Raw genomic sequence first — 57,671 nt, 5'->3', positions numbered from 1 at the left:
CAACCTCTAGGTTACATGGGTCAGAAAATGATGTTTGAGATTGACTAATTCATAAGACCATCGAACGATCATTCTGATCCAAAGGTTTCTTTACCTTCGAAATCAGGCAAAAACTGATAAGGATCCTTGATCACGTTGAGAACGACATAAGTATTTGTTTTCTTGACACCTGGCATCTGTAGCATGCGCTTGATCACCCCGCTGAACTCTTCACGATCCTTACAAGCGATCCAAGCAATCGAATCACATTCACCGGTTACATCAAACACTGCGACGACATTCTTGATATCTTTGATCCTGCGCTGCACCTCCAGGAGGTCCCCCTCTACATAAACGTGCACGATCGCCATGAATTCATATCCAAGTTTAAGATAGTCGACATTTGCTCTATATCCCTTGATGATACCCTGTTCTTCCAGATTCTTCACTCTTTGAATCAGAGTGGTGGGATGAATGCCCAGGCGCTTTGCGATCTGACGATAGGATCCCTGGCTGGATCGACAGAGTTGTTCAATGATCTTCTTGTCCAGATCGTCAAGATTTATTTCGGTCAAATGCTCACCCGTCAGTCTGCTCCTGAATATGTCCATCGATTCTATGAATATATTTTCTTTTGTGCAGTAAGATGCCTTTCATCAAAGAGCTCAATTCCCGATTTTAACCTGCGTTTATGCCGGATAGAAGATCCATCGTGCTTTCTCGTGCATGAGGTCGCACGAATCTTGCCGACAAGGTTTATCAGGTTCTTTATCCTTCGAGATGAAGCGATGACTCATCGTTTGTATGAAGCTGATCCATACATCAGAAGTTTCGATGCTATTGTGGAAAAAATTGATGGCGACTGGATTTTGCTTGACCGAACTGCATTTTTCCCAGGCGGCGGAGGACAGGAATGCGACCTTGGATCGATTGAGGGACTGCAAGTTACCGAGGTCAAAGCTGAGGGAGGTCACGTATATCACAGGGTCCCCGGTCACACATTTAATCCTGGCCAAAAGGTTTACGGCGAAATCGATTGGGATCGCCGCTATGAGCTGATGAAAGGACATACAGGAGAACACATTCTTTTTTCATCGATACTTCGCGAATCTCCCGATATTGAACTCGTCAAAATCCACATATCACCATCAAAGAAAAGTCTGATAATAAAAGGGCATGTCGACTGGCCAGTCATATCAAGGGCCCAAAAAAGAGCCAATGAAATCATTCTGAAAGGGTTAGCCGTGACAGAATGCTGGCTTGAAAGAAACGAGGTGGCCGCATCTAGAATTCGAGCAAAACTCGAGAGAATCACGGAGAATAAAGTAAGAATCGTCAAAATAGATGAGTTTGATCAAGCAGCGTGCGCTGGCATTCATGTAAGAAATACGGCAGAGGTGAACATGATCTTTGTGACAAAAATCTCATCTGCCAAATCCATCGGTGATTTCGAAATTTCTTTTGAGGTTGGCACAAACGCGATGATGAAATCGATATTCTTTGGCACAATCGCATTGCATGCCTCTGAAGTGATTGGAGCGCAACCAGAGCATCTTGTTAGCGCTGTAGAAAATATGAAGCATTCGGTGACGGTTTTAAAGGATTCGCTAAAAAAACATGCTCGCGAGAGATTGAGATCGCTTGTTCCTGAGAGACACGGGCCATTCAAAATCTATTCGGGCTTATTTGAAGCACTAGATAGGAAAATGCTCATCGATGAAGCAAACCGTTTCATTCAGGAAGAGAAAACGGCTTGCATTTTTGTATCGCAGGATGAAAAAGCATTGTTTATATTAGCGGTAAACAAGGACATTGACATCGATTGTCCTGGAATCCTGAACAAGTGTTTGTCGAAGGTCGGTGGCAGAGGAGGAGGACAGAAGCACTTCGCCTCTGGTGGCCTGACTGGTTCAATTCATGTGAATGAAGTTCTCAGGAGCATACTCGACGAGGTCAAGCTCGCTCTCAGTCAAGAGGTCGCGAATAATAAATGAATGGTCTGATTGTGATGATTTTTTCATTTTCTTAATTTCTTATAGTCTATAACAGAACTTGATGGATATATAAATAAACAATAAAGAATCAATAAATTAGTCAAAAAGCTAAAATTAGAAAAATTTATTATCTAATTTGTTCATCACCCGCGCCATGACTCAGACAATTAGTGAATCGGAACTCAAAGAGAGTGTATTGAAGACGGTTAAACAGGAAGAAGTCCGTTTTGTTGAAATGCAGTTTTCGGACATTCTTGGGACCGTCAAGAGTGTCTCTATCCCGGTAGAAAGACTCGAAAAGGCCATTGACGAAGGAGTCTTCATTGATGGATCATCGATTCTCGGTTATGCGACGATCGAAGAATCCGATATGAGGGCAGTTCCGATACTCGACTCCTTCCTAATCTATCCATGGACGATTGGGAGTTGGATGAAAACGGCACGATTCATGTGCAGAATTTTCGATCACAACGGGAACAGATTCAAGGGCGACCCAAGGTACGTTCTCGAACGGATGATGGAACGGGCGAGGGAGAAGGGATATATATTCAATGTTGGCCCTGAGTTTGAATTCTTCCTTTTCAAGATTGATGAAAATCACAATCCTCGACTAGTTCCGAATGATGTGGGCGGGTATTTTGACCTCATGCCGCTGGACAAAGGAGAGGTTGTCCGTAAAGACATTATGATGAATTTCGACATGATGAAATTTAACATGGAAGCGTCGCATCATGAGGTCGCGCCGGGTCAGCATGAAGTCGATTTGCGATATGATAACGCTCTGACAATCGCTGACCGCATGATTACTTTGAAATTTGGGATCAAGACGATCGCTCTGAGACACGGACTGCACGCTACATTCATGCCCAAACCTCTGTACGGCGTCAACGGCTCAGGGATGCACGTCCATCAATCGTTGTCAACTATTGATGGCGTGAATGCATTTGACGACCCTTCAGGCCGATACGGACTCAGTGAAATTGCCCTCAAGTTCATCGGTGGCTTGCTCAAGCATGCGAGGGAAACATGTGCGATTCTTGCTTCCTACGTTAATTCATACAAACGACTCGTGCCGGGATTCGAGGCTCCATGCTATATTTCGTGGGCGAACAGGAATCGCAGCGCCCTCATCCGGGTTCCCGCAGGCAGAGGCACTAAGACGCGGATTGAGCTTAGGAATCCAGATCCAGCCGGAAATCCGTATCTGCAGTTCGCTGTCATGCTTGCCGCTGGTCTTGATGGGATTGAGAAGGGCATCGAACCGCCGGAACCTGTTGAACGTGATATCTATCATATGAGCAAAGAAGAGAGGGAACGACACAATATCGAGAGTCTTCCAGAAAGCCTTGGCGAGGCACTCAGCCTGATGAGTATGAGCAAATTGGTTAAAGAAACGCTTGGGGATCACATCTTCAGCCACTATCTGCACATCAAAGGAAAAGAGTGGGATGAGTACCGGACCCGCGTCACCGATTGGGAAATTGAAAAATTCCTGAGAGTCCTTTGATGAATTGTTTGGAAATCAAGAATCAATCGTGGCACAGAGAGACTCAAAAGATTTAACTTCCGGACACCAATCACTTGATCAGAAAATATGATGCCCGGTATTGGTCGAGTGAATCCGCGCCAGGTCAAACAAGCGATGAAACGTCTTGGTATCAAGGCAGAAGAGATTGAGGACGTTGAAGAGGTCATCATTCGCACGAAGACGAAGGAGTATGTCATCAAAGAAGCTGCAGTAACGCTGATGGAAGTTCAGGGGCAAAAATCATTTCAGATCCTCGGCGAGCCCGAAATCCTCGAAAGAAAATCGATTGCCAAAGACGAGGAAAAGAAAATCCCTGACGAGGATGTGAAGCTCGTGATGGAGCAGACAGGTTGCACTGAGGAAGAAGCTATTCGTGCTCTCACTGAGTGCGACGGTCAGCCTGCGGAAGCGATATTGAAAATCATGTCATCGCGATGAGATGAAAACATGTGCCTTGCAATCCCAGGAAAAATCGTTTTCGTCGAAGGAAATCTAGCTGATGTCGATTTTGGCGGTGTTTTGAGGAAAGTCAACGTCTCGCTGGTAGACGCAAAAATTGGCGATTGGGTCATGGTTCATGCCGGATTTGCCATTCAGACAATCGACGAAGAAGAAGCGAAAGAAACGCTTCGACTCTGGGAAGAATTGCTCGCTCAATCGTGAAAGAATTCTCGAGTCGATGTCATTTATGTTCATTCAAATTTCTTTTTTTTCAGCTTCCAGACAAACAAATCCGCCATTGGCGATACCCTCTATGGGTCGTTCGAGAATCGGCTCACCTTCAGGACTGAATCGAAGCGTCGAAACGATCTTCTTAATCACGAAACCAGGAGTCTCCAATAACTCAATGATTTCACCAAAGCTAAGAAATCGCGCATGACGGTAAATTCGATGTCCCTGCTCTCCTTTTTCAATGTAATATCTCCCCCATGCTGAATCCCTCGGAATAAAGCAGACGGCTGCCTTTCCTTTTCTTTTCAAAACCCTGTGAACCTCTTTCATCAAGGATATCCGATCGCCGACAAAGCAGAGTGTTGTCGAAATAAGAACAAAATCGAAGATTTCGTTTTTGAACGGCAATATTTCCCCGAAGCCACGAACAACATCGATTCCCTTTTCTTTCGCAAGGAATAGCATCGGAAGAGAAGGATCAATACCGAGTTTAATTCCAAGTTCACTCGCAATTGATCCGGTTCCGATACCTACCTCCAGGCCCAAGCCTTGCAAACTGAGTTTCTTTATGGCCTCCTTTTCACATAAAAAAATTTTGTAATGCGTTTCGTACCAGTTATCATATTCTTTCGCGACTTCATCGAAAATCTTGTCGTACATACTTTGGTTTTAATAACTCAATTCTATCTCTTACAGTTTATGCCTAACAGTCTATCTTTGAATTGATTAGCTAACTTGGTATATTTCAGAAGTCATTATAATAGAGAGGCTCTGTTGACGTCGATGACGAAGTGACGGTATGCGGAGTGTTTACGGACCAGTGAGATCGTGGAGGTTTGGCCGATCACTCGGAATCGATCCGATTGGCGTTGAACCGAAAATATGCAGTTTCAACTGCCTTTACTGCCAGCTCGGAAACAAAGGAGTTCTTACAAGCAAACGAAGCGAATTCGTATCCTCCGAAATCGTTAAGGAGGAATTGGAGCTTGCCCTTGCAAAATTTCCAGTTATAGATATCATTACGTTTTCCGGAACAGGGGAGCCGACCTTGGCTTCGAACTTTGGCGAGCTTGTCGATACGGTGAGATCGGTGGCGACCGTAAGAATTGGTGTCCTCACGAATTCATCGCTACTTTTCGATTCAGAAGTGAGACGCGACGTGATGAAAACTGATGTGATTGTGGCAAAGCTCGATGCCGCAACAGAATCTTCGTTTCGTGCTGTGAATCGCCCTCATGAGGACATCGAATTCGCCGATGTCATTCATGGAATCGAAATGACGAGAAAGGAATTCGGGGGGAGTTTCCAGTTAGAGATCATGTTCGTCGAAGAGAACATGCACGAGGCATCAAGAATCGCTGAGATTTGCAAGAGAGTTAGCCCTGATATTTTGTATTTGAACACGCCCCTACGTCCCTGCGCCAAAAAACCCCTTGGAAAAAGAGAGATGAAAATATTGGGTAAATATTTTGAGGGACTTGCGGCGAAGATGGTGTACAATGAAGATAGACAATTATAATAATTCTGACGACTGACGAACGCACGAAATTTAGGTTTCTTTCCAATTCGATATAAAAACAACACAAATAAAAAAATGAAAAAGAATAAGGCGAAGGGAGATTGGTAGGGAAACGCTCATTCTTCACAGTATTTCTTGAGCTGCTCCCATTTCCTGTCAACTTCAGCCTGGATTTCATCGGCGACGTGTTTCCATTTTTCCGTCAAGAGATGCCTAAATCTGCCCTGCGACTTCAACCAGTCAGTGATCGGCCTCTTTTCTTTCTTTCCCTCCGCAATTCTCTTGCTGTCACCAGTCAGTCTCCAGATTCCATTCTCGTATTCATAGAGTGGCCAGATGCATGTTTCAACAGCGAGCCTTGCAATTTGAATCGTCTGGGAAGAATCGAATCTCCAACCTCTGGGACATGGAGCGACGACGTTAATGAATGCGGGACCATTTGCCTCGAACGCCTTAGCCGCCTTTTCCATCAAATCCTTCCAGTTATGGGGTGACGCTTGTGCTGCGTATGGAAGTTCATGAGCAATGATGATTTTTGTTAGATCCTTTGGAAACTCTTTCTTACCTGGGATGCAGGTGCCTGCGGGGCAAGTTGTCGTGCTCGCTCCCTTCCATGTGGCACCAGATCTCTGAATGCCTGTGTTCATGTAAGCTTCGTTATTTAAGCATACATAGACAAATCGATGCCCTCTTTCAATCGCTCCTGAAAGTGATTGAAATCCGATGTCATATGTACCGCCATCTCCTCCGAAGGCGATAAACCTGATTTCATCCTTGATGACGCCTTTTCTCACGAGTGCCTTATACGCACTTTCCACACCAGTAATCGTCGCTGCTGCATTTTCAAAAGCACTGTGAATCCACGGAACTGCCCAGGCAGAGTAAGGATAGACAGTTGTGGAAACTTCAAGGCATCCTGTCGCGTTGCCGACCACAACGGGTTTATCGCTCGCCATCAGAATCTGTCTGACGATGATCGGTTCAGCACAACCAGCACACAGTCTGTGACCTTCAGTGATCGCAGATGGTTTCTTCGCAAGTTCTTTCAGATTCAGATTCTCACCCCCAGATAATTGACCCTATCACACTCGCCAGTCATCAGTCTATTGTAAACAGACTTTAATTCTTCGATTGAAACATCCCTGCCACCAAGACCGTATATGTAGTTGACGACTTTCGGCTTCTCATCGACATCGTAGAGTGCTGATCGCACTTCGGGGAAGATGGGTCCTGTTGCGCCAAAGCTTATGGATCTATCAAGGACGGCAACGGCCTTCTTACCCTCGAGCGCTTCGACGATCTCTTTATCGGGGAATGGGCGGAAAACACGGAGCTTGAGGCTTCCCACTTTCTTCCCTTCAGCTCGGAGTTCGTCCACAACGCTTCTCAGTGTTCCCGCCGTTGATCCCGCGGCAATTGCGACAAAATCAGCATCCTCGACTTGATACGACTCGACGACATCATAGGATCGACCGCTGATTTTTGCGTATTCTTCAGCAACCTTTTTGATAATCGGCAGTGCGCGACTCATCGCTTCCACCTGCTGGTACTTGTGTTCGAAGTAAAAGTCTGGTGGATCGAACGGTCCATAGGTCACGGGATTTCTGTAATCTAACAGGGGTCTGATCGCTTTGAATTCTCCGACGAATTTCTTCACTTCTTCATCCTGTAACAGGCTGAGGTTTTCCAGTGAATGACTCGTGATAAAGCCATCTATATTTGTCATCACTGGAAGTCGGAGATTAAGGTGCTCACCGATCCTGAAAGCCATGATTGAATTGTCATAGGCTTCCTGGGCATTTTCCCCATAGATCTGAATCCATCCAGAATCTCGCGCCCCCATTGTATCGCTGTGATCGCAATGGATGTTGATGGGGCCACTCAGTGCTCTGTTGGCGACGGCCATAACGATCGGTAATCTCATTGAGGCCGCAATGTAAAGCATCTCCCACATGAATGCGAGTCCTGCTGATGCAGTCGCGGTGCATGTCCTTGCGCCACCTGCCGCGGCGCCGATACACAGGCTCATCGCGCTGTGCTCGGACTCGGCGCACACGAACTCTGTATCGACGAGACCATCTGCCACGTATTCTGAAAACGCCTCAACGATGATCGTCTGAGGCGTAATCGGATAAGCGGCAACAACATCAGGGTTAACCTGTTTCCAGGCATACGCGATTGCCTGATCCCCGTTCATTGCAATCGGTTGCATTTAGTTTCCCTCCTTCTTCATCGTTATCGCCTTTTTTGGGCATTCAGCGGCGCATATTCCGCAACCCTTGCAGTGTGAATATCGAAAACCAACCATTTTCCCCTCTTCAACGAGGACAGAGTTATCTGGGCAATAGACCCAACACCAAAGGCAATTGATACACTTTTCCTTGTCAACTTCGGGCTTCTGCGAACGCCAATCGCCTGTCTTGTATTTCCGGGCGCTTCCCGCCTCATCGATTACTCCACCCTCAGGATAATCCTTGGACTTCTTTTGTGGATCGCCCATCACATCACCTCGTCGTATGCCCTCTCGACACTTCTCACATTTTTCGCAGTAACATCAGCCGTGAATTTTCCCGCGAATTTTCTTTCAAGCTCCTTTACAACGCTTTCAAGGGTCACTACGCCTGATATCTTCGCGAGGGCACCGAGCATTGCGGTGTTCGTCAGCGGTCTACCGATCTCCTCGAGGGCGATCTTCGTTGCGTTAACGGTATGCACTTCAAATTTGTCGCCGATAATCGACCTTAGTTTTTCTGGTACATCTGGATAGTTTGCTATGACGGCACCATTTGATTTTAATCCTTCTGTGACATCGATCTGTCCCAGTAACGTCGAATCCACTATAACGACATAATCAGGATAATAGACTTGGCTGTGCACTGTAATCGGTTTGTCAGAAATCCTGGCGAACGCTCTGATCGGTGCCCCCATTCTCTCTGGTCCAAACTCCGGAAATGCTTTGATGAACTTCCCTTCGCGGAGAGCGGCACCGGCCAAGATTTCGTTTGCCGTAACAACTCCTTGGCCACCTCTCCCGTGCCAACGAATCTCAACGGTTCTTGATCGACTTGCGCTATTCAAGGTATGCACCCTTGCGCGTCATCGTAATTCAATATATTATTATATTCTCCCGAAAAATCAGAAAATTAGCTAATATCTCGTCTAAAAAAGTGTTTCATCTATTACAATTTCGAAAAACTTTCATGAATTTAAAAGAAATTGAGCGAATCGAATGTCAATTTATGAAAACGATAATATTGATTTTGGAGTTTGCTTAGAATTATTCGGCCAACCATCACTTCAAATTCGAAATTCTACTTTCCGAATTATCACCTGGCTGCAAGTTCAGTTTGTATTTTATTGCGAAAACTGTTGGACTTTCGTAATTTAGATTCGATATATCTAATTTATGATAATTATTAACGCGATTTGAATGAGTAAGGAACCATAGGATTTAAACGAGATGATTTGATATGTGGTAACAAGGACCGATTCGTGAGGTCTATCGAGAGATCGATTTGGAAGGGGTAAGATGACTGAGAGAGTAGTGGAAATCTCCGATCTGACAGCAAAGGATATATCAATCGCCGGTGGGAAGGCTGCCAATCTTGGAGAACTGGCGAATGCAGGATTTAATGTTCCACCGGGATTTGTGCTTACGACTGTTGCTTTCGATTACTTTGTCAAAAAGAATCATCTACTGGATGTTATCGAGTCAGCACTTTCAAATTTGGATGTCTCTAACGATAGACTTCTTCAAGATGTCTCTCAATCGATAAGAAAAGCATTTGATGAAAGTGCAATCCCAAAGGATCTCGCGGATGAAATTCTGGAAGCGTACAGAAATCTTTTGAGAAAAGAAGGGTCCGATTGCCTTGTCGCCGTCAGGTCGAGTGCGACGGCCGAGGATCTTCCTACGGCGAGCTTCGCAGGCCAGCAGGATACCTTCCTGAATGTAAGCAAGGCCGAGGAACTACTTGAGAAAATCAAAAAATGCTGGTCATCACTTTTTACACCTCGAGCCATCGCATACAGGGCGAGCAAAGGTTTCGGGCATGACCAAGTGAAACTCGCGGTCGTCGTTCAGAAAATGGTCAACTCAGAGGTCTCAGGCATCATGTTTACCGTCGATCCCAACTCCGAACTTCCGCACATTATTATCGAGGCCGGCTACGGGCTGGGAGAGGCGATGGTCGGCGGCAAGGTAACCCCTGATACATACGTCGTCGATAAATTCCACAAGAAGATCCTCAACAAGAGAGTGGCCAAGCAAACATGGAAATTGGTCAAAGGCGATAATGGTGAGAGTAAAAAAGAGAATGTTGATGATGCGAGTGCGAGCGCGCAGAAACTAACAGATGAACAGATACTCGCTCTTGCAGAGATTGGAAGGGAAATCGAATTGCATTACGATAAACCAATGGATATTGAATGGTGTATGGAAAATGGGGAAATCTATGTTGTTCAAGCGAGACCTGTTACCACACTCGCTACGCGCAAGAAAGCGAATGAGAAAGATGTAGGGGGAATGGATTCAATGCAGGAAGCGACGCATGAAACAAGAACTGAGCAGAAAGTTCTGGTCAAGGGGCTCGCAGCAAGTCCCGGTCTAGCGCAAGGGCCTGTGAAAATCTACGAAGAAACGATGAGTCTCGATGTCGTAAAACCTGGTGATGTTCTCGTGACTGTCATGACAACTCCTGATATGGTCCCCGCAATGACGAGAGCTTCTGCAATCGTGACCGATGAAGGCGGCATGACATGTCATGCCGCGATTGTCGCAAGAGAACTGGGCATACCGTGTATTGTTGGTGCAACGAACGCGACGAAAATACTCAGAAATGGGATGTTCGTCACGGTCGATGGTAAAATGGGCATCGTGTACGAGGGTGGTATTATCCCAAAGAAAGAAGAGCAAGTCGTTATCGCCGCACCCGCTGCAAGATCTGTTCCGATCACTGGTACGAAGATCCTCGTTAATATTGGTGTACCACAAAAAGCCGAAGAATACGCAAAGCTCCCCGTCCAAGGGGTCGGATTAATGAGAATTGAATTCCTCTTCACCAGCTATGTCGCTGAACATCCTCTTGCGCTCATGGAGCAGGGGCGAGCTAATGAGCTCATTGAAAAACTCGCAGAGGGAATAGGAATCGTTGGCCGTGCGTTTTATCCGCGACCTGTTCTTGTGAGAACCTCTGACTTTAAGACAAACGAATACAGGGAGATGAAAGGCGGAGAGAAGTTTGAACCGCACGAATCGAATCCAATGATTGGCTGGAGGGGTTGTTCAAGGTACATTTCCGACCAGTACAGAGAAGCGTTCAAATTGGAACTGCTTGCAGTCAAGAAAGTCAGAGAGGAAATGGGGCTGAAGAACATTTGGGTCATGCTGCCATTCGTGAGGACGGTCGAAGAGCTGAAGAAAATCACCGAGATGATGGAGGAAGTCGGACTGCACCGCGGAAAGGATTTCAAGCTCTACCTAATGGCCGAAGTGCCTTGTAACATCTTCATGGCCGATGAATTTGCTGATTATTGCGACGGGTTTTCGATCGGGAGCAACGATCTGACGCAGCTCATCATGGGTGCTGATAGGGACTCTGACATTCTTGCGAAGATGGGCTATTTCGATGAGAGAAATGAAGCGATCAAGAGAGCAATAGCGCATCTAATCGACGCTGCGCATAAGAAAGGAAAGGTCGTTTCGATTTGCGGCCAGGCTCCGTCGGTTTACCCCGAATTCACTGAGTTCCTTGTCAGGCACGGCATCGATAGTATCAGTCTCAATCCAGATACGGTCATCGAGACGATCAATCTCGTCGCTCAGGTCGAACAAAAGATCATACTGGAGTCGATCAAAAAGAATTGATCTTCTAGATTCCTTGTCCTCAAACCCCGAGAAGTCAGGACTCTTCCTTGATCAGCCTAGTCGTCACTTCGACCAGTGGATGGTGAGACCCCTCAATGATTCTCACATCATCCATTGTGAGTAATCCTCTTTCCTTTGCCGTCTTTTCCAGACCCAATTCCACGTCGATATTAGGTTCAAGCACAAAAGCTGAAAACTGCCTGACGCCCATCGCTCTGGCCGCAAGCACCCGGTGATGGCCATCAATTAGCAGGTAATAATCTCTTTTCTGCACCACGATGATCGGCTCAACAAGTCCTCTCCTGATTTCGAATTGTCTCCCGCGAAGCTCATCCGCGTACACCTCATGTTGAGTTGGTCTCAATGCCTCAATTGGTATGATTCGTCTCTTAACTGTGATTTTAATCTTGTGTTTTGATTCGAGAAAGGTCTTAATCATCAGTACTTTATTCGGGGTTGCGCGCTCGATGTGCGATCTCACAATGTCGATATTTGAAATCATGCCAACTAGTTTGCCCTCTTTGTCGACAACTGGAAGGTTTCTAAGACCATACCTGAAAAGAATCCTTGCGGCATCGTCGATGTCCATTTCTGGATTGACGCTGATCGTACCTCTTCTGATGATATCTTTAATCTTCGCTTGCGGTCTCGAAGCGGCTCTGAGAAGCTCTTTTGCTGTTACGAAACCGATGAGCCTTCCGTTTTCTGCAACTGGTAATCCATGGAATTCTGTCGAGATCAGCCTCTTTGTAGCTTCTTCCACTGTGAAATCTGGCGGGACGGAAACAACATTCTTGACCATATAGTCTTCGACTCTGATTTTTTTTGTCCATCTTTATCTATCACACTAATTAAGCCATAGCTTCATAAAACTAGTGACATTGATCTGAGAGAAATTTCATCATCATTCTCGTTTCCCATCGAAACGAAGCTGGCCACGAAGACCTAAGGAATAAATATATCATACTTGTTGAAGGTTTCCTGTCGCAATGCCCCGGTAGTGTAGTGGCCTATCATCCGGGCCTGTCGTTTCCTTCGAGGAAACAGAGAGCCCGGGACTCGGGTTCAAATCCCGACCGGGGCGCTCTCTTTTTCATTTGATTAAGATGAAGTCGATTCTTTCAACCCTTTAGATCCAACGAAATGAAATCTTAAGAAAAGAATCGATTTAGCTAGCCTCATCGAAAAGGTCGGCAAAGATCATGATTTTTCCTTGTTCTTGAACAAAAATGCTAATATCTATTGGAAGAGAATCAAGAAACCACGACGCCTTTGATAATTTGAACTAGTCTCTCATTGCCAAGTAACTCCCCCTCAATGTTTACTCTTCAAGAAAAAAATCGATAATTGTTCCGTTTTTGATTCTTTCAATTCGATCATTCGATTCTCTCAAGTTAGATATGCCATGAAATTTTATATCTCCACGTAGCCGTTCAATTGACATTTGAGATCATTCTTAGCGATGGAACAACGCGAGTCAGAGAATCACCAATTTATGGATGCATGAAATGAATGAAACTGAAGTAAAAAGTTACCGAGGTTTTTGATCAAGATTATGAAACTCAAATTTCCCTAGCGTTTGGAACCTCAGGAGGCACACCAATAAATGAAGAAATCTTTCATGTTCGAGAGCAAAATAATGATCATTTCATTGTGCGAAAGCAATATGCGTAGCAGTCATCACTGACACTCAAGCACACCAAATTGATGCTACGGATATCCAAAGGACAACATTAGTAAGAACATAACTTTCAAGCATCTTTGCAGTCATAATGTTCTTTCTCCTGGATTTAATAATAAGCTCAGCCGACAAAGATTAATTACCGGCCTACTACTCAATGAAATGAATACAGATAGACGGTCTTGTCCTCACAAGATCCTTTGAGATCATTCCCAGTTCCAGCCAACAGGCATTGAATACACCAGTAGATATGAGGCACGTAGGAGTCAAACGAGCTTCGATGGCGAGTCAAGTATCCTCGATCCTCTTGTCTCGCAGAGATCGCTCATTGTGACCTCGGTGAGCAGTTTTACGCAATCGTCAACGTGATTACATGAAGATCTGATGTTCACACGAACAGTTCTGTCGTTGTTATCCTTTGTTTCGATCGTCGTCTCGTGCGAGCAGAGAGCCATATCAATTGAGATCTTGAAGCCAAACGATCACGCCTCGAAATTGGAATAAATAATGATTAATACAAGACTTCTTACGGAGTTTAATTCGCCGATGTCGATGTCATCAATCCATCAAAGGTTTTGGTCATGATCGTAGCACCGTTTCGAACCCATAATTATTGATTTTGTGATCAATGGAATTCTTATGGGTTTAGGGAAAGATTATTGAACCTCGTTTCTTAATCATCCCCCGTGCGAGAACTCCTGCATGCAAAAATACACAGAGCAACAGTGACACATGTCAAACCGGATTACATCGGAAGCATTGGGATCGATAAAGCTCTCCTTGAAAAAGCTGACATCTGGATAGGGGAGAAAGTTCTAGTCTCGGATCTCAACAACGGTGCGAGGTTCGAGACTTACGTGGTCGAAGAAGAAGCTGATTCTGGGATCGTTGCGGTGAACGGAGCCGCGGCACGTCTTGTAAAAAAAGGAGATAAAATCATCATTATGGCTTTCGAACTTTCCCAATCTCCATCGAAAGCGAGAATCGTGCTCGTCGATGATAGGAACCGATTCGTGAAATACCTTTAGCCCTTTTGATTTCTTGAAATCTCTGAAGACTTATATGGCTGAAAAGCGTTTTCCATTCGTTTCATGAAGGAAAATTGTTCAAGGCGTAAAATCGCCTTTGCTGAATTTGCGGAGGGAGACGATTCACCTATTTATTTATACTGATGGAGGCTCAAGGCGTAACCCGGGACCTGCGGCTTATGCGGTGATCATCGCGGATGAAAAAGGAACGATTGTCAAAGAGTTCTCGCGATTCATTCACACCGCGACGAATAACGAGGTGGAGTATCATGGCTTGATTGCCGCTCTAGAGGAAGCGAGCAGACTGGGAGCAGATGAAGTGGACATCTTCATGGATAGCCAGCTCGTTGTTAATCAGATAAACCAAAAGTACGCAATTAGAGCTTCAAATTTGTATCCCCTGGCTAAAGAGGTTTTTTCAAAATTAAGGAATTTCAAGAGGTATTCACTTCGCCATGTTAACCGCCAGAATCCGATGATTCGTCGGGCTGATGCGCTCGTTAATTCAGAACTTGATAATCATGCCAAAAACTGAATTAGCGTACGAAGTGACGATTACGACGTATTTTTGATTTGAAAAAGTGCTCTTTATGAATCTGAATCGCTTTTTTATTAATAAAATGACAAAATCACCTCATCAATGAGGGTATAGATTAATATAGAGGCGCTCGTGTTCGGAAAACAGGCGTCTGAGGGGCGGCTCAACTTTCCTCCTAAGCGATTTTTGTATCCCCACCAGCAGCCTCAGGCGCTATTTCCCCTTGCACCTGCGAGCCATTCTGGGAGTTCTGTGATTGCTATTGGAACCTGTTCGCCAGTGTCCATATTTCTCAATAAAACGATGTTCTTTTCCACCTCTCTCACACCGAGAATGATCGCATAGCGCACCCCAATTGATGCAGCGTATTTCAAATTCTTCTGAAGACTTCTCCTCATTAGGTCGATATCTGCAGAGATTTCCTTGCTCCGCAACCTAGCGATGATTTCAAACGCTTTCCTGCGTAGCCCATCGGTCAGCGGGATGACGTAAACATCAACTCTTTTCTTCGGAACCTCGATTTTTTGCTTTTCAAGGGCAATAAGCGTGCGATCGAATCCGATCGCGAATCCCGTTGAGAAGACTTTTTCGCCGCCGAATAATTCGGCAAGCGAATAAGAACCCCCTCCACAAACCTGCTTCTCAGCTCCGAGGCTTGGCACCTCAATCTCAAAAACCACACCAGTATAGTAATCCAGTCCTCTTACCACCCCAAGATCCACGAGCAAATTCTCAATTCCCAAAATTTCAAGGATTTCGATTACATCATGCAGATATTCCCTCGCTTCCCCCTCAAAGCTCTGCAATTCCTGAAGCACAGACCGCTGTCCCGAAATCTTGGTGATCCCGATGATCTCCTCTATCGATGCTTGACTCATACCTTTCTCTTCCATCAATACACGTGCTTCGTCGTACATTTTCTTGTCAAGTTTCTGAAGGATGAGAGATGCATTCTCACCTTCGATTCCTTCTTTCCTCAGAATGTCCCTCAAAATGCCGATGTGGCCGATCCGGACTTTGTAGTCCCTGAGACCAATTTTTTTCATGATGGACGAGGCGAGTGAGATGATTTCAGCATCTGATTCAGGATTCTTCGCGCCGATCAGCTCAGCGCCGAATTGGTAGAACTCTCGAAATCTTCCGCTCTGAGGTCTTTCGTATCTGAAACAGGGTCCCATGTAATACAGTTTTAAAGGCCTGGGCATATCTGTGAGCTCGTTGACGAAGAATCTCATGACAGGCGCGGTGAGTTCGGGGCGGAGCGTAAGTTCACGCCCTCCCTTGTCCTTAAAAGCGTACATCTCTTCAAGGATACCAGGACCTGACTTTATTGTGAACAATTCAGCGTGCTCAAAAATAGGGGTCGCAATCTCCCTGAAACCGAAAATCTCGGCTTCTTTCCTCATGAGGCTCTCGATGTAGCGCCTCTTTTCCATTTCATCGGGTGTGAAATCCCTTGTACCTCTAGGACGCTGAATCATCTGGTCCACATTGAAAAGGCATTAAATAATGCTTTCTCATCGTTGTCATTCGTTCTATCATACCTTCTGAAGCGCTTGATCTAGGTCAACGATTAGGTCCTCAGGGTCTTCGATACCAATTGATAGGCGAATGAGCGAGTCCTTGATACCGAGTTGCTCTCTCTCCGATTTTGACAATGCGGCATGGGAGGTATTCGCTGGCATGCTTGCAAGTGACTCCACACCACCAAGGCTCGTCGCCCTCTTTATTAAGCGAAGGGATTTCAACACGGTTTCTGCCTCTTTCCGCCCACCAGAAACTTCGAAACTAACCATCCCACTGAATCCACGCATAAGGCTTTTCGCAAGTACATGTTGCGGGTGTGACTCTAAACCAGGATAATACACTCTTTCAACTTTTCTATGCGCTTCAAGATATTGCGCGATTGCATTACCATTTTCATTATGTTTCTTCATTCTTACAACTAGCGTTTTCAATCCTCTCAAAAGGAGAAATGCACCGATCGGATCAAGAACACCACCCATGACGATTCGCTTTTTTGCAATCTCATTGATGAAAGATTCCCTTCCAACGACAGCCCCCGCGATAAGGTCTGAATGGCCATTGAGGTACTTCGTGCAACTGTGGATCACGATATCAACACCCATACCAATCGGATTTTGATTGACTGGTGTGGCGAATGTGTTGTCCGCGATCACTATCGCTCCGGTTTTATGAGCTGCGTCGGCAATCTTCGGAATGTCCACAATCTTAAGCATCGGGTTTGTTGGCGACTCAATGTAAACGATCTTCGGCGATTCATTGATCGCCTCAAGAATCTCCGTAGTATTTGAAGAATCGACGAATCGAACAGAAATGCCCATTCTCGGCAATTCATTCTTCATGAAAGAAAAAGTTCCGCCATAAATGTCTCTAATTGAAACGACATGATCACCCTTCTTGAGAAAAGTCAGTAATGTCGTTGTAATGGCAGCCATTCCAGACGAAAAGGCTAGACCTTTTTCAGCACCTTCGAGTGCTGCGATCTTGTCCTCCGCTGCTCTGATTGTCGGATTCCCATATCTTGTGTAAATGTATGACCCATCCGGCACTTGCCCTTCCCATGTTCTCTCATCGTCCGTAGGAAAATAGAAGGTGGATGTCTGGAAAATAGGAGTAGTTACCGCACCGTGAGTTTCGTTCATTCGCTCGCCTGCATGAACGGCGACCGTTGAAAGTCCAATTCGCATTTCTCTTCGCTTTCCCATTCTTGATCACGCACCTGTCTACTAAAATTGAAAGATTTTCATTTATTTGGAATCTCGTTCTTTCGTTCTCACGATAACAATCGAAAGAATATCTTCGTCCTCAAGCTTATGATCGAGACCGACCATCTGTCCTGGGAATTTAGCACTCTTACCCCAGACATTTGCATACCTGAAATTCTTTCGAAATGTCCGGTGAATGTGATCACAAACATCGCCAACTGTGCTCCCCCGTCTTATCACGAGTGGCTCATCCAGATCTGGCTCTCCTCCCTGTGGTTTGAGGTAAATTCGGATAAGATCGAGGCTTTCAAATATTTTGTCCTTCAGTTCCTCGAGTCCCAGGCCCTTTTCCGCAGAAATGAACACTGGCGAAAGTGAGGAAAGTCTTCTTCTGATGTTCTCGAGTTCGTCTTTCATCGCGAGATCGATCTTGTTTACGGCGGCGATCGCCTTCACATATACTCTATTACCCGCAAGGACGTCAATGAGCTGATCCGCTGTTATGTCCTCTCTGATAATCACCTCAGCATTAACATACCCATATTCCGATACAATCGCTCTCGCTGTTCCTTCGTCAATGCTCTTCAGTTTCACTGTCGACTTTACGGAAATTCCACCCTTATCGAGTTTCGTGACGACAACATCAGGTGGCTTTTGATTGAGTCTAATACCAGCATTCTCTAATTCCCTGATCAGTATCTCCACTTGCGTTTCATAAATATCCAGTAACAAAAGGATGAGGTCTGCAGATCGCACAACTGAGAGGACTTCTCTACCTCTGCCCTTTCCTTTTGATGCATCTTTAATCAGGCCAGGAAGATCGAGAATTTGGATCTTTGCGCCTCTGTGATACAGCATCCCTGGAACAACATCGAGCGTTGTGAAATGATAATCTCCGATCTCGCTCCTTGCGTTTGTCAATTTGTTGAGGAGAGTCGACTTTCCCACGCTCGGAAATCCAATGAGCGCTACCGTCGCATTTCCGGATTTCCGCACACCATATCCTTGCCCCCCAGTTACCTTCGATCTGCGCTTTTCCAGTTCAGCTTTAAGCCTTGCAAGCTTGGCTTTTAATCGCCCAATGTGTTGCTGCGTTGCCTTATTATAATCAGTTGAGGCGATCTCTTCCTCAATCGCCTTGATCTGCTCTTCAATCGTGCTAGCCATAGACCATCACCGACCAGCGTAAATCCTTGTGCCAGCTTTTCCAGAAAGCGCTTTCTCAATAAGATCGGGTGATGTGATGACCACCGATTTCCCGCCGGATTTCAGGAAATCGATCGAGGCCTCGATTTTCGGCCCCATCGTTCCGGGAGGGAACTGTTTTTCTTCGACATATTCTTCGATTTCTTCAAGAGTCACTTTTTCAAGAGGACGCGCCCGATCGGTTCCGAAGTCTACATAAACATGGTCGATGTCCGTAAGGAAAATCAATGTTTTCTCTCCGATGTCTCGCGCGAGAACTGATGCGGCAAAATCTTTATCAACGACAGCTTCCACTCCCTCATATCCATAACTCTTCTTGATGACTGGTATTCCACCTCCGCCAGCGGCGACGACGATCTCTTTTTGTCCCTTTTCCCCAAAAACGAGTTTCCTGATTGCACTAGCTTCGAGAATCGAAATCGGACGGGGGGATGGAACGACTCTTCGATAGCCTCCTCTCTTGATGTCTTCTACGAGCGTCCAGCCTCTTTCAACTCTCAGGTCTTCTGCCTCTTCCTGAGAATAGTACGGGCCGATCGGCTTCGTTGGCTTCTCAAATGCGGGATCTTTTGGATCTACAAGCACACGCGTGACTATGCATGTCACAGTTTTTTCAGTATTCTGTTTTGCCAGAGCGGCGGTCAGCGAGTGTTGGATGAGGTAGCCAAGAAGTCCCTGAGATTCCGCAACGCAAACATCGAGAGGCATCGATGGAATCTCTGTCTTGCAGAGCTCGTTTTGCAACAATATGTTGCCAACTTGAGGCCCGTTTCCATGAATTATTACGAGATCATATCCGTTTTTGATCATTCTGGCCAAGTGTGAGCACGTCATATCAAGGTTTCTCAGCTGATTTTCTAATGTTGCCTCCTCGCCGGCTTTCAGAATCGCATTTCCTCCGATCGCTACGACCGCCGTTTTCATAAGTTCCCTCAATTAAAAGAGAGTTTTCGCATCACTCACTCTTTATATATTACTTATCTGCGCCTACCGCATCAAACAACCTTTCCGCCGAATGAGATGAGGATTTTTTCGAATGAACTGCGAGATACGTTCGATATGGCAGATTTATCCCTTTCTAACGATTATATTGAAAACCATTTGCCAAAGAATGTTGATCCCTATAATGAGGTTTGCCGATCGGCTCCAAAAATCGCTGGTCTTATTTCATACAAAATACAATAGCATGATCTGCCGCAGCGTAAACGAAAATGATTTGGAAGTGAGTTCATTCTGTTCGCCATTTTTGATAATTTGAGCATTAAGCAGATTCTTATTGACTGGTTTGTCGTAAAAAATGTGTGCTGCCCGGATGGTAATATGTAGAACGGCAAATGCATCTTTTATATACCATCAGGAAACCTAAAATAGCGTTATTCATTATCCGGAAGCAATGAGTTTTACGGAAGAACTAAAAAAACAACTTGCGGCTTTTAAGAAAAAGAAGTATGCACTTCCTATGGTCATCGTTTTGACATTTATTGTATCAGCTGTACTTCTTTTATTCCTATGGTATTATCTCTGCTTTATTTCAATCGCAATCGCGCTGATCGCCTACGGTCTTCCCAAGTATTTTGGATTGACCAATCGCAAGAAGCTGGCAATTTTCGGAATCGTCTTATTTTTGGTTCTTGGAATTTCTTTCGGTATTAAGAGTTATTATGATTTCACCGGATATGGAGGAGATGTCGTAAGTTCCGAAAATGGATTTCTTGTGAATGGGACTGTGACGCCATACCGCGGAAATGCATCAACAGTTTATCATTTCGAGGTCACTCTAATCAATGGAACAAACGAAAGTAGTGTGCAAGTTAACATCACAGATCTTTGGACATATACTTCGCCTCTAATCATTAACATGACACCGTTACAAGAGGTCGACAATGGATATGTTTTTTCGACGGATGTTGCACTCTGGGAAGGGGTCTTTGAGTATCAATTCTCTTCGAATGGAACCAAGACTTACTGGGGTTTCGGTCCTCTTAGCATTCCTGATGATATTTTGTTTCAGCAACTTCTTTACACTCGTCTTCTGATCGTTTTCCTTCAGATTGGTGTTCTTTTCTACCTGATTCTCGCCTTATCATGGTGGATGGATACCTCAAAAGCGAGAAGGGAACAAATCAGAAAAGAGAGAGAAGAAAAAGGGAAGATTGATGACAAAAAGGCTTTAGATAAGGAAAGAGAAACAGGGAAAGCTAGCAAAGGAAAAACGGTGGAAAAATTCGTTTGTTCTGAATGTGGTGCTGAAGTCCCTCCCGATGCAAAGAAATGTCCTCAGTGCGGAGAGCCTTTCGAGGATGAGGAAGATGAAATGATATGCGCTGATTGCGGAGCAAAAGTTAAGCAGTCAGACAAGAAATGCTGGAATTGCGGCAAGGAATTCAAGGATTGACTAATTTTGATCTCCCCTAGGTAATCTTTATTTATGACTTCAAGAATAATACAGCTGGGATGCACCAAACGAATCTTTAGAGATTTAAGGGATTTAGTATGGCCTCTATTGCTGAGCAGCTCGCAAAGAAACAAAGGGAAATATCGGTTTCGGAATTCTTCGAGAGGAATCGCCAGATCCTTGGCTTTGATTCGCCGACGAAATCATTGTTAATGGCTGTGAAAGAGGCCGTGGATAATTCACTCGATGCCTGCGAAGAGGCGTCAATACTCCCTGAGATTATAGTTGATATAAGGAGAACGGGTCAAAATGAATTCAAAATTACCGTCGAGGATAATGGACCAGGCATCGTTCCGAAGGTTATTCCCAATGTCTTCGGCAAGCTTTTGTACGGCTCGCGTTTCCACTCACTTCGCCAGGCACGGGGCCAACAAGGCATTGGGATCTCCGCAGCGGTCTTGTATAGTCAGATGACAACTGGAAGGCCAGCCATTATCACCTCAAAAACCGAAAAAGATGAGCCCGCGGCGAAAATGGAGATCAAAATCAATACAAGAAAGAATGAGCCAGATGTTCTCAGTAGAGAATTCATCATTTGGGACGAGAAGGAGCATGGAACAAGGATCGAAATGTGGCTGGAAGGACGCTATGTCTCGGGGAAACAATCCGTGCTCGAGTATCTGAGACAAACGGCTATCGTTAATCCCCATGCAACGATTATTTTCAACGATCCTGATGGTAAAAAATATATTTTTCAAAGGGCGACCGACAAGCTCCCACCGCCAACGCGTGAAATTCGACCGCATCCATATGGTATTGAATTGGGTATGCTCATCAACATGGCAAAATCGACGAAGGAAACTAAGCTCCTCGGTTTCCTGAAGAATGAGTTCAACAGGATAAGTGATCGTGTTGCGAAGGAGATCTGTGAGAAGGCGTGGTTGAGTGGGGATTCAAAACCCCAGGAACTGACGCTCGAGCAGTACAAACAGCTTCTTGATGCGATGTCCCAAGTGCGAATTCAATCTCCTCCGACAGACTGCCTTTCTCCAATCGGTGAAACTCTGATTCGAAAAGGACTCAAAAATGTTCTCGAGGAGTATAAACCGGAATTCTACGCTCCGCCAGTGACTAGACAGCCTCGAGTTTACTCTGGGAATCCCTTTGTCGTTGAGGCAGGAATCGTTTACGGTGGGAATTTACCATGTGATCAACCGGTCACAATTTTGAGGTTCGCAAATAGAGTTCCGCTTCTTTACCAGCAGGGCGCGTGTGTAATCACAAAGGCCATCGAGACGATGGACTGGAGAAGATACGGTTTTGAACAACGGGGAGGCGAAGGTATTCCATACGGACCAGCCATCATCCTTGTTCACGTCGCATCCACAAAAATTCCATTCACCTCTGAAGCAAAGGAAGCGATTGCGAATATTCCGGAATTTCTCGAAGAAATTCAACTTGCATTAAAAGCCTGTGCAAGGAAACTGAAGACTCACCTGCATAAGAAAGAAATGAAGGGGAAGACGCGCGCCAAATTTGAGATCGTCCAGGAGATTCTCCCGCTGATTGCCGAGAAATGTTCGAAAATCGTTGGAAAAGAAGTGCCGTCATTGAAAGGAACGATTACTAAAATTATGAATGTTGTCTGGATAGAAGACTCCGTGACTTATGAAAACAACCGACATAGGGTGAAGATTACTGTCTATAACTACACACCGAAAACACAGAGTCTGCTTCTCCACGTTGTCGTTCCCGCTGAGTCGTTGGATACGAACAGCATCCTGCCCAAACCGTCCGAGATTAGAGAAAACAGCAAATTGACCTGGAAGCTCGACCGCATACCGTCAACTGATCAGGTTGAGATCTCGTTCGAACTGGTTGGACTGGATGCCGATAGTTATGATGAGAATGAGATCTATGTGAGCGGTATCAATCCGGTTCTTGTCATTGGGGCCGATCCTTTGCCAGGCGACTGGGATCTTGAGGACATGAAGATCGAAGAGATCGATGTATGTGCTGAGAGCGGGACCGAACAGGAAGAGGAAGAAGAGATTGATTACGATGAAGAGGGGGAGGTGTTAAGTGACGAGTAGTGAGAGGCATGGGGAAGCCTTAGACAGATTATACGAGATTGCGAATTCGATTTACGATCAGATCAGTGAGGGGAAGGTTCCGAAGATGCTGATTCCTTTGAGAACTAAAGGGAATATCAAATTCGATCCCAAACTCGGCGTTTGGAAATACGGTAAAGCGATGGGTGCGCGGACAGCAAAGAAAACGAGAGGTGCCCAGATGCTTCTCCGCACGATGTTTGTTCTTGAATTCATCGAGGACATGATCGCAAATAACAAGTCTTCAACTCTGAGAGAGATGTATTATATCTCGGAAGGATGGGGGAAAGCAAAGTTTTCATCACAGGATGAATCAAATTTACTGGCAGAGGATCTGGAAATTGTCACCAAATGCCTAAGAGAGGATTTCAAACTGAGACCCGAAGAAAACGGCGCGAGTGTCATCGGAGACTTGACGATCACAGAAGTCGACAGAAAGGGCAAGCTAAAACGTATTAACTGCAGAGATGATGTTGGGGATTCTGGTTACAGTATCCCGTATAATGTAGAAAAAGAAAAAATAGAATTAATCGAAACGAGCGCGAAATTCGTCATAGCGATTGAAACTGGCGGTATGTTTGACCGCCTGGTAGAAAACGGCTTTGATGAAAAGTTCGACGCACTCCTTGTCCATCTTAAAGGGCAACCTGCAAGAAGTACAAGACGATTCATCAAACGGCTCAATGAAGAGCTACAATTGCCTGTCGTTGTATTCACCGATGGAGATCCCTGGTCCTTCAGGATTTTCGCATCAGTCGCCTACGGTGCGATCAAGACCGCCCATATTTCCGAGTATCTTGCAACGCCCACCGCTGAGTTCATTGGCATCACTGCATCAGACATCATCAATTATGATCTGCCAACGGACAAATTGACAGATATGGATATCCGCGCATTGAATGCTGAGCTCAATGATCCGAGATTCAATGACGAATTCTGGCGAAATGAAATCGAGACGATGCTTGAAATCGGAAAGAAGGCGGAGCAGCAGGCGCTAGCAAAATACGGCCTGGATTATGTAACAGATACGTACTTGCCAGAAAAGCTGACGGAACTTGGTATCATTTGATTGAAACTTCTTGATCTTTCCTGTTTTGGGTCTGTATACCATTGGTTATCGTGCATGCAAAACGCTTTCAATTCTTGCGAGCACAAATTTCTTATCGAGTGTCGAAAAGAAGTAGCCTAGTCGCGGTCCCGACATTCTGTTGATGAAGATCTGGTAGAGGAGTTGGAATGCCTTTGCTGCACTCAGTCCGCTCGTTTTAGCGCAGCCATATATGCTGTTATGTATTGTATCTGCCTCCCAATCGATGTCTCTTAACGCTGCATTGAGACAATTGAGAAAAGCGCTTTCCACCTCGTCCAATTTTATTATTGGCGTTTCCATCGCCAGCGAAAATTTTACCTCATCGGGCGCAAAGTGCTGAAGCCAATATTTCACGCATTGCACTCTTTCCCATAATACTTCTGCATCAAGCTGTGAGATCTCGGAGATGTGTTCAGTCCTTTTTAGAATCTCGATCACACCTTCGAATGAGTCGGTGATCTGAACTACGTTGACGAGATGTCGATACGGTACCTGAAGTGGCATCTGAGTTCTGATGAATTTCGGTTGGGAGAGTTCGTAAGCGCGGAGTAAATCCAGTTCCTTCTCCTCCGCGCCGCCTTTGTAATATAGCCTTTCAATTCTATCGTATTCATCAACCATTTCTAGAATCCCAAGACCAGGATCATAATCGATATGACGATCTGGATTGTATCGGAGGATTGTGAAACTTAGGACGGGTGCGGGTGTGATTTTAAGGGCGTCAATTCCCGTAATTACGGAACCTGTAGACTTGTGCATCTGCCCTTTACCCTTAAGCTGTACAAATTCGTACGGCACGGGAAACGGCGGCTTGATTCCGAAAATCTCCCGAGCGAATCTCACGCCGGTGTCGTATGATCCGCCTGCGGCCGCGTGATCCTTGCCAAATGGCTCACAGGTAACGCCGAAAATTTTCCATTTTGCTGCCCATTCGATCCGCCAGGGAAGCTTCCCATCATCCTTCCTAATGTCTGCTTTACCATTATTCCCACATCTACACCGATAGTAAACGAATGGGCGCTCATATCGAAGAATTTCGACATCAGCAAATTTCCCGCACGAGCTGCATCGTGGATTATATGGAAAATAGTCATCCGAGATTTCTCTTTTTGTGACTTCCCGCAAAATCTCGACAATCTTCATCTTGGCATTGATGACCGTATCGATTGCATCAGCGAATATGCCTTTCGCATACAGCTCATGAGTCCAATATATCTCAGGTTTTATTCCAAGGATGTCCAGAGCTTCCAAGAATGGCTGAATGAAATGATGGGCGTAGTTCTTGTGGGATCCACACGGACACCTCACATGACTGAGTGGCCTGCCCACCTCATCCTCGAAATCCTCAGGGAGAAAGGGATATCTTTTTCGCAGGGGATCGAAGGAATCGATGAGATAGATAAGTCTTGCCTTCGCTCCAAGACCTGTGAGTGCCTTCTGAATCGCGCCTGCAGTAATTGCCTCTCTCAAGCTACCAACATGAATAAAACCAGAGGGACTTATCCCTGTGGAAATAAGATGGTTGTCTGTCGTTGAGGTCAGGGATCTCGCAATAACGTCTGCCCAATGCATCGTACCGAGACGGAAGAATCTGTAGTTAAAATATAAATCTATGGACAGAGCGACCTTGAATCAATCTATCTTTTTGTCCTCAATCGCACAAGTTGCACGGTGAGCTGATTGATAATCTATAAATACGACGATGAAAAATCAGAGTGATGTATGCCCAAGAAAAAGAGTGAGGGTTTTCAATCGGCAGCAGGATTAATAAGATATTTTGAATCGGAAGATGAAAAAGCGATAAAGATCAATCCCTGGTTTGTCATCGGAATGGCGATCGCTCTTGTCGTTCTGGTCGAACTTCTTAGAAATCTCTTTCCAACATGATTTTTTATGATTTCGTGATGGTGATATCGTTTGTTGGGCCGGAGTTGGATTCCAATCCTTATTAGGTTATGTCTTAAAGTCTTCTCTTGGTGGTGAAAAGACGTCAATAGCGATCGAATCTTCGAGAACCTCGACTTCATGTTCCACATTTGGCTCGATCCAGTATCCATCTCCCTGAGTTAAAATGCTGATCTGGCCGTCGATTAACATCTTGAGTTTTCCTTTCTGCACATAACCAATCTGCTCATGAGGATGTCTGTGCGCAGGTATCACTGCACCCTTCTCCAGCACAAACTCAATGATCTGACATTTCTGCCCACACACGACCATTCTTCTTGTTATTTTATTGGTGACTTTTACAGTTTTTGTATCTACCGCACGCGTAATCATAGTGATTCACCGGCTGAGATATCGGGAAACATGGTTTTCTAATCTTCGAAATTATTTATTTGAACAGGAGTGTCGATGCGAATTACAGGATTACGCGGACGAGAAGCAATCTTCATTTATTAAATCAAATCGCACATTGAGAAATATTCATTAGAGGATAGACTCGTTTACTCATTGTCGTGTTATCGAGATGATCGTTATGATGAACGGAAAACAATATCTGGATAGCCTGCGCAGGATGAAGACGGAAGCATATGTTTTCGGAGAAAGAATAGAGAACGTGGCTGATCATCCATTTACATGGGAACATGCCAACGCAGTTGCAATGACTTATGAGCTAGCTCATGATCCCCAGTATTCAGACCTGATGACTGCTAAATCCCATCTGACGGGAAAAACGATCAATCGTTTCACGCATATTCATCAAAGTACCGAAGACCTCGTCAAGAAAGTCAAAATGTTGCGGCTTCTTGGGAGAAAAACTGGCTCGTGTTTCCAAAGATGCGTTGGCTTGGACGCGATGAACGCCTTGTACACAACGACATACGAAATGGATCAGAAACTCGGAACCAATTATTTTGAGAGATTGAAACGGTTTGTCTTAAAAGTTCAGGAAGAAGACCTCATGATTGGAGGAGCAATGACAGACGTAAAAGGGAATCGAGGGCTGCGACCATCCCAGCAAGCTGATCCAGATATGTTCGTCCATATCGTTGAGAGGAGAGAGGACGGAATCGTCGTTAGAGGAGCAAAGGCCCATCAAACGGGCTCCGTCAATTCGCACATGATGCTCATCATGCCAACACTCAATATGACCGCTGATGATGCTGATTATGCAGTTTCTTTCGCGGTCCCTTCTGATGAAAAAGGAGTTATTCACATTTTGGGGCGACAAACCAATGATACAAGGAAATTCGAGAGAACTCTTGATCGAGGGAATATCGGATATGGCATTGTCGGTGGAGAAGCGCTTGTCATCTTCGATGATGTTTTCATTCCGAATGAGAGAGTTTTCATGGCTGGAGAATTCGAGTTTTCTGGCATGTTGGTGGAAAGATTCGCCTCCTACCACAGACAGAATTACGGTGGGTGTAAGGCTGGTGTTAGCGATGTGATCATTGGCGCGAGCGCCGCCCTCGCCGATGCTCACGGAATTCAAGATGCTTCCCATGTTAGAGATAAGCTCACGGAAATGATCCATCTAACGGAGACGCTTTATTGCTGCTCTATCGCCTGTTCTAGTGAGGGGTTCAAAACGAAGTCTGGGGCATATTTGGTTGATCCCTTGCTAGCAAATGTCACGAAGCAAAATGTAACCCGGTTTATTTACGAAATAGGAAGACTCGCTCAGGATCTGGCAGGCGGGATTGTCGCAACACTGCCATCGCAGAAGGATTTCCAGAATCCAAAGGTGAATAAGTATCTTCAGAAGTATCTCAAAGCAAAAGAGGGTGTATCGGCGGAAGAGAGAGCGAGGCTAATACGGTTGATAGAAAACATCTCAACGGGGACTGCCCTCATCGAATCAATGCATGGCGCTGGCTCTCCACAGGCGCAGAGGATCATGATCCTAAGGCAGGGAAATCTCGCGGCGAAAGCGGAATACGCACGTGTACTTTCGGGCATCAGGGAAGATGAGGTTTTGAAGAGAATCAGAGGATGAAAGGAATTTCGTAAAAACCTTTCTTGAGAATGGAGGCAGACGATCTTTGTCTGCCCGAAACCCTTATATGTCGTCTTTTTGATTCCTGCCCCCATGTGCGCTTTTATGTCGATGCATTTGGAAGATGAAGCAGAAAGGAAGATCCTTGGATTTATCATGAAGGCTGAGTTTCCGATCGATATTGTTCAGAAGAAATGGAGCAGGGTACCTGAGCAGCACAAGGAATGGCTGTGGGGTAAGATTTCTTCAAAAATCGAGAGTGATCCTAACCTTACACCAGAACAGAAAGCAAGATACGAGGAAGTTAAAAAAGCGTTGAAGATGTAAGAGACTCAAGTTCTTTCCATCGAATTATCCCTTGTTTTTCTTTTTTATACCATTCACCCCTGGATTTTTCATGAGAGATGTTTATTTCTTGTGATTTCTCATTCTCGAAAACATTCGTTGGATTTTCAAAAAATGAAGTTCAAATTTCAAACGATTTAAAAAATGATAGAAAGAAGCAGTGGATCTTCAAATCCACTGCCTTAAGATCCTTCTAAGGCCTTACTGCAATCTTACCTGGAGATAGCTTCTTCTCCTGCCTTATGATCTGGTTTGGCAAATCCTCTAGCGGTGCGATCTCGGCACAAATCTCTCCGAATGGGATACCCATCTTCTTTGCCTTCATCATGACAGCAATGGCCGTTCTGTATTCAAACTTGGAGTATCCCCAGCTGCCGAAGACATTGACTTCTTTGTTGCAGAAGTCGACATGCGGGTTCACAGTGGTTTCTCCGGTGTTTGTGAAGTGCCCCATTTCAACGATCGTTCCACCGCGGCGGACAAGCTTGAACGACTCCGAGAATGCCGCAGGTACACCAGTTGCCTCAATAACGACATCTGCACCAATTCCGTTTGTCAGCTCCATAATCTTCTCAACACGATCTTCAACTGTCGGGTAATCCTTCATGTTGATGACTTCTGTCGCACCCATCTTCTTTGCCTGCTCGAGCCTGCTCGGGACAATGTCGATACCGATGATGTTTGTCATGCCGTATACATTGTTGACAACTGTGTGGCACTGGCCGATCGGACCAAGACCCTGGATGACAACGGTCTGGGATGGGTCAACTCCTTCACCTGCATACGCACAGTCCGTTCCACCAGACTGCGCCCTCTTGAAGGATCTGGTCGCTACAGCCATGGGCTCAACCAATACCATTTCCTTCTCGGTCAAACCTGGCGGGAACTTGAACACTGGGATGTGCGATGGAATGTAGACGTGCTCAGCGAAAGCGCCCCAGAAGTGTGGTGGGTCCGTCGCCTTATGAGTGCTGATACCGACGACATCCATATTCATGCACAGGCTCTCTCTTCCTGGCAGGTTGTGGCAGTACCAGCAGTTGTTGCATTTCGCGAGACATGTCGCAATATAGTCGCCTTCTTCCAGCGGCTTTCCTGTGTAATCCACCTTGACACCCTTTCCAAGTTCGCGCACAGTTCCGAACCATTCGTGTCCTAGAATATGCGGCATTGGTACTGGTAGTCTCCCGTAAATAATATGGGTATCCGTTCCGCAGACACCGCACAATTTGACATCAGCAACGATGTCTCCAGGCTTTGCCTTTGGAGTCGGGAAGTCCATCATCTTGAGGTTTTCGGGGCCTCCCGCCTTTGTTAAAACAAATGCTTTGGCCATATTTTACCCCCTGTTTACCCTATCCGATTAGACGCTTATGAATGTTTCGAAGTTCTCCGTAATTGCTCTCAACCGCGACTTCGAATTACGAATGTAAATTACCATATTGCACTCAAAAAAAGAATTGCGGTGAAAAATCTGGGATTATCAAATTATGATCGGAACTAACAATGTCCTAATTTCGTATGATTACTAGTGTAAGGCGGATCGTCGATCAGCGTGTTTTCTTTTTGATCTTCGAAGCAACATATTCCGCAAAGTCTACAACAGGTATACAATCCGATGAATCACTGAGATTCGTTTTGCAAAAGGGACATGGCGTGACAACTTTCTGTGCACCGCTCGCTTTCGCCTCGGCCATACGCTTTGCACCAATGCCAATTGCTATCTCCCCATAAGCAGCTTTGACCCCACCACCGGCCCCGCAGCACATCGAATTCTCACGGCAATGTTCCATTTCGACAAGAGTCGCCAATCTTTTCAGTACTCTTCTTGGCGCGTCATATATGCCCATGTGTTTTCCGAGATGACATGGGTCATGATATGTGATTTTTTCGCGACTCTTTTTCACTTGTAATTTACCTTCCTGGATCAATCGGTCAACGAACTCAGTAATATGCAGGACCTCAATTCCCTCCATATGATATTCTTTTTTGAGCGTTCTGTAACAACCGGCGCATGAGGTTACGATTGTTTTTATGCCGTTCCCTTTGAAAGCTTGTATGTTATGTTCCTTTAATCGCTCGGCCTCATCAATAAAACCTGTCCTCCTTAAAACAGATCCACAACACCATTCATCCTCGCCAAGCACTCTGTACTTAACACCGGCAGCATCAAGAATGTCCATTGTCGCGATAACCGTGTCGGGACTCCTAAACGCCGCTGTGCATCCAATGAAATAGAGGATATCCGCGTTCTCAGGCAAACGTCTGAATTTGTTCTTTGCCACGTTTTTCTCTCCGTATGGATTGTGTTCAGCGCGCATCCTTTCCACGAGCTTCTTGTGTTTCTCAGGTGATAGACCGCGTTTCGCGAATTCTTCTCTGGCAGCCTCGATAATTTCTACCGTCTTCACGCCTGGAGGACATCGCTGTTCGCAGTCGCCGCAGGTGGTACAGGTGAAAAGACGCTTTGCCATTTCCTCCTCGATCTTGATATCTCCGTTCAGAACCGCTTTTATGAATGTCATTCTTCCTCTTGCCGTTGCGGAATCCCAACCAATCTGTCCAAAGGAAGGGCAATTCGCCTTGCAAAATCCGCACCTGATGCAGTATTCTAGCGCATCTCTGTATTTCTCCAGCGATGATATCTCCGACATTGCTCACACCTCGAAGATCTTGTCAGGATTCATGATACCTTTTGGATCGATGGCTTTTTTGATGCGTCTCATAATATCCAATCCGACTTCTCCGTGCTCTTCAACGATTAGCGATTTCTTTTCGAGTCCTATCCCATGTTCGCCCGTGATCGTCCCGCCGAGGGCGATTGCCATTCTGTTGATTTCGTCATGAGCTTTGTGCGCTCTCTCAGATTCACCGGGAACTCTCAGATCCGCGAGGAGAAGCGAGTGAACATTGCCATCACCAGCATGCCCATAGGTTGTAATCTTGATGTCGTATTTCTCCGAAATTTCACGAATCTTCTTAATAGCCGTTGGGATCTGAGAAAGAGGAACAACGATATCCGTTGCAATGGGGGATGGTTTCAATCGAGTCAGCGTCGCAAATAATCTTTTTCTCGCCGCCCATAACTTCTCCATTTCGTCTGGATCGGTTGCAATTTTGAGTTCCCTACATTTTTCTTCCATCGCGATTTTCTTGAATCGGTTAAAAGTCTTCTGCACTTCGGCTCTATCCTCACCGTGAAACTCTAAGAAGAGCATAGCCCCGACATCAGGCAGAGGAAGATGGGCTTCTTCGCGCATGACTTGAAGGGCGATTGAATCAAGAATCTCGATAGCCGCGGGAATAACGCCAGACGCGATCGTCCTGGCTACAGTTCTCCCAGCATCTTCTGGTTCGTCGAATTCCGCCACGGCGCTCATGATAAAATTCGGCAGCGGCCTGAGTTTTAAAGTGATCTCGACGATGATTCCCAGCGTCCCCTCCGACCTGTTAAAAAGATGAATAAGGTCGTATCCAGAAGCAGTCTTTCTCGCTGAACCACCAGTTTTCAACAGTCTGCCATCTGGAAGCACGACTTTTAAACCTGTCACATAATCAGCTGTGACCCCATATTTAACTGCCCTCATACCAGAAGCATTTGCTGCAACCATTCCTCCGATCGTGCAGATTTCACCACTCGCCGGGTCTGGAGGGAAAAAGAGATTGTATTTCTTCAAATAAGCGTTGAGTTGGGCGAAGACGACACCAGGTTCAACAGTAACCGACAAATCATCTTTTTTCACCTCAAGGATTCTGTTCATTCTTTGCAAGTCAACAACAATGCCGCCCCTCGTTGGCACGCATCCGCCTGTAAGGCACGAACCACCAGCGCGAGGAACCACTGGGATGGCATATAAATCGGCAATTCTCATTATCTCTTGGACTTCCGAAATATTGCCTGGCCGAACGACGATGTCAGGCATTGTGCCATGTTTGATTGCATAACAATCTACAGAATAGCAGACTAAATCCACAGGGTTGATTGAAGCGTTATCTTTCCCGACGATATTGATTAATCGATCAATGATTTCTTTATCCAATGATTTCACCCTCCGAGGGACGATGCCGGGATTGATGGGAATATATATCTTATTTCCCCCAATCTCAAGCGGATAACTTCTGAGTTTTTGTGAACAGCGCATTACTTATTTCATTTTTCGAATTTGGAGAGTAACTGTATTGTGCTCTTTATTTCTCAAGAATTTCTTCAGCCCATTCAATCTTAAACAGGGAGCACATGTTAGAGGAATTACACTCTTCAAAAATAGCAAAGATCTAAAATTGCTGTCGTGTCAGAAATACTCTATAGCTATCGTTTAAAACTACAAAAATGAAAGAAATATATAAAAAGAGAAGAAAAATGGTTTATATTGTTTACCTTCGCATGAACTTGTCGCGATATGCCCTACCGAGCGCGTCAGTCGCCTTGAGTGCATCGATGCATCTGTCAGGCGTCATTGGGAACGGCTCGTTGTGAGCATACGGGTGATTCGGGTTGCACGTAATTTCCATGCAGTGCGGCAGGTCGTCAAATGTTGCACCGATCTCCTCAAGCGTCACAGGCAGGCCCACCGTGAGGCAGAAGTTTATGACTTCCTCGATGAGCGCTTTCGGCCTGTTCTCCATGATAAGCTGTGCAATCGTACCGATCGCGACCAGGTCACCATGTTCGGGTTTCGGAGCCTTCATTCTGCCAGGTGCTGCAGTGAGACCATCATGGATGGCATGGGCAGCAGCGAGACCACCGCTCTCGAATCCGAGACCGCTTAGCAGTGTGTTAGCTTGTGCAACATTCTCATAGGCCTCTGTGATTGCCTGTCTTTCATTGGCCAGCTTTGCATGATACCCATAGTTGATCAGGGTCTCATAGCACAGTTGGGCCAGTCTCGTTGCAGTGAATGGCGGCAATCCACCATCGATGAGGGCGTTCCCAGATCTTGATTCAGCACATGCCTCGGCCTCGAATCTCGTCGCCAGCGCATCTCCCATACCGGCAACCAGCCACTTCGCGGGCGCCTGGACAGTTTTGTCGGTTGGGACGATAACGATGTCTGGGCTCTTGTAGTAGAAGAGGACTTTCTCGACGACGTGCTTTTCGTCATACTGAACCGAGAGAGCGCTGCATGGGGCATCTGTCGATGGGATCGTGTTGATCAATGCAATGGGCTTGCCAACTCCATATTCCTTGCTCGCGACTGCCTTGGCAAGGTCCATGATCGAACCGCCACCGACACCCACGATGAAATCAGCTTCCTTCGCTCTTGCCATATCCGCGAGTCTCTTGATCTCCCGGGCTGTGCAATAGCGGACGCCCTTCTCCATGTGCACCATTTCTATGCCGTGCTCCTGGAAGTCTTCTTTCATCTCTTTCTCCACGCTCTCTATCGAGCGCGTCCCACCGAGGACAAATGCCTTCGTCCCTAGCAACATCTTGCGTTTTCCTAGTTCCTTTACTGCTCCGGGTCCGATGATGTATCGGTTCGGAGCGGCCATCACTTTTACTCGGGTTTTCAACATCGGCAACTTTTTCTCCCCCTGTTACGTCTGGAAAGTTTTCTCTCAGCCTTCAAAATTTCTCATCAGGCTGATAACTTTCCTCCTCAGAATATAAGAGAAATAGGATATTAGTAACTTTCGGATCAGTAAAGAATTTGCCTTAAAAATACGTTTTAAAATCCCTCTCAATGAGACATCCAAAGCTTCTTCCAGATTCGTTCATGGAAACTTTTTTTAAGTTTCTTACGTGCAAAAAGGGAAGTCAAAAATTGAAAAGAAAAAAGAATCACGGGTGTGTCTCAAGCCAATATTCCGCAATTTCAGATGGCGTGGTAATCCAAACTCCATTTTTCTTCTTGATGTGATTGATTAGACGGTCAAGCATTCTCATTCTCGATGCCCGTCCGATCGCCTGAGGATGCATGACGATTGTGAACAACCCCCTTTCATCGTATAATCCTTCAAATTCCTCTGTCCATATCTCCAATACTTCTTCTTGGCTTGAGATACCGCTCTGATACTCGAGTGGCGGGAAAAAGTTAAATGCAAAGTAGGTCCAATCAACTGTGAGCCAGTTGAACGGAATTTCAACGAGTTTCTTTCCCTTAACACAATGGATATATGGGATGTCCCAAGCCATCATACTGCTTTCATACAAGAATCCAAGATCGCATAGATATTCGAGGGTTCGGGGTGAAAGATCGAACGCTGGCGCACGATAACCTTTGGGTTTTTTACCGAGTAACCCCTCCAGGGCTCTCAACCCTTTTTCAAGTTCTTGCATTTCCTGTTCGGGTGTGAGTCGGCCCGGATTGAGATGCGAATAACCATGGTGTCCAATCTCATGACCCTTCTTGTCGATCTCTTTAATAAGCGAAGGTCGTTCTTCTGCCAGCATGCCTGGAACAAAAAAACATCCTTTCAGCTCGTGTTTATCTAGGAACTTGAGTATCCTCGGAATCGCAACGTTGACTTCGTATTGACCTTGTGAGAGAACCACAGGACTAAATGGTTCCCCTTCTTTGACTGCTCCAGTTCTTCTCATGATGTTCTTCCAGGAGATGTCACTGTCACAATCGAAAGTCAAGCACACAGCACATCTAGCATCGTTTTTCCACATAACTTCACCGTTTAGGCGTATTGTTCTATGGTTTAATTTAATTCGCGTCATTATTCAGACACTGATATGGATTCCAAAATCAAATCGAATCACATAATCGAATATCCACCGTCTACGGCAATTACTTGTCCTGTCACGAATTTCGAAGCATCAGATGCCAGAAAGACGACAGGTCCTTTCAAATCGTCATCTACGCCTATGCGCGCGGCGGGGGTCAGGTTGATGATCTCATCACCCTTTCGTTCGATAACTGATTTGGTCAAATGGGTTTTGAAGAAGCCAGGGGCGATCGCATTGACGCGAATATTGAATGGCGCCCATTTAACGGCAAGATCTCTCGTGAGTGCATCAACTCCTCCTTTTGATGCTGAGTAGTTGATGCAATCAATGATTCGGTTGCCAAATGAACTAAGGACTGAACTAACATTAATGATACTCCCTTTTCTATTTCTGATCATCACCCTTCCCACTTCCTGGCAGCATATGAAGGTTCCTGTCAGATTGACATCGATCACTTTTTGCCAATCTGCAATTCTCATCCTTTCTGGTGGGGCAGCCCATGCAATTCCTGCGCTATTCACTAGGACATCAATTCTCCCGAATTTTTCAAGGGTTCTCATCACAAGATTGCGAACGTCTTTTCGCAACCGAACATCGCAGCTGACGGCGAGCGTCTCGACACCGTGCTCCGCGATCATGGCCGCTGCCTCTGCGCATTTATCATAATTGCGAGCGCAGAGAACGACGGACGAACCGGCTTCTGCCAGAGCCGTGGCCATTTGGAATCCAAGACCCATTGAACCCCCCGTTACGACTGAAACCCTACCTGAAAGATCGAATAATTCACTCACTTTCATATCCAACACTCCCAGCTTATCCAGTTTTACAACTCATTCATCAAATGATAATACTTCTTTTAACTAGATATTGTGGTCTTAGGATCAAATTTCTAGAGACTGATTTTTAATAGTTTGTCTTCCACTCCTCTTGCATTTCAAATTTAGAGCGAGATACTTTTATTGCCTTCATGGTTCCCTATTGTTTGTAGGGATATGCATGAGGATAGTGTTCACGGAGCTCAAGAGCCATGTGGAAGAGATAAAGGAAGCCTTTCGAGATGATGAAGTGATCATTTATGATCGCCCACTGAATGGTGACGAGCTCATTAACGCTGCAAGGGGTGCTGAGATCCTTTCGGTTTTCATTTATTCAAGAGTGACGGAAGAAATCATCGATGCACTCTCAGATCTGCGGCTCATCGTCACAAGGAGCGTCGGTTTTGATCACATTGCGGCGAAATATGCATTGAACAAAGGAATAACTGTTTGCCATATTCCAGACTATGGTTCTCATGTCGTCGCGGAGCACGTCTTTGCACTATTGCTCGCTATAGCGAGAAAAATCCCATTGGCCGACACTTATGTTAAAGAAAAAAAGAAATTTGATTTTGAACAGTTTCTCGGACTTGAGCTTAAAGGAAAAACACTTGGGATTATAGGGACGGGCAAGATCGGAGCGGCGGTGATGAGCATTGCATCTGGGTTTGGGATGAAAATCGTCGCTTATGATGTCTACGAAAACAAGTCGCTGCAAGCCAAGTACGGATTTCCCTATCTTTCTCTAGAGGAACTTCTTTCAATCAGCGATTTCGTCACGTTGCATATTCCGCTGACACCGAGCACTTATCATTTGATCAACGAGAACACGATTGCCAAGATGAAGAAGGGAAGCATTTTGATCAATGCATCACGAGGCGGGGTCGTCGATAGCCAAGCGCTCAAGGACGCTCTTGAATCAGGTCATCTGTGGGGCGCAGGCATCGACGTTTTGGAAGACGAAACGCATCCTGAACATGATGTTCTGCTAAGCGCTCCCAATGTCATCATCACTCCTCATTCCGCTTTCTACACAAAGGAAACCTTGCAAAGAATTGTCCAGACGACAATTGAGACGATAAGATCATACAAAATGGGTAATCCGATCAACAAAATTCCATTGGAATATTTGTAGTGACTCTCTATTTGTGTAATCCCCAGAACCTGCATTTATTTCAGTCCAATCAACGGAGTTTCCTTAATCATCTTTTTTTACTTCCTGTATTAAGAGAATTTCATGGATTTGCCACTCGTCGTGCGCCGGAAAGTATAAGTCAGCAATGGCGGCGCGATCAGTGTTGTCAAAAGAGACATGGCGACGACGACAGAAAACATACCTGAAGAAATTGAGCCAATGCCCAAACCCACCGAGGCGACAATGAGCCCAACTTCTCCCCTCGGCGACATACCAACGCCGATCACTGTCGCGGACTTCCTTCCCAATTTATATGCTCCAAGCCCGCATCCCACAAATTTCGTGACGATTGCCAATGCGATTATGGCCAGCGATAGTATCGCGACTTCGGCGAACGACGCAATCTTGACTGATATACCGATATAGAGGAAAAAGAAGGGAACGAGAAACTCGTTGATCGGTTCGAATTTTTCAGCGACTGGCATGGTGTCGCTAAATTCAGCGAAAACCATACCCGCAAGAAAAGCACCAATGATTGCTGCAAGACCAATGTATGATGCAAGTGCGGATAGGCCAAAGCAAAGGATGAGCGCCAATGCAAGTGGACTAGAACCGAATCTAATCAGTGAACTTTGTGCCGTTCTTTCTTTCACTTTCACCTTGTTTCTCGCTCTGGGCAATAAGCCTGTGCCTACATAAATGACAGCAAGAACAAAAAGCACTGCGAGGACAGCTACAACGAGTGTATCGATGATGTTGAGCGTACCGCCGACTGCAATGCCACTCACAATCGCAAGAACCACCATTCCAAGAATGTCATCGATAACCGCCGCTCCGATGATTACTCTGGACTCGATTGTATGCGTCAGTCCCATATCTTTGATCACTCGCGCGGTAATTCCAACACTCGTCGCAACCATTGCCGCGCCGATGAAAAGTGCTTCCACCTGGGGGTGGCCAAGCGAAATGATCAAAAGATAGCCAAAAGCGAAGGGGAATACAACGCCCAATACAGCGACGAGGGTCGATGTCCGCCCCACTCTCTTCAGCTCGCTAAAAGGTGTTTCAAGACCGATCGTGAACAGAAGGAAAATGACTCCCAATTCTGAGAAAACACGAAGGACTTCAATGTCCGTTTCGAGATGAAGGAAATTATAGAGAAATGTATTTCCAATGATAATTCCAGCAAGAATTTCGCCCACGAGAGGTGGGATTTTTATGGACTCAAAGAGCAAGGCAAATATTCTTGCCATGAGAACGAGAACAAATAGCTGGAACAAGATTAGATCAATCAATGGAGCACCTCTCGATCATCTGGAATCAAGAGTGTTTGCCGTATCAAGTGTTTCCGTATTTGAATCTTGTCAAAAAGAATTCCAATAATGCGCAAACTTTCGTTTTTCTCCGTAGAAATTATTTGTTCATTTTGCAGGCGATCTTTTGATTTTAGATCAACTGTCCTGTATGTACCTACCAAATTGTACCAAATGAGCTCTTCAGTTTCTTTACTTGTGGGAATCATAAAATATTCCAAGGTCATTTTCACAGTTATCAATGCCTGATAAGGAAGGTGTTTCTATTGTCTCTTTGGAAAATGGTGCCATCTGGCAGAGATCCTCCCAGAATCGTGAACGTGATTGTCGAAACCCCCCAGGGGAGCAAGAACAAGTACGAGATTTCAAAAGAGTACGACTGCATTCTCCTCGATAGGGTACTCCATTCCAGTGTCGTCTTCCCGATTGCTTATGGCATCATACCACGGACCTACTACGACGATGGTGATCCCCTAGATGCGATGGTCATGATCAGTGAGCCCACATTTCCGGGATGCGTGGTCGAAGCAAAACCGATTGGATTGCTAAAGATGATTGACGAAAAGGGCCAAGATGATAAGGTTCTCACAGTCGCATTGGGAGACCCAAGATATAAAGAGTATCAGCAACTGGAGGACCTTCCTCTTCATTATTTAAATGAAATTGCGGAATTCTTTCTTACTTACAAACGGCTAGAAGAAGGAAAGGGAACAAAGGTTCTTGGATGGGAGCGAAAAGAAGCTGCCATCGAAGCGATTAGCAAAAGTCTTGAGATGTTCAGAAAGAAATTCAGATAGTCCCTTCACGTGCAATCATAATCTTGAGTTGGAGCAAGCTTTGGCCTTGCATCGCACGATTTGTGTTTTATACGCGGATCCAGCAGACGAATCCCATGAATCATAAAAATTATATAGAAAAGAGGCGTTAAGCTCAATTTAGCATATCGGTTAGGGGGTTGCAATGAAAGGGAAAAAAATCACGGCCATAATCATCGTTCTTATTATCGCCGCACTCATTCTTGCTGTGGTGCCGCTTGCTTTGCAACAAAAACAAACACTCCGTCTAGCGACTACAACCAGCGCTTATGACTCTGGTCTCCTTAATTACATCTTGCCTGACTTTGAAAAGCGATACAACTGCAAAGTCGACGTTATCGCTGTCGGGAGTGGTCAGGCAATGGAGCTTGGCAAAAATGGGGACGTGGATATACTCCTTGTGCATTCACCAGATGTCGAAAAGCAATTCGTGAAAGATGGCTATGGGGAGTTCCGAAGACTTGTGTGCTATAATCAGTTTGTTATCGTTGGTCCGGCGGAAGACCCAGCGAACATATCGCAGGCTAGTAACGCAACGGAAGCATTCTTGAAAATATATCAAAATGGTACGAGTGGTAAGGCTATCTTTGTTTCCAGAGGCGATAACTCGGGAACTCATGCAAAAGAAAGAAAAATTTGGTCCTTATTGGGTATGAATACTTCGACTTTCAGTAATACTTGGTATTTAAGCACTGGTCAGGGCATGGGTGCCGTGCTTGATATCGCGCAAGAAGAGCGAGGATATACACTGTCAGATGAGGCAACCTTTTATACGAGGAAGGAAACAGGAATAATTCCAGACCTCGAAATCTTATTTAAAGGAGATCCAATTCTATACAATCAATATAGCGTAATTCCAATTAATCATACACGGTGGCCCCACATTAATTACACACTTGCAATCGACTTTGTAAATTGGATCACATCCCCTGAGATCCAGCAAATGATCGGAAACTTCACAGACGCATACGGTCACAAACTCTTCGTACCAAACGCTGGTCCTGGCGCTATCATGTTATCAGTTTCGTCCACCGCCGAAATTCAAATCTCCGCGTCAGAAAGAAATAACTGGTGGTAACCTATATCGCCTTATTTCGTGATAGGCCCAAGAGTCGCACAGGGGATTTGAATGACGGATGCAATTTCTTACGACGTCGTGCAGGTCACAATCCTTTCGCTTTACGTCTCTGGAAGTGCTACGATACTGGGTTCGCTCATAGGTGTACCGTTAGGAGCACTCATCGGGCTCAAGGAATTCGGAGGAAAGGGTTTGCTTAAGACGATCACTTACACAATGTATGGTTTCCCGCCGGTGATATCCGGTTTATTTATTTACTATCTCTTTTCGAGAGGCGGACCTCTTGGCTCGTTCGGCATTCTTTTCACACCTACTGCAATGATTTTAGCACAGACGTTACTTGTTGTTCCTCTGGTCACTGGCATAACGATATCTGCGGTTTCTGAAGTGGACAAAAACATAAAAAATACGATCCTTTCGCTTGGGGCGAGCAATCGCCAGGCAACCTTTACGATTATAAGAGAGGCATGGGTCGGTGTTGTCACAGCCGTTATGATTGGATTTGGTCGGGCAATAGCGGAGGTTGGCGCCGCTTATATGGTTGGAGGAAATATCGAGGGGAAGACGAGGGTGCTTACTACAGCTATCATGCTTGAGACGAGAATGGGACATTTTGAATATGCTGTGGGACTCGGTGTTGTGCTTCTCATCGTAGCATGCGGAGTTTTCCTATTCATGAGGTGGCTCCAGGAGCGAGAGATGCTTTGAAGACGATTCTGAGAACCGAGGGGCTGACCAAGGAGTATTCGGGAAGAACCGTTGTGTCAGATGTCAATCTCGAGGTCAGGGAAGGCGATATATTGGGGATCATGGGACCGAGCGGCTCTGGGAAATCGACATTGTTCAGGCTCATCAATCTTTTGGAGGTGCCAACAAGAGGAAGAATTTTTTTCGAAGGCGACGAAATCAAAAGTCTAAGTCCCCTTGCTTACTTGGTTAGAAGGAAAATGGCACTTGTCTCTCAGAAACCAGTTGCGATGAATCGGAGCGTTTTCAACAACATTGCATATGGATTGCAGCTCAGAGGTTTGAGTCCTGACCTCATCGAGCAAAAGGTAAATTATTATCTTGAAAAGCTCGGTCTCAGCGAGAGCAAGGATAGGAATGCACGATCGTTGTCCGGTGGGGAGATGCAGCGAATGTGTTTTGCAAGATCCGTCATCGTCGATCCAACGCTCTTACTGCTCGACGAGTTTACGGCCAATTTAGATCCGACAAACATTGCAATCTTGGAAAATGCCGTGAGGGATTTTATTTCACAGGGTGAAAAGGCCGCAATCATCATCACACATAATCCTTTCCAGGCGAAGAGGCTATGCAACCGTGCAGCACTGATGATCGATGGAAGAATCATTGAGGAGGGTGAAACCTCGAAAATCTTCAATAATCCTGCGGACGAAAGAACAAGAGCATTCATCAAGGGCGAAATGATCTTTTGATTTTTTTATGAAAACAAAATGAACTTTCATCGTCTCTTGTGTATTTGTGTTAACGATATTTGTGTTAACGATAACTAGTGAATCGCCTGTGGTTTTATAAAACATTGAAATGTACCAATACCACAGTGGTGATAAAATGATCCAGTCAAATTTCTTCAATTGTCGCAGTTTGCTGATTTTCTTTTCAATCATCTCTTTTTCTTCATTTCCTTCGATTTGATTTCAAGATATATCCAGCTAAATGAAAAGATTCCGACGCTTGTCACGAGCAGATCGAGTGCGATGTCAATGATGCTTGAATGGAACATCATGATGAGAATGATCTGCAAGACAGTAAAAATTGAGAAAATGGCAACATAGACTGAATTCTCTATTGCAAGTCCATAATTCATGAAAAGACTTGAAAGGCCAAAAAGAGTCATTGCAATCCCAAGGATCGACAACGCAGGAGCAGCGTCCAAATAAGCGCTGCCATAAAGCAAATTGATGATCTCGGCCGGCGCTATCACATACAATGCGGCAACGATACCAGTCATCATCAGGGTGCAGAAAATCGATTTTCTCATGACACTCGTTGTTTCCTTGTTTTTCGTGTAATATTCAGAGACTCTGGGGAACATCACAGTTGAAACAGCTCCTGGCAGAAACCAGATAACCTTGCTGAGAATTGATGCAACGGCGTATAGACCAGCATCATGTGGACCTAGATACTGTCTTGCAACAAAAACATCGATGTTGATAAGAATTGAAAAGCATACGACGGCAACAATTGCTTTAAAAAGATATCGTTCCATATTGGAAAGATCAAGCTTCTCAGTGACGCTTGCGGGTCGAGTGAAGTAATCTCTGATCGCGATCAATCCAACAACAAATGTGAAAAAAGCACCGATAATGGCGCCCCCGAATGCGCCATTGATTCCAAATCCAGCAATAACCAGAATAACGCCGAAGCCAAGCTTTGTGAGAGGTCCCGAAATGCCACATAATGCTGATAAGTGAAATCGCTGAAGACCTTGCACTGTTCCGTATCCCGTCGGACTCATCATCACAATCACCGTTCCCAACATCAGGATGAATAATGGAAAGCTGGACGAAAGAGAAATGAATCGAGTGATCGATGGTATTGCGATAAATATTCCAATGGCCATCAAAACCCCGATAATCAACGAAATCAGGAGCGTTTTTCTTACGAGCCATGCAATCATGTTTTCTTTGTTTTCTGCCTTGTACTTTGAAACGAATCTAACCATAAAGGCAGCAATTGTTTGAGTGGGAACGGAAATAATGTAGAAAATCGACAATAGTGCATTCAGCTCGGAGTATCCCGCAGGACCAAGTTGACGGCCCATAATAATCTGATAGAAGTAGTCGCATCCGCCGCCTAGAATCGTCGCCACAAACATAAGGAGAACGGGACGAGCGAACCCCTCTGTGAATATGATATTCCTGCGCAACGGGCAAAGGATTAGCAAAACATGTAATAATCTTTCTTAAGATGCTTTTTTTTAGGATGTTTTGTAAAAAAGGGGGGAATGTTAATGGAAAGATAACATTACTGGATGAACCCGATATCTGCTACAGCATCGTAATAAATTGTTTTTTTCCTATCCTGCTAAAGAGTTAAAAAAAGGAGTTATTTTCAATAAGTGTTGACAACTCGGTCTTATAATGAAAAATCTAAATATTCTGACCGCATCAATGAGAAAACGACTGCCATCTTGTCATTTTCTTGATCTATCGATGAGTATAAAGAACTGATTAATCAATCCAAAAGAACGATATTCTCACTTTCAATGACCGCTTTCCTGATTTTATTCGTGTTTTGATCTGAGTTTTCACATTTCGAGGATGCTTTCATCGCAGCGATCTCAGCAGAAGAAAAGTTGACAATACCCTTCGCAAAATTGCCGATTCTAACGACGTCGCCTTTTTTGAAATTCCCCTCTACACTCTGCACGCCACACAACAACAGGCTCTTTCCCTCTTTAACCGCTTTCTCAGCACCCTGATCGATAACAAGTTTTCCCCTTGGACAGGCGAAGAGTATCCATCTTTCTTTAATCGTGTATTTTGGTGTCGCAGTGAAAAGAGTCCCGATTTCCTCGCCTTCAACGACGCGGAGGACAACATTCTCGAGCCTTCCATTCGCAATGACCATGTTGCATCCTGACTGCATCGCAATCTTCGCGGCGGCAATTTTTGTTCGCATGCCCCCAACGGATCGCTCGCTTCTCTTGTCACCAGCGATTCTTTCAATGTCTTTGGTAATTTCGTCAACGACAGTCAGCAGTCTTGCATCAGGATCAAAATTCGGATTTCTGTCGTAAAGACCATCCACATCAGTTAGGAGAATCAGAAGATCGGCATCCATATTCGCAGCTACAAGTGCCGATAATTTATCGTTGTCCCCGAAAACTTCATCAATTTCGTCGGTTGCAATCACATCATTTTCGTTAACAATCGGAACGACACCGAGTTTGAAGAGTTCTTCAATTGTTTTACGCAGATTGAGATATCTCTTTCTGTCAGAAAACGCACCATAGGTCACGAGAATCTGTCCAACAGGCTTTGCATATTTTGCAAAAGCGGTTCTATACGCAAGCATGAGTATCGCTTGACCAACTGCAGCGCAAGCCTGTTTCATTGCAATGTCTTTGTTCTTTCCATTGAGATTTAGCTCGGTCGAACCTGAACCGATTGCCCCTGAAGTGACGATAATCGATTGGATGCCTTTCGATTCAAGTTCCACGACCTGCCTTGCTATATCCGCGATATAATCGTGATCGACCGTCCCATCCTGCCGGCAAATCGTATTCGTTCCGATCTTGATGACTACGCGTTTTGGGTTCAGGCTCCTCATACCAGTCTCCTGTGAATAAATTTCTTTGCGTTCTTGCCGACATAGTCGGCAACAACCTGCCCGTTACCGATGAGTCGGTATTTGTAGATGACAAGACCCTCAAGACCAACGGGACCTCTCGCGTGTGTCTTATTTGTACTGATACCCACTTCGGCTCCGAGTCCATATCGATACCCATCGGCAAATCTTGTTGAGCAATTCCACATGACGCTCGAAGAATCGACGAGATCCATAAATCGCTCTGCCTTTTCTCTTGATCTCGTGATGATCGCGTCCGTATGATGCGAACCATATTTGTTGATATGATCGATCGCCTCCTCAAGAGATGAAACCGTCTTAATGTTCAGAACTAGATCATTGTACTCAATTGACCAGTCCTTTTCAGTCGCTATCTCCGCTTCGATAAATTTTCTCGTTCGTTCATCGCCTTTTAATCTCACACCCGCCTTTGCATAAAGCGATGCCATTTTCGGAAGAAAAGTTGGCGCAATCTTTTCATGAACAAGAAGTGTTTCCATCGCGTTGCATACGGCCGGATATTGCACCTTCGCATCGTAGCAAACATTCAGGGCCATTTCTAAATCTGCATCGTCATCAACGTAGGTGTGACAGACGCCGGCAGCATGACCGAGGACCGGGATTCTCGTCGATTCTTTAATGGACCGGACGAGTTCATTCGACCCTCTCGGTATGACAAGGTCGATGAGATCATCTAACTTGAGAAGCTCCTTGATCTCTTCTCGTGTCGATAGGAGCTGTACAGCTCCGTTGAACCGCTCGTCCACCGAAAGAAGCGCTTTTTCGATCACCTCTGCAAGAATCTCATTTGTGTGGTTCGCCTCCGATCCTCCCTTCAAAATCACCGCATTTGAAGACTTGATACAAAGGGATGAAATTTGAACAAGTGCATCAGGTCTCGATTCAAAAATGACACAAATCACTCCGATCGGACAAGTCACTTTTTCAAGCAGTAATCCTTCGTCCAATTCAGTAATCATTAGAGTCTTTCCGATCGGATCTTCAAGATTGATCAGTGAGTTCAATGAATTAATCGATTCCTCAATTTTCTGATCATCATATTTTAAACGTTTGATCATCGGAGAAGGCAGATTCGATTCCTCTGCTCTTTTCAGATCTAATAGGTTAGCGGCAATGATCCTGTCTTTCGCTGCCTCAAGAGCTCTTGCAATCGCGAGAAGCGCCTCATTCCTGATCTTGTGCGGAATCCCTTGCATACGAAGAGCCGCTTCTTTCGCTCTTATGGCCACAGACGCCACCGAATTCTTGCTGCGTTCCATGTAGAACGATAGCATTTATCATATTGTTTTAAAGATTTCGATTTTCAGCCAAAGACAAACGAATCTTATCGACGACGGAATTTCGAAAAAATCTAGCTTATTGATCACACATTTTATCTATCACTTTCGATATTATGGTCATTTCATGGCATTTGATTCAAGGATGAACAGTTTCCCAAGAAGGGATTTATTTATCTGTTGATGTCGAATTATATGATACAACATTAAGAGACGGCGCACAGGCCGAAGGCATCTGCTTTTCGACCGAAGATAAAATTGACATCCTAACGCGTCTAGATGCCTTCGGCATCGATTTTGTTGAAGGAGGAATTCCTGCATCAAACCCAAAGGATGTTGAATTCTTCCAGAAGGCGAAAGAAATCGAATTAAAACATGCGAAGCTCGTTGCATTCGGCTTTACGAGAAAGAAAGATTCGCGTGTCGAAGATGACCCGATGATAAGGTCGCTCATTGAAGCCGATACTGACTGGGTCTGCATCGTTGGAAAATCTTGGGATCTGCACGTAAGAGAAGTACTATCGATCGATCTGTCAGATTACATCAAGATTGTTGAGGAAACGCTCACCTATCTGAGGTCCAAGGAGAAAAGGATATTTTTTGATGCCGAACACTTTTTCGACGGTTGGAAGGAGAACAGAGCTTTTGCGGAAGAAGTCCTCAAAATTGCAGAAGAAGCCGGTGCCGAATATATCGTGCTTTGCGATACCAATGGTGGCTGCCTTCCGAGCGAAATCGCGAAAATTCTTGGTGAAGTGAGAAAAGGGATCAGGGTAAAACTTGGTGTTCATATGCACAATGACTCGGAACTAGCGGTTGCAAATTCAATTGCCGCCGTTGAAAAGGGTGTCAATCTCGTTCAGGGGACCGTAAACGGATTCGGAGAGCGGTGTGGAAATGCAAATCTCTGCTCTCTCATTCCCGCACTTGCATTCAAAATGAAGAAGAGATTATCTGTTAAAAACCTCAATGAATTGACATCCCTATCATCTTTCGTCGCCGAGGTGGCGAATATCATCCCCGACACAAGACTTCCGTATGTCGGTTCAAGCGCTTTCGCTCACAAGGGTGGAGTACACATCAACGCAGTAATGAAGAATCCAAAGACATATGAGCATATTGACCCGGCAGTTGTTGGAAATCGCAGGAGAATACTGGTTTCTGAGCTTACTGGCGTATCTGGAATCATAGCGAGATCGCATGAGCTAGGCGTTTGCGATAGGGATGAGGCAAAGATGCTGCTTGAAAAAGTGAAGAGGATGGAACTCGAAGGTTATCAGTTCGAAGCGGCAGAAGCAAGCCTCGAGCTCTTTGTTCGCAGATTGAGAAATGAAGTGAAACCGCATTTCAGACTTGGTGGTTTTCGCGTACTGGTGGATGTTTCGGAAGGATCGACGAGATCTGAGGCCATCGTTAAAGTCATTGATCCCAAAGGCGACGTGGAACATACTGCATCAGATGGTAATGGACCAGTGAACGCTCTTGATCGTGCGCTAAGAAAGGCGCTTACAAGATTCTTCCCAGAAATCCGCGAAATGAGGCTTGTCGATTATAAGGTCAGAGTTATTGACACAAAATCAGCGACTGCAGCGAAGGTCCGAGTCCTCATTAAATCTACTGATGGAAAGAAAACATGGACGACAATCGGTGTGTCCACAAATATCATCGAGGCGAGTCTTAATGCTCTTCTTGACTCAATTGAATATAAGCTGTTGGAAAGAAAGGAATCGATCGAGTCGTAGGTCAGAAGTGCAGACTGTAGGAGCGTAAACTTCGTTGGATCTTCAGTCAATGTCCACTGATCGTTTTGCAGGCTAATCGAAGAATTTGGATGAATGATAAGACTCACGCGGACTTTCCAGCGGTAGTATGTAAATCGTCATCATAGCATATTCCTTTACCAGAACGAAGAATCAGCGATACAAGAGCGCCGATCAATGCAAAGACTGATCCCATTATCCATACCGAGAAATATCCGGTTTCGTTTGTGATGTCGACGGGTATCGGGGAATTCGGCGGGTAATAACTGATTGTGTACGATGTGTTGCCAAGCAATTTGATCATTTTCTTTGGAATGATTTGCTTTTTTAAAAAATTTCAGCAACCCGATTCACTCAAGGGCGTACAATGTAATTATAAGTCAGGCAGAAGATAACGGCGATTGAATGGTCAGGGAATTCATACTCTACTCGCGAACTGGAAGAACGAGCGGAAAGTTCAAGAATCTTTATGAAGCTGGAAGGCTCGATGTCGTTTATCAATGCATTTTAATGGCGATTTATGAATCTTACGCATCAAGAAAAGATGTGATTTTTCATGCGATCTTGAATGGCCCTCCTGACCCTCCGAAGGAGCTGCTCGTCGAAAGCAATCTCCTTCAGGATGCGCCTCCTGAGCAGGGACATTGGGAAAATCTCATCCGAAAAGTGCTATCAGGAAAGTCCCATCCTGGAATTACCGTGAAGAAAAATAGTTTTCAGGCCCTCATTGAAACGAAACGCAATCTGTTTGTCCTTGAGAAGAAAGGCACGGACATCTGGGAGACAGAAATTGGTGAAAACCCCGTCTTTGTTTTGGGAGATCAAATCGGGCTTCCGAAAAATGAGGAAAGGTTTGCCTTGAGAAGGGGGACGAAGGTCTCTCTTGGTGAAAGAGAATACACGTCAGCGCAATGTATTTGCATTCTCAATTATGTGCTAGATCGTCGCGAGAAGTTGTCGAACCATTAACAGTCGAAAATTTTTGTGTTGACACGCCAATTATAAAATTATTTCTTCACTCTTGTTGCATTTGCCATCCCGGCAGCAGCTCTACCTATGATCCTTCAAATTTACCTGCGTCGCGGATCTTATACGATTCGAGAAAGCAATTGATTTCAAAATACTTATGAAAAGGTATAGCCTCAATTCTACTTGTCGGCGATCATTTTCTCAATGACCTCATACATGTGGTTCGAAAGCGGCAATTAGTCTCCTTCACAGATTTTAGTGTGCATTGAGCGGCATCTCACTGACTTCAACGGCAAGGTTTGCCTTACAAATTGCAAGCCAGGCTCCGATACATACCAGACCAACTGCGATGTTTATTATCCCAAGGGTAAGGATGGGATTGTCTCCGCCGATGGAAACGAGAATCATCCCGGTGCTGCCGAATATTAGACCAAAGCAGTTAATCAGGGCGGAGGCTGCGCCTGCGTTCTCTTTTTGCTGTTCGAGCATAAGGAATACACCAGCTGGTCGCACACAGCTTCCCATCAAAGATGCAGGTAATAGCGCAAAGGCAAAAACCAGTGGTCCAAAGTTGCCAAAGGAAGAGACCAATACACCAGCGAGGGTCATGATGGCGAAACAGGATATAATGATCGAATTGCGACTGAAATATCGAGAAAGGATGAGATAGAAAAGGGGGCCTAAGATCAGACCCATGGCATTAAGGGCAAAATAGAAGCTGTAGAGCTGTGCTGAGAGTCCGAACTCTACCTCGTAAATATACGATGACTCGGCAATGAATGCAAGCGATGCGGTACTTCCCAGTGAGAATGTTAGAAGAAGCGAGGTAAACCCTCGGTTCTTGAGGAGGGTGCCAAGCTGACGAACGGACTGCCTCACAGTGCCCGTGTACCGGGAAGGAATGGTTTCCTCTAGCAGTAGGGAACCCACCATTGAGGCAATACCGATCAAGCCAAGTATCCAAAAAAGACCATGCCATGAGGTAAATGAAAGCATGAACGCTCCAATGATCGGAGCGACTGCGGGTGATATGACAACCATGGATTGGACGAGGGCAAGCACCGACTCGCGTCTTCTTCCGCTGTAAACATCTTTAATAATGGCAGTTGCGACCGCAGAGCCGGCACTGCCGCCAACTGCCTGTAAGATACGGAATAAGATGAGGAGATAAACATCCCATGCTAATCCACACGCGACACTCGATGCAATGTAAATTGCGAGACCAACAAGCAAGATAGGCCGCCGCCCATACTTATCACTTAATGGACCCCAGAGGAGCATTCCAATACTGAAAAAGATAAAAAAAAGGGACAAGCTCAGGTTGGTGAGACTGGAAGAGACTTGGAAATAATCGCTCATGCTCGGCAGAGCAGGGAGGTAAAGATCAGTGGATAGAGGAACGAATGCGGACAGTACGGCCACCAAAGCGATGAGCCCTTTGTCGCCAAGGTATCTCTGGCCAGTGTGCATTTTAGATACCTTTTGCTCATTCACTTTCATAATTCTAACGTCCTAAGGCAGGCACTCCACTGTGCTGACCTCGAATGGTGACTCAATTAATATGTGTTTTGCAGCAGTTACAGTGATGAAGTGCCAGCTGGGCTGGGGTATTTTGGCATTTAGAGTGCCAGGTCAAGACCTATAGCGATAAATTTCTTGACGAGATATAGATGAACTGGGGGAAGGAAAGTCGGCTCAAGAGAACAAGCGGAGTCTTCAAAAGGTCGATTAAACCAGAAAATACCTAGACATGAACGGAAGTGCTCCCGCCGGGATTTGAACCCGAGTCGCGGGCTCGAGAGGCCCGCATGATTGACCGGACTACACTACGGGAGCACTTAAGCGCCAATAAGATGGTCTTTATTAAAACTTTTGATAATTCCAATAGTGCTATTAATGAAAGTTGGATACAGCTTATTTGAAATTTTGAATTTTAGATTGCGATCACCTATTGCGATATAAAAGAATGCTGAATCCTCATTTATCTCGAAGTTCCCGATATTTGAATGCAAATATTTCTTATTATATAGACACATAGCACGCTGGCGATGAACTCAAGTCACCGATTCTATTACAGTAAGAAGTCGCATATCCTGGATCTTTTAATAATACTTTTTGCCGAAGTATTAATTCTCTTTCTTATACTAGTTCTCGTCGGCATCGATTTTGTCATTCTTTCTGCGGTTCTGTTTCTCGAGGCGGCTGTTCTTTTCTTATTCGGAGTAACGCCATTGTTAACATACCACGAGATTCTCGACGATCAACTTTTTCTCAGGGTAGGTTGGATTTTTAGAGCAAGTATCCCTATTGCAAACATTGAACGCGTTGAGCGAATTGAAAGGGGCCCGATCATCAGAACTGGTGTTTTCTTCAGGCTCAGCAGCCCTGAGCTATTTATTACATCAAGGGGATACGATTTGATCGGTATCAAACTCAGAGAAAAACAAAGATTTCCATGGGCGTTGGGGAAGAAGGCCGACAAGATCATCTTCGATGTTCTTGATGCTGACACTCTCATTAATCTGTTGGAAACACGGTTGAAATCTATTCACGCCAATCGAGTCCGAGAGTCCTAATTCCAATCTTTGGAATCAAGGGCATCTTTCTCTTATGAACAGTCGACCTATGCATTCTCCAGACTCGTTCAATTACATTTATTGGCAGCCCGGTCCTTGCAGCAATCTCATCGTTCGACAAGTTCATTTCAAAGCCTAGCAAAATCTGATCGAGATCAGCGTAAGAGATCCCAATCTCTCCTTCATCAGTTTGTCCAGACCACAATCCTGCAGTTGGTGTTTTCTCAAGAATATTCTTTGGAATACCTATCCTTCTTGCAAGCTCTCTCACCTGTGTCTTGTAAAGATCGCCGATCGGGCAGTAATCAGAACCACCATCACCGAATTTCGTGAAATAGCCGATCAAAAGCTCGCTCTTGTTGCTCGTCCCCATGACGATCCTCTTTCGGAGGTTCGCTTCATGGTAAAGAACAATCATTCTGCAACGTGCCATGATATTACCAATCAATTCTTTCTTGTTTAGATCGGAAAGAATCTTTTCAAATCCTTCAATCGCGGGTGAGATATCAACAATCTTCAATTCCATATTGAAGTTTTTGCAAAATTCAATCACATCCTGTTTGTCCGAAGGCGGTGAAATCTTGGTAGGCATGAAGAGATTGAGAACTTTTTCTGGACCAATTGCATCGGCGCACAACTTCGAAACGACCGCTGAATCAATACCACCACTCAATCCAACGACCACACCGTTTCCACCACTTTCTTCAACCTTTTGCTGGATGAAATCCTTTATGATCAGCTCAGCATCCTCAGCGAGTTTCGGTCGCATTGACCTTGTAACGTGAATTCCGATAAATAAGTGCTTTCAAAAAAGCAGGGCAAACAATCAAAAAGATGATATGGGCTCAATTTGATTCCCGAACCGGAAAAATGAAAATCGTATTGGCTCAAGTCGCTTCCTGTATAGCAGACAAAGCAGAAAACATTCGAAGAATTAAAAAGGTCGTCGGGAAAGTTGAAGCAGATCTCGTCGTGTTCTCAGAGATGTTTCTTACGGGGTATATGTGCAGGGATTTGTTTTTTAAAGTTGCTGAGGGAACGGAAGGAGAAAGCGTTAGAAAGATTGAAAGGATCGCGGAAGAGCATGGTTGTAGTATTCTATTTGGGATGCCCGTGCTGGACGACCGAGTTACATCGTTAGTCACAAACAGCGCAATTCTCGTCTCCCCAGATGGATCCGTGCAAAGGTATGATAAACTCTCCCTTGCGAATTTTGGGCCCTTTGAGGAGAAACTTTACTTTTGTCCCGGTAGCGCTCCGAGATTATTCGAGTTCAATCACGTGAAAATCGGACCGATCATCTGTTATGATATTTTCTTTCCAGAAATTTCAAAATATTACGCGACTCTCGGGGCCGAGGTCATTATTTGTATCGCAGCTTCCCCTTCTACCTCAAAACCTTACTTCGAACGAGTCATCCCAGCGAGGGCGATCGAGAATACGACATATGTTGTTTATGTCAATCAGGTGGGAACGCAACTGAACCAGGTATTTTTTGGAGGAAGCCAGGCAGCGAATCCTCGGGGCGACATAATCGTCAGAAACAAGTATTATGAAGAAGATATCACTGTTGTTGAAGTTGATCCCGCCGAAATTCGTCTCGCCAGGCAAATGCGTCCAACCTTACGCAATACGTTTGAATTGAGCAACATTCTCTATTCGTCTCTTTCAGAATAATTTCGTTTAGACTAAGAAACATTTCATTAAGCGAGGAGATAATCCATGATTGAGGAGTATTACTCACTAGTCATAATCGCTCTCATCGCGTTTATCACACCTCTTTTATTAACGCGAACAGGAATTCCTGTTGTCGTCGGAGAAATCTCTTTTGGGCTTATTGTCGGTGTCATGCTCTATATTTGTGATACTTTCTTTGGTGCTAGGCCTCTCATCTTTGGTCCTTCGGTTCAATTTCTTGCTACAATCGGTCTCATCTTCCTAATGTTTCTCTCAGGTCTCGAGATAGATTTTGGTCAGATCGAATCAGCAGGGTTGAAGGGATTTCTAATTGGTACAATTATCTTTGAACTTACTCTCATCTTAGCTCTTCCCTTAGCCTCCCTCTTCATCAAAATGATGAATTTGAACGTTGAACCTTTTTACATGGCCATTATCCTTTCGACAACATCGGTTGCTGTTGTACTGTCGGTTATCCGCGAAATGAAGATCTCTAGGACATCCTTTGGACAGCGAATTCTCGTTATAGCGCTGATTTCGGACATCGGCGCGATGCTTCTTGTGACGATCTATGCGATCAGGATACAGGTCATTCAATTCGCGGATTCCTTGTTTGGTTCTATATCAATAATCATACTGTTCATGATTTTTCTGACATTCTTATTGATTTACAAGATCGGTTCACTTGCGATCTGGCATCATCCAGACATACTCAAAAAATTCTTCAAATCTGATGATCCTCATGAGATTGGCATTCGAGCATCACTTGCAATTATCTTCATTTTCGTCGCAATTGCGGGGATCGTCAAATCAGAAGCAATGGCAATTCTCGGTGCATTTCTGGCCGGTGCGGTGATTTCCCTCCTGTTCCAGGAAGGTGCATTGCTGACGAAAAAATTATATGGGATTGGATACGGGTTTCTTATCCCGATCTTTTTCATCAATCTTGGTGCTACCTTTGATTTCGACGCAATTCTCAACGTTAATGCGCTTGCCCTGCTTCCATCTCTTCTTCTCATCGCGATCGTTGCGAAGATAATTCCATGTATTGTTCTCTCGAAGAGAAGCGCTATGAAGGGCAATCTTGCCACCGGAGTCCTTTTGACTGGCGGTTTGACGCTCATGATCGCCGCCTCTGAGATTGGACTGCGACTAGGGATTCTGGATCGTATGACTTACTCGATGATTATACTTGTGGCAATTATCCTCGCCGTTCTTTCCCCTACGCTTTTCAAATATCTTTTCAAGAAATTCGGAATTGGGGGTGAAGTGCGATGAAAATTCTCCTCTTGGGATCTGGAAAAGTTGCTGAGTTTCTAGCGCGTTCGATGCAAAACATCATCATCATTTCCAACGACTCTGATGTTGTTAATGATTTGAAGAATTTATTGCTAGAATCGCAGATCATTTATGGAAAATGCGATGACGAGGAGACCCTTCAGCAGGCGGGAATTCAAGACGCCGAGGTAGCGATCATCGCATTTGAGGATGATGATGAAAATCTAAGGATTGCGAATTTCATAGAGCGGTTCTGTCCAAGAAAGATCCTCATCGTTGTAAAGGATCCATCAAGAATTTCAGCCTTCCAGAAATATGGTGTGGAAAGTGTTATCTGTCCGCTGGTAGAAACAATCAAGAGAATTGAGAATCTGATCTATCCACAATCGCAGAGAGTTTCGGAAATCATCGTTCTCGAGGAATCTGAGCTTGTTGGCCGAAAATTGATGGATCTGGATCTACCAGCAAACACATCGATCATCGGCGTTCTGAGAGGACATCATCTGATTGCAGCGGAAAAAGACTTAACACTTCAAAAGGGAGATCACATTATACTCTGCACGCTTGGTGTTTTGCCTCCAGTCATGGAAGAAAAACTATTTGGGAAGGGAAGAAAACCAAAGCCTTTTGCGAAAGTTGTCGCCATAATCGAGGATAAATACGATCTCACCAGCGTGCTCTCCGAAGCGAGTTATCTCGCTCATTATACGGGATCAGAACTGGTCGTGGCATCAACGGATCAGAAGATTGCCCAGAAGGCAATCGATGGTCTCAAAGATTCTGGCACCGACTGCACGACAATAATTCTCGAGAAATCCAATGCGATCCAATCGTTCCTTCACGATTCAGCAATATCGAAAAGTGAGGCATGCCTTGCTATTCGGCCAAGTGATCTATTCTTTAGGGAACTGAAAAGGTTGCCAGATAATCGAATTTCTTCTTCTGGTGTTCGAGTGATACTTCTCTGCAAAGGTCTGTTTCCATACAGAAAGATTCTCACTTTATTCGACGGCTCAATGGAATCGGAAAAATGCCTTGATCTCTCTATCAGAGTGGCGATTAACCTTAATTCGGGATTGCACATCATTTTGCCATTTGACATGAGACATGAGATCGAGGACAAACTTCTGTATTTGAAGAGACTTGGAAGAATGTATGGCGTTGAAGTTAATGAAGAACCTGTCGAGGGAAATATCATGATCGAAATTGTCAGCAGGGTCAGATCGGGAGAATTTGATTTATTCGTATATGCGATTAATTCAAGGGCCATCAAGAAAGACATCCTGAATCGCATTTTCACCGAAGCGCCGATTAGCGTTATGATCGTGACGGGATAAATCTCAGATATTTTTTCAGATTCCTTCAAGAAGCAAATTTTAAATGTTGAAAGGCGGTAAGGAGCTGGCAAGTGCCGAGGTGGCCCAGTCCGGTAAGGCGCGAGCCTGGAGTCGACAATCTGACGGGGAGCTCGTGGCGCTATGCGCCTCGGGAGTTCAAATCTCCCCCTCGGCGCTTATCATAATTTGTTTTCTCATAACTCAGAAACTAACTGTTGTTACTCGTCGATGGGGGCGAAGGGATTAAAATTATTGTAGATATAGATCGCCTCTTTAGATTTGGATTTCTCAAGATATCACTCTTAACCGGGTCGAGTTTCATCTCCTAAGTATATATGATTAACCAAGAATCTTCTTGAAAAGCTATGGTGCAAGACAAACTGGATATTGCGAAAAATTGGGATCTATAGACTGGATTTTACGCAGAGAACATATTTTCTTCATATGTAGAGATTAATTCAATAAAAGGTTAAAAAATGAGACATTTTCCAGAGAGAATGCTATATAGTATCACGCAGCGATACACCTCGCGAAATGCCAATCTATTGGAGGTTTACTATTGAAAGTTAATGTCGATCTTCGTCTCAAGGATGTCCCAGGTCAGCTTGTTCTTGCACTTGAACCGATTTCAGCTAACGGAGGAAACATCGTGGGGGTGGTTCATCACAGGGATGTCGTCGTGGGTGGGCACATCACTGTGAACGTGACTTTCGAGATCAAATCAGAGAAAATCCTTGAGAGAATTCTTGAAACTTGGAAAGAAAGGGAAATAGACGTTGCTCGTTTGGGCTCGATCTATGAGACCATTTCAATCGAGTATCTTCTCGTTGGTGATATCAGTACAGGTGAATTGAATGACATTGTCAAAGAGATCGAGTCGATGGAGGACCTTGAATCGATCAATATCCGCTATTCAGTTTCACATCTTTCGAATGGAAAGGCAGCGTTTCTCATTGGAAAAGTGAGGAAACGCGAGACTTCGGAGAAGATCGAAGAATTGCTCAATATGAAAGCGCAGGAACGCGGATTCCTCGTAATTAGGAGTCTGGAGGATTAACATGGACATTTTCATAGCTGGTTTTGGAACGGTGGGTCAGGGTGTGGCAGAAGTCATTAAGGAGAGAGCTGCTTGGTTTGAAAGAAGATTCGGCGAGTGCGTAAGAATCGTCGGCGCTCTCGATTCATCTTCTCTCGAGTTTTCAAGCAATGGCCTGGATCCAGAAGTCCTTATACGTAGGAAAAAGATGACAGGCAATGTCGGTACGATCAAGCTGAAAGATGAGTCTTATCACATTCTTCGTCAATTCGATTATGATGTATTAGTGGAAGTCACGCCAACGAACATTTTAACCGGGGAACCCGGCTATTCGAACATTCTCACAGCCATGGAATCAGGTAAGGATGTTGTCACTTCAAACAAGGGCCCGCTGGCACTCAAATTCTCAGAACTTATCAGAACTGCCGAAAAGAATCAGGTACAGCTGAGGTTTGAGGCGACAGTTGGTGGAGCGACGCCAGTGATCAATCTTTCGAGGGAGCTTTTAATGGGGGAGAGGATCAGTTCCATCCGGGGCATTCTCAACGGGACCTGTAATTTCATTCTGCACCGCATGAGGGAGGAAGGATTGCCGTTTGCTCAAGCGTTGAAAGAGGCGCAGGAAATCGGTATCGCTGAGAGAGATCCGACATACGATGTCGAAGGTGTTGACAGCGCCTGCAAAGCTGCGATCCTGGCGAATGCAATATTCGGCCTCGACAAAACATACAAGGATGTGAAGCGAAGGGGAATCAGCGGGATCACGGAGGATGCAATAGCCCTTGCTGCGGAAGAAAGGAAGGTCATCAGATTGATTGCAGAAATCTCCAGCAAGCGTCTGGAAGTTTCTCCGCGGTTAGTTCCTGTTGGACATCCTCTGAGTATAGGTGGCACATTGAATATCATCCAACTTTCAACCGACCTTGCGGGAGAGATTACGGTGGTTGGAAGGGGGGCGGGCAAGTTTGAA

54 protein-coding genes and 3 tRNA genes (1 of these 57 running past the window's edge) are annotated in these 57,671 nt (G+C 45.0%); 29 read left to right on the top strand and 28 right to left on the bottom strand.

The features are described 5' to 3' along the window. Positions 1-68 precede the first annotated feature (68 nt). Complete coding sequence (locus H5T41_03970; protein ID MBC7107932.1) at positions 69-590, bottom strand: Lrp/AsnC family transcriptional regulator; 522 nt, start codon at positions 588-590, stop codon at positions 69-71. 177 nt (positions 591-767) lie between these two features. On the opposite strand from H5T41_03970, the gene H5T41_03965 reads away from it, so the two are divergent. From H5T41_03965 to H5T41_03950, 4 genes are all read left to right on the top strand, one after another. Further along, positions 768-1,973: a hypothetical protein gene (locus tag H5T41_03965; GenBank protein ID MBC7107931.1), complete on the top strand. Its 1,206-nt coding sequence runs from the start codon at positions 768-770 to the stop codon at positions 1,971-1,973. A gap of 154 nt (positions 1,974-2,127) precedes the next feature. Further along, positions 2,128-3,480 carry a type I glutamate--ammonia ligase gene (gene glnA, locus H5T41_03960; GenBank protein MBC7107930.1) on the top strand — a complete coding sequence of 451 codons (1,353 nt, stop codon included), beginning with the start codon at positions 2,128-2,130 and terminating at the stop codon, positions 3,478-3,480. Between the two features lie 87 nt (positions 3,481-3,567). Next, the gene (locus tag H5T41_03955) at positions 3,568-3,939 is read left to right on the top strand and encodes a nascent polypeptide-associated complex protein (protein MBC7107929.1); all 372 of its coding nucleotides are present in this window, start codon (positions 3,568-3,570) and stop codon (positions 3,937-3,939) included. 9 nt (positions 3,940-3,948) lie between these two features. Next, positions 3,949-4,164, top strand: a complete 216-nt coding sequence (locus tag H5T41_03950) for a HypC/HybG/HupF family hydrogenase formation chaperone (GenBank protein ID MBC7107928.1) — start codon at positions 3,949-3,951, stop codon at positions 4,162-4,164. A 33-nt stretch (positions 4,165-4,197) separates the two neighbouring features. Here the strand turns inward: H5T41_03950 and H5T41_03945 are convergent, their stop codons facing one another. Continuing rightward, entirely contained in the window at positions 4,198-4,833 is a 636-nt protein-coding gene (locus H5T41_03945; protein ID MBC7107927.1) for a methyltransferase domain-containing protein, read from the bottom strand. A 139-nt stretch (positions 4,834-4,972) separates the two neighbouring features. On the opposite strand from H5T41_03945, the gene H5T41_03940 reads away from it, so the two are divergent. Beyond that, positions 4,973-5,692, top strand: coding sequence for a radical SAM protein (locus tag H5T41_03940; GenBank protein MBC7107926.1), 720 nt, complete (start codon positions 4,973-4,975; stop codon positions 5,690-5,692). Between the two features lie 116 nt (positions 5,693-5,808). On the opposite strand, the gene H5T41_03935 is transcribed toward H5T41_03940, so the two are convergent. From H5T41_03935 to H5T41_03920, 4 genes are read right to left on the bottom strand one after another with little or no spacing between them, the layout of a single operon-like run. Beyond that, entirely contained in the window at positions 5,809-6,747 is a 939-nt protein-coding gene (locus H5T41_03935) for a pyruvate ferredoxin oxidoreductase (protein MBC7107925.1), read from the bottom strand. Next, positions 6,744-7,889: a pyruvate ferredoxin oxidoreductase gene (porA, locus tag H5T41_03930; protein ID MBC7107924.1), complete on the bottom strand. Its 1,146-nt coding sequence runs from the start codon at positions 7,887-7,889 to the stop codon at positions 6,744-6,746. Before porA ends, H5T41_03935 begins: the two co-directional genes overlap by 4 nt. Positions 7,890-7,904: 15 nt before the next feature. Then, positions 7,905-8,192 carry a 4Fe-4S binding protein gene (locus H5T41_03925; protein MBC7107923.1) on the bottom strand — a complete coding sequence of 96 codons (288 nt, stop codon included), beginning with the start codon at positions 8,190-8,192 and terminating at the stop codon, positions 7,905-7,907. After that, positions 8,192-8,770, bottom strand: coding sequence for a 2-oxoacid:acceptor oxidoreductase family protein (locus H5T41_03920; GenBank protein MBC7107922.1), 579 nt, complete (start codon positions 8,768-8,770; stop codon positions 8,192-8,194). Before H5T41_03920 ends, H5T41_03925 begins: the two co-directional genes overlap by 1 nt. A gap of 451 nt (positions 8,771-9,221) precedes the next feature. On the opposite strand from H5T41_03920, the gene ppsA reads away from it, so the two are divergent. After that, positions 9,222-11,558 (top strand): phosphoenolpyruvate synthase, encoded by a 2,337-nt coding sequence (gene ppsA, locus H5T41_03915; protein MBC7107921.1) that lies wholly within the window; start codon positions 9,222-9,224, stop codon positions 11,556-11,558. Positions 11,559-11,592: 34 nt separating this feature from the next. On the opposite strand, the gene H5T41_03910 is transcribed toward ppsA, so the two are convergent. Continuing rightward, positions 11,593-12,360, bottom strand: coding sequence for a CBS domain-containing protein (locus H5T41_03910; protein ID MBC7107920.1), 768 nt, complete (start codon positions 12,358-12,360; stop codon positions 11,593-11,595). Between the two features lie 189 nt (positions 12,361-12,549). Here H5T41_03910 and H5T41_03905 point away from each other — a divergent pair. Continuing rightward, positions 12,550-12,642 (top strand) — tRNA-Asp (locus H5T41_03905). Positions 12,643-13,505: 863 nt separating this feature from the next. Here H5T41_03905 and H5T41_03900 read toward each other — a convergent pair. Beyond that, positions 13,506-13,694 (bottom strand): hypothetical protein, encoded by a 189-nt coding sequence (locus H5T41_03900; protein ID MBC7107919.1) that lies wholly within the window; start codon positions 13,692-13,694, stop codon positions 13,506-13,508. 231 nt (positions 13,695-13,925) lie between these two features. On the opposite strand from H5T41_03900, the gene H5T41_03895 reads away from it, so the two are divergent. Then, positions 13,926-14,267 carry an aspartate 1-decarboxylase gene (locus H5T41_03895; GenBank protein MBC7107918.1) on the top strand — a complete coding sequence of 114 codons (342 nt, stop codon included), beginning with the start codon at positions 13,926-13,928 and terminating at the stop codon, positions 14,265-14,267. Positions 14,268-14,388: 121 nt separating this feature from the next. Next, a complete protein-coding gene (locus H5T41_03890) occupies positions 14,389-14,802 on the top strand; it encodes a ribonuclease HI family protein (protein ID MBC7107917.1) in 414 nt (137 codons plus the stop codon). Between the two features lie 209 nt (positions 14,803-15,011). On the opposite strand, the gene H5T41_03885 is transcribed toward H5T41_03890, so the two are convergent. Genes H5T41_03885 through arcC form a run of 4 tightly spaced genes read right to left on the bottom strand, consistent with a single transcriptional unit; the run spans position 15,012 to position 19,664 of the window. Further along, a complete protein-coding gene (locus H5T41_03885; GenBank protein ID MBC7107916.1) occupies positions 15,012-16,286 on the bottom strand; it encodes a histidine--tRNA ligase in 1,275 nt (424 codons plus the stop codon). A 57-nt stretch (positions 16,287-16,343) separates the two neighbouring features. Then, positions 16,344-17,516 (bottom strand): aminotransferase class I/II-fold pyridoxal phosphate-dependent enzyme, encoded by a 1,173-nt coding sequence (locus H5T41_03880; GenBank protein MBC7107915.1) that lies wholly within the window; start codon positions 17,514-17,516, stop codon positions 16,344-16,346. 60 nt (positions 17,517-17,576) lie between these two features. Then, on the bottom strand, positions 17,577-18,701 hold the full coding sequence (locus H5T41_03875; GenBank protein ID MBC7107914.1) for a GTP-binding protein: 1,125 nt from the start codon (positions 18,699-18,701) through the stop codon (positions 17,577-17,579). Positions 18,702-18,707: 6 nt separating this feature from the next. Further along, entirely contained in the window at positions 18,708-19,664 is a 957-nt protein-coding gene (arcC, locus tag H5T41_03870) for a carbamate kinase (GenBank protein ID MBC7107913.1), read from the bottom strand. Between the two features lie 469 nt (positions 19,665-20,133). On the opposite strand from arcC, the gene H5T41_03865 reads away from it, so the two are divergent. The 3 genes from H5T41_03865 to H5T41_03855 all read left to right on the top strand — a co-directional run bounded on the left by H5T41_03865 (position 20,134) and on the right by H5T41_03855 (position 24,315). Next, entirely contained in the window at positions 20,134-21,135 is a 1,002-nt protein-coding gene (locus H5T41_03865; GenBank protein MBC7107912.1) for a zinc-ribbon domain-containing protein, read from the top strand. A gap of 98 nt (positions 21,136-21,233) precedes the next feature. Continuing rightward, complete coding sequence (locus tag H5T41_03860; protein MBC7107911.1) at positions 21,234-23,228, top strand: DNA topoisomerase VI subunit B; 1,995 nt, start codon at positions 21,234-21,236, stop codon at positions 23,226-23,228. Further along, on the top strand, positions 23,218-24,315 hold the full coding sequence (locus H5T41_03855) for a DNA topoisomerase IV subunit A (protein ID MBC7107910.1): 1,098 nt from the start codon (positions 23,218-23,220) through the stop codon (positions 24,313-24,315). The genes H5T41_03860 and H5T41_03855 overlap by 11 nt, the downstream gene beginning before the upstream one ends. Positions 24,316-24,360: 45 nt before the next feature. On the opposite strand, the gene H5T41_03850 is transcribed toward H5T41_03855, so the two are convergent. Beyond that, complete coding sequence (locus H5T41_03850; GenBank protein MBC7107909.1) at positions 24,361-25,908, bottom strand: lysine--tRNA ligase; 1,548 nt, start codon at positions 25,906-25,908, stop codon at positions 24,361-24,363. A 150-nt stretch (positions 25,909-26,058) separates the two neighbouring features. Between H5T41_03850 and H5T41_03845 the strand changes: the two genes are divergently transcribed. Beyond that, positions 26,059-26,223 (top strand): preprotein translocase subunit Sec61beta, encoded by a 165-nt coding sequence (locus H5T41_03845; protein ID MBC7107908.1) that lies wholly within the window; start codon positions 26,059-26,061, stop codon positions 26,221-26,223. Positions 26,224-26,289: 66 nt separating this feature from the next. On the opposite strand, the gene H5T41_03840 is transcribed toward H5T41_03845, so the two are convergent. After that, positions 26,290-26,613 (bottom strand): cupin domain-containing protein, encoded by a 324-nt coding sequence (locus H5T41_03840; GenBank protein ID MBC7107907.1) that lies wholly within the window; start codon positions 26,611-26,613, stop codon positions 26,290-26,292. A 199-nt stretch (positions 26,614-26,812) separates the two neighbouring features. Here H5T41_03840 and H5T41_03835 point away from each other — a divergent pair, with 199 nt between their 5' ends. Both H5T41_03835 and H5T41_03830 read left to right on the top strand, forming a co-directional pair. Next, entirely contained in the window at positions 26,813-28,276 is a 1,464-nt protein-coding gene (locus H5T41_03835; GenBank protein ID MBC7107906.1) for a 4-hydroxyphenylacetate 3-hydroxylase family protein, read from the top strand. 105 nt (positions 28,277-28,381) lie between these two features. Beyond that, entirely contained in the window at positions 28,382-28,603 is a 222-nt protein-coding gene (locus H5T41_03830) for a hypothetical protein (protein MBC7107905.1), read from the top strand. A 211-nt stretch (positions 28,604-28,814) separates the two neighbouring features. Here H5T41_03830 and H5T41_03825 read toward each other — a convergent pair whose 3' ends face one another. From H5T41_03825 to H5T41_03800, 6 genes are all read right to left on the bottom strand, one after another. Beyond that, positions 28,815-29,957 carry a zinc-binding dehydrogenase gene (locus tag H5T41_03825; GenBank protein MBC7107904.1) on the bottom strand — a complete coding sequence of 381 codons (1,143 nt, stop codon included), beginning with the start codon at positions 29,955-29,957 and terminating at the stop codon, positions 28,815-28,817. Positions 29,958-30,171: 214 nt separating this feature from the next. Then, entirely contained in the window at positions 30,172-31,275 is a 1,104-nt protein-coding gene (locus H5T41_03820) for a (Fe-S)-binding protein (GenBank protein ID MBC7107903.1), read from the bottom strand. A 3-nt stretch (positions 31,276-31,278) separates the two neighbouring features. After that, on the bottom strand, positions 31,279-32,661 hold the full coding sequence (locus H5T41_03815) for an FAD-binding protein (protein ID MBC7107902.1): 1,383 nt from the start codon (positions 32,659-32,661) through the stop codon (positions 31,279-31,281). A gap of 334 nt (positions 32,662-32,995) precedes the next feature. Next, positions 32,996-34,138: a glycerol dehydrogenase gene (locus tag H5T41_03810; GenBank protein ID MBC7107901.1), complete on the bottom strand. Its 1,143-nt coding sequence runs from the start codon at positions 34,136-34,138 to the stop codon at positions 32,996-32,998. Between the two features lie 265 nt (positions 34,139-34,403). Beyond that, positions 34,404-35,237: a polysaccharide deacetylase gene (locus H5T41_03805; GenBank protein MBC7107900.1), complete on the bottom strand. Its 834-nt coding sequence runs from the start codon at positions 35,235-35,237 to the stop codon at positions 34,404-34,406. 89 nt (positions 35,238-35,326) lie between these two features. Beyond that, positions 35,327-36,094, bottom strand: a complete 768-nt coding sequence (locus H5T41_03800; GenBank protein MBC7107899.1) for a glucose 1-dehydrogenase — start codon at positions 36,092-36,094, stop codon at positions 35,327-35,329. A gap of 199 nt (positions 36,095-36,293) precedes the next feature. Here H5T41_03800 and H5T41_03795 point away from each other — a divergent pair, with 199 nt between their 5' ends. Continuing rightward, positions 36,294-37,247, top strand: a complete 954-nt coding sequence (locus tag H5T41_03795) for a hydroxyacid dehydrogenase (GenBank protein ID MBC7107898.1) — start codon at positions 36,294-36,296, stop codon at positions 37,245-37,247. A gap of 89 nt (positions 37,248-37,336) precedes the next feature. Here the strand turns inward: H5T41_03795 and H5T41_03790 are convergent, their stop codons facing one another. Continuing rightward, positions 37,337-38,500, bottom strand: coding sequence for a cation:proton antiporter (locus H5T41_03790; GenBank protein MBC7107897.1), 1,164 nt, complete (start codon positions 38,498-38,500; stop codon positions 37,337-37,339). Positions 38,501-38,841: 341 nt separating this feature from the next. Here H5T41_03790 and H5T41_03785 point away from each other — a divergent pair, with 341 nt between their 5' ends. From H5T41_03785 to H5T41_03770, 4 genes are all read left to right on the top strand, one after another. Then, entirely contained in the window at positions 38,842-39,357 is a 516-nt protein-coding gene (locus H5T41_03785) for an inorganic diphosphatase (GenBank protein ID MBC7107896.1), read from the top strand. Positions 39,358-39,520: 163 nt separating this feature from the next. Next, positions 39,521-40,453, top strand: a complete 933-nt coding sequence (locus H5T41_03780) for a substrate-binding domain-containing protein (protein ID MBC7107895.1) — start codon at positions 39,521-39,523, stop codon at positions 40,451-40,453. 51 nt (positions 40,454-40,504) lie between these two features. Next, the gene (locus H5T41_03775; GenBank protein MBC7107894.1) at positions 40,505-41,161 is read left to right on the top strand and encodes an ABC transporter permease; all 657 of its coding nucleotides are present in this window, start codon (positions 40,505-40,507) and stop codon (positions 41,159-41,161) included. Next, on the top strand, positions 41,134-41,892 hold the full coding sequence (locus H5T41_03770) for a phosphate ABC transporter ATP-binding protein (GenBank protein ID MBC7107893.1): 759 nt from the start codon (positions 41,134-41,136) through the stop codon (positions 41,890-41,892). The genes H5T41_03775 and H5T41_03770 overlap by 28 nt, the downstream gene beginning before the upstream one ends. 188 nt (positions 41,893-42,080) lie before the next feature. On the opposite strand, the gene H5T41_03765 is transcribed toward H5T41_03770, so the two are convergent. The 3 genes from H5T41_03765 to H5T41_03755 all read right to left on the bottom strand — a co-directional run bounded on the left by H5T41_03765 (position 42,081) and on the right by H5T41_03755 (position 46,050). Next, positions 42,081-43,346 (bottom strand): oligosaccharide flippase family protein, encoded by a 1,266-nt coding sequence (locus H5T41_03765; protein MBC7107892.1) that lies wholly within the window; start codon positions 43,344-43,346, stop codon positions 42,081-42,083. A gap of 308 nt (positions 43,347-43,654) precedes the next feature. Beyond that, entirely contained in the window at positions 43,655-44,752 is a 1,098-nt protein-coding gene (proB, locus tag H5T41_03760; protein MBC7107891.1) for a glutamate 5-kinase, read from the bottom strand. Continuing rightward, a complete protein-coding gene (locus H5T41_03755; GenBank protein ID MBC7107890.1) occupies positions 44,749-46,050 on the bottom strand; it encodes a glutamate-5-semialdehyde dehydrogenase in 1,302 nt (433 codons plus the stop codon). Before H5T41_03755 ends, proB begins: the two co-directional genes overlap by 4 nt. A gap of 185 nt (positions 46,051-46,235) precedes the next feature. Between H5T41_03755 and H5T41_03750 the strand changes: the two genes are divergently transcribed. After that, positions 46,236-47,810: a citramalate synthase gene (locus H5T41_03750; GenBank protein MBC7107889.1), complete on the top strand. Its 1,575-nt coding sequence runs from the start codon at positions 46,236-46,238 to the stop codon at positions 47,808-47,810. 103 nt (positions 47,811-47,913) lie between these two features. Here H5T41_03750 and H5T41_03745 read toward each other — a convergent pair whose 3' ends face one another. Continuing rightward, positions 47,914-48,132, bottom strand: coding sequence for a hypothetical protein (locus tag H5T41_03745; GenBank protein ID MBC7107888.1), 219 nt, complete (start codon positions 48,130-48,132; stop codon positions 47,914-47,916). A gap of 101 nt (positions 48,133-48,233) precedes the next feature. Here H5T41_03745 and H5T41_03740 point away from each other — a divergent pair, with 101 nt between their 5' ends. Further along, positions 48,234-48,797 (top strand): hypothetical protein, encoded by a 564-nt coding sequence (locus H5T41_03740; GenBank protein ID MBC7107887.1) that lies wholly within the window; start codon positions 48,234-48,236, stop codon positions 48,795-48,797. Positions 48,798-49,052: 255 nt separating this feature from the next. Here the strand turns inward: H5T41_03740 and H5T41_03735 are convergent, their stop codons facing one another. Beyond that, complete coding sequence (locus H5T41_03735) at positions 49,053-50,297, bottom strand: multidrug effflux MFS transporter (protein MBC7107886.1); 1,245 nt, start codon at positions 50,295-50,297, stop codon at positions 49,053-49,055. Positions 50,298-50,558: 261 nt separating this feature from the next. Beyond that, positions 50,559-50,633, bottom strand: a tRNA-Glu gene (locus tag H5T41_03730). A 212-nt stretch (positions 50,634-50,845) separates the two neighbouring features. On the opposite strand from H5T41_03730, the gene H5T41_03725 reads away from it, so the two are divergent. Next, on the top strand, positions 50,846-51,373 hold the full coding sequence (locus tag H5T41_03725; GenBank protein MBC7107885.1) for a hypothetical protein: 528 nt from the start codon (positions 50,846-50,848) through the stop codon (positions 51,371-51,373). Here H5T41_03725 and H5T41_03720 read toward each other — a convergent pair. Next, positions 51,342-52,142 carry an NAD+ synthase gene (locus H5T41_03720; protein ID MBC7107884.1) on the bottom strand — a complete coding sequence of 267 codons (801 nt, stop codon included), beginning with the start codon at positions 52,140-52,142 and terminating at the stop codon, positions 51,342-51,344. The two genes, H5T41_03725 and H5T41_03720, sit on opposite strands and share 32 nt — an antisense overlap. 101 nt (positions 52,143-52,243) lie before the next feature. Here H5T41_03720 and H5T41_03715 point away from each other — a divergent pair, with 101 nt between their 5' ends. The 6 genes from H5T41_03715 to H5T41_03690 form a co-directional block, all read left to right on the top strand. Beyond that, positions 52,244-53,050: a carbon-nitrogen hydrolase family protein gene (locus H5T41_03715; protein ID MBC7107883.1), complete on the top strand. Its 807-nt coding sequence runs from the start codon at positions 52,244-52,246 to the stop codon at positions 53,048-53,050. A 45-nt stretch (positions 53,051-53,095) separates the two neighbouring features. Beyond that, positions 53,096-54,328, top strand: coding sequence for a cation:proton antiporter (locus H5T41_03710; GenBank protein ID MBC7107882.1), 1,233 nt, complete (start codon positions 53,096-53,098; stop codon positions 54,326-54,328). After that, positions 54,325-55,665, top strand: a complete 1,341-nt coding sequence (locus H5T41_03705; protein MBC7107881.1) for an NAD-binding protein — start codon at positions 54,325-54,327, stop codon at positions 55,663-55,665. Before H5T41_03710 ends, H5T41_03705 begins: the two co-directional genes overlap by 4 nt. Positions 55,666-55,738: 73 nt before the next feature. Then, positions 55,739-55,840: transfer RNA gene (locus tag H5T41_03700), tRNA-Ser, on the top strand. Between the two features lie 384 nt (positions 55,841-56,224). After that, positions 56,225-56,722 (top strand): hypothetical protein, encoded by a 498-nt coding sequence (locus tag H5T41_03695; protein MBC7107880.1) that lies wholly within the window; start codon positions 56,225-56,227, stop codon positions 56,720-56,722. A 1-nt stretch (position 56,723) separates the two neighbouring features. Next, positions 56,724-57,671, top strand: partial view of a homoserine dehydrogenase gene (locus H5T41_03690; protein MBC7107879.1) — the 5' portion only. Its footprint extends 72 nt past the window's final position; only the first 948 of its 1,020 coding nucleotides appear in the window; the start codon lies at positions 56,724-56,726; its stop codon lies beyond the right edge, outside the window.

The sequence above is a fragment of the Methanomassiliicoccales archaeon genome (genome assembly GCA_014361295.1).
Classification (GTDB): Archaea; Thermoplasmatota; Thermoplasmata; order Methanomassiliicoccales; family JACIVX01; genus JACIVX01.
This window is presented reverse-complemented; position numbering and strand designations above follow the sequence as displayed.

Excerpts from the sequence above, each read along its gene's own strand:
- H5T41_03970 (MBC7107932.1), bottom strand. The coding sequence starts at position 590 with ATGGACATATTCAGGAGCAGACTGACGGGTGAGCATTTGACCGAAATA.
- H5T41_03965 (MBC7107931.1), top strand. The coding sequence starts at position 768 with ATGACTCATCGTTTGTATGAAGCTGATCCATACATCAGAAGTTTCGAT.
- glnA (MBC7107930.1), top strand. The coding sequence starts at position 2,128 with ATGACTCAGACAATTAGTGAATCGGAACTCAAAGAGAGTGTATTGAAG.
- H5T41_03955 (MBC7107929.1), top strand. The coding sequence starts at position 3,568 with ATGATGCCCGGTATTGGTCGAGTGAATCCGCGCCAGGTCAAACAAGCG.
- H5T41_03950 (MBC7107928.1), top strand. The coding sequence starts at position 3,949 with ATGTGCCTTGCAATCCCAGGAAAAATCGTTTTCGTCGAAGGAAATCTA.
- H5T41_03945 (MBC7107927.1), bottom strand. The coding sequence starts at position 4,833 with ATGTACGACAAGATTTTCGATGAAGTCGCGAAAGAATATGATAACTGG.
- H5T41_03940 (MBC7107926.1), top strand. The coding sequence starts at position 4,973 with ATGCGGAGTGTTTACGGACCAGTGAGATCGTGGAGGTTTGGCCGATCA.
- porA (MBC7107924.1), bottom strand. The coding sequence starts at position 7,889 with ATGAACGGGGATCAGGCAATCGCGTATGCCTGGAAACAGGTTAACCCT.
- H5T41_03925 (MBC7107923.1), bottom strand. The coding sequence starts at position 8,192 with ATGGGCGATCCACAAAAGAAGTCCAAGGATTATCCTGAGGGTGGAGTA.
- ppsA (MBC7107921.1), top strand. The coding sequence starts at position 9,222 with ATGACTGAGAGAGTAGTGGAAATCTCCGATCTGACAGCAAAGGATATA.
- H5T41_03910 (MBC7107920.1), bottom strand. The coding sequence starts at position 12,360 with ATGGTCAAGAATGTTGTTTCCGTCCCGCCAGATTTCACAGTGGAAGAA.
- H5T41_03900 (MBC7107919.1), bottom strand. The coding sequence starts at position 13,694 with ATGGCTCTCTGCTCGCACGAGACGACGATCGAAACAAAGGATAACAAC.
- H5T41_03885 (MBC7107916.1), bottom strand. The coding sequence starts at position 16,286 with ATGATTCAGCGTCCTAGAGGTACAAGGGATTTCACACCCGATGAAATG.
- H5T41_03880 (MBC7107915.1), bottom strand. The coding sequence starts at position 17,516 with ATGCGAATTGGACTTTCAACGGTCGCCGTTCATGCAGGCGAGCGAATG.
- H5T41_03875 (MBC7107914.1), bottom strand. The coding sequence starts at position 18,701 with ATGGCTAGCACGATTGAAGAGCAGATCAAGGCGATTGAGGAAGAGATC.
- arcC (MBC7107913.1), bottom strand. The coding sequence starts at position 19,664 with ATGAAAACGGCGGTCGTAGCGATCGGAGGAAATGCGATTCTGAAAGCC.
- H5T41_03865 (MBC7107912.1), top strand. The coding sequence starts at position 20,134 with ATGAGTTTTACGGAAGAACTAAAAAAACAACTTGCGGCTTTTAAGAAA.
- H5T41_03860 (MBC7107911.1), top strand. The coding sequence starts at position 21,234 with ATGGCCTCTATTGCTGAGCAGCTCGCAAAGAAACAAAGGGAAATATCG.
- H5T41_03850 (MBC7107909.1), bottom strand. The coding sequence starts at position 25,908 with ATGCATTGGGCAGACGTTATTGCGAGATCCCTGACCTCAACGACAGAC.
- H5T41_03845 (MBC7107908.1), top strand. The coding sequence starts at position 26,059 with ATGCCCAAGAAAAAGAGTGAGGGTTTTCAATCGGCAGCAGGATTAATA.
- H5T41_03840 (MBC7107907.1), bottom strand. The coding sequence starts at position 26,613 with ATGATTACGCGTGCGGTAGATACAAAAACTGTAAAAGTCACCAATAAA.
- H5T41_03835 (MBC7107906.1), top strand. The coding sequence starts at position 26,813 with ATGATGAACGGAAAACAATATCTGGATAGCCTGCGCAGGATGAAGACG.
- H5T41_03830 (MBC7107905.1), top strand. The coding sequence starts at position 28,382 with ATGTCGATGCATTTGGAAGATGAAGCAGAAAGGAAGATCCTTGGATTT.
- H5T41_03825 (MBC7107904.1), bottom strand. The coding sequence starts at position 29,957 with ATGGCCAAAGCATTTGTTTTAACAAAGGCGGGAGGCCCCGAAAACCTC.
- H5T41_03820 (MBC7107903.1), bottom strand. The coding sequence starts at position 31,275 with ATGTCGGAGATATCATCGCTGGAGAAATACAGAGATGCGCTAGAATAC.
- H5T41_03810 (MBC7107901.1), bottom strand. The coding sequence starts at position 34,138 with ATGTTGAAAACCCGAGTAAAAGTGATGGCCGCTCCGAACCGATACATC.
- H5T41_03805 (MBC7107900.1), bottom strand. The coding sequence starts at position 35,237 with ATGTGGAAAAACGATGCTAGATGTGCTGTGTGCTTGACTTTCGATTGT.
- H5T41_03800 (MBC7107899.1), bottom strand. The coding sequence starts at position 36,094 with ATGAAAGTGAGTGAATTATTCGATCTTTCAGGTAGGGTTTCAGTCGTA.
- H5T41_03795 (MBC7107898.1), top strand. The coding sequence starts at position 36,294 with ATGAGGATAGTGTTCACGGAGCTCAAGAGCCATGTGGAAGAGATAAAG.
- H5T41_03790 (MBC7107897.1), bottom strand. The coding sequence starts at position 38,500 with ATGGCAAGAATATTTGCCTTGCTCTTTGAGTCCATAAAAATCCCACCT.
- H5T41_03785 (MBC7107896.1), top strand. The coding sequence starts at position 38,842 with ATGGTGCCATCTGGCAGAGATCCTCCCAGAATCGTGAACGTGATTGTC.
- H5T41_03780 (MBC7107895.1), top strand. The coding sequence starts at position 39,521 with ATGAAAGGGAAAAAAATCACGGCCATAATCATCGTTCTTATTATCGCC.
- H5T41_03775 (MBC7107894.1), top strand. The coding sequence starts at position 40,505 with ATGACGGATGCAATTTCTTACGACGTCGTGCAGGTCACAATCCTTTCG.
- proB (MBC7107891.1), bottom strand. The coding sequence starts at position 44,752 with ATGAGGAGCCTGAACCCAAAACGCGTAGTCATCAAGATCGGAACGAAT.
- H5T41_03755 (MBC7107890.1), bottom strand. The coding sequence starts at position 46,050 with ATGGAACGCAGCAAGAATTCGGTGGCGTCTGTGGCCATAAGAGCGAAA.
- H5T41_03745 (MBC7107888.1), bottom strand. The coding sequence starts at position 48,132 with ATGATCAAATTGCTTGGCAACACATCGTACACAATCAGTTATTACCCG.
- H5T41_03740 (MBC7107887.1), top strand. The coding sequence starts at position 48,234 with ATGGTCAGGGAATTCATACTCTACTCGCGAACTGGAAGAACGAGCGGA.
- H5T41_03735 (MBC7107886.1), bottom strand. The coding sequence starts at position 50,297 with ATGAAAGTGAATGAGCAAAAGGTATCTAAAATGCACACTGGCCAGAGA.
- H5T41_03725 (MBC7107885.1), top strand. The coding sequence starts at position 50,846 with ATGAACTCAAGTCACCGATTCTATTACAGTAAGAAGTCGCATATCCTG.
- H5T41_03720 (MBC7107884.1), bottom strand. The coding sequence starts at position 52,142 with ATGCGACCGAAACTCGCTGAGGATGCTGAGCTGATCATAAAGGATTTC.
- H5T41_03715 (MBC7107883.1), top strand. The coding sequence starts at position 52,244 with ATGAAAATCGTATTGGCTCAAGTCGCTTCCTGTATAGCAGACAAAGCA.
- H5T41_03710 (MBC7107882.1), top strand. The coding sequence starts at position 53,096 with ATGATTGAGGAGTATTACTCACTAGTCATAATCGCTCTCATCGCGTTT.
- H5T41_03705 (MBC7107881.1), top strand. The coding sequence starts at position 54,325 with ATGAAAATTCTCCTCTTGGGATCTGGAAAAGTTGCTGAGTTTCTAGCG.